The 56,687-nt window shown below is 70.9% G+C and carries 46 protein-coding genes and 1 pseudogene (2 of these 47 running past the window's edge); 26 read left to right on the plus strand and 21 right to left on the minus strand.

All coding sequences use genetic code 11. The annotated features are described in order from the left end of the window. A protein-coding gene (locus HBB12_RS12185; protein WP_236989580.1) for a C45 family autoproteolytic acyltransferase/hydrolase crosses the window boundary here: on the minus strand, window positions 1-168 show its 5' portion. 798 nt of this gene lie to the left of the window's left edge; the window shows 168 of its 966 coding nt (coding positions 1-168); the start codon lies at window positions 166-168; its stop codon lies off the left edge, out of view. A gap of 368 nt (window positions 169-536) precedes the next feature. On the opposite strand from HBB12_RS12185, the gene HBB12_RS12190 reads away from it, so the two are divergent. After that, window positions 537-2,576 carry a methyl-accepting chemotaxis protein gene (locus tag HBB12_RS12190; RefSeq protein WP_236989581.1) on the plus strand — a complete coding sequence of 680 codons (2,040 nt, stop codon included), beginning with the start codon at window positions 537-539 and terminating at the stop codon, window positions 2,574-2,576. Between the two features lie 68 nt (window positions 2,577-2,644). Here HBB12_RS12190 and HBB12_RS12195 read toward each other — a convergent pair. Then, a pseudogene (locus HBB12_RS12195) lies at window positions 2,645-3,256 on the minus strand (pyridoxamine 5'-phosphate oxidase family protein). A 245-nt stretch (window positions 3,257-3,501) separates the two neighbouring features. On the opposite strand from HBB12_RS12195, the gene repA reads away from it, so the two are divergent. From repA to HBB12_RS12225, 6 genes are all read left to right on the plus strand, one after another. Then, window positions 3,502-4,722: a plasmid partitioning protein RepA gene (repA, locus tag HBB12_RS12200; protein WP_203157413.1), complete on the plus strand. Its 1,221-nt coding sequence runs from the start codon at window positions 3,502-3,504 to the stop codon at window positions 4,720-4,722. After that, window positions 4,719-5,762, plus strand: coding sequence for a plasmid partitioning protein RepB (repB, locus tag HBB12_RS12205; RefSeq protein ID WP_236989582.1), 1,044 nt, complete (start codon window positions 4,719-4,721; stop codon window positions 5,760-5,762). Before repA ends, repB begins: the two co-directional genes overlap by 4 nt. Before the next feature lie 198 nt (window positions 5,763-5,960). After that, complete coding sequence (locus HBB12_RS12210; protein WP_236992754.1) at window positions 5,961-7,094, plus strand: replication protein RepA; 1,134 nt, start codon at window positions 5,961-5,963, stop codon at window positions 7,092-7,094. Window positions 7,095-9,238: 2,144 nt separating this feature from the next. Continuing rightward, on the plus strand, window positions 9,239-9,979 hold the full coding sequence (locus HBB12_RS12215) for an ImuA family protein (protein WP_236989583.1): 741 nt from the start codon (window positions 9,239-9,241) through the stop codon (window positions 9,977-9,979). After that, window positions 9,897-11,399, plus strand: a complete 1,503-nt coding sequence (locus tag HBB12_RS12220) for a DUF6504 family protein (protein WP_236989584.1) — start codon at window positions 9,897-9,899, stop codon at window positions 11,397-11,399. Before HBB12_RS12215 ends, HBB12_RS12220 begins: the two co-directional genes overlap by 83 nt. 238 nt (window positions 11,400-11,637) lie before the next feature. Beyond that, a complete protein-coding gene (locus tag HBB12_RS12225; RefSeq protein ID WP_236989585.1) occupies window positions 11,638-14,856 on the plus strand; it encodes an error-prone DNA polymerase in 3,219 nt (1,072 codons plus the stop codon). Window positions 14,857-14,873: 17 nt separating this feature from the next. Here HBB12_RS12225 and ssuD read toward each other — a convergent pair whose 3' ends face one another. The 5 genes from ssuD to msuE all read right to left on the minus strand — a co-directional run bounded on the left by ssuD (window position 14,874) and on the right by msuE (window position 19,472). Continuing rightward, window positions 14,874-16,037, minus strand: a complete 1,164-nt coding sequence (gene ssuD / locus HBB12_RS12230) for an FMNH2-dependent alkanesulfonate monooxygenase (RefSeq protein ID WP_236989586.1) — start codon at window positions 16,035-16,037, stop codon at window positions 14,874-14,876. A gap of 237 nt (window positions 16,038-16,274) precedes the next feature. After that, window positions 16,275-17,114: an ATP-binding cassette domain-containing protein gene (locus HBB12_RS12235; protein ID WP_236989587.1), complete on the minus strand. Its 840-nt coding sequence runs from the start codon at window positions 17,112-17,114 to the stop codon at window positions 16,275-16,277. Between the two features lie 30 nt (window positions 17,115-17,144). Then, complete coding sequence (locus HBB12_RS12240; RefSeq protein ID WP_236989588.1) at window positions 17,145-17,930, minus strand: ABC transporter permease subunit; 786 nt, start codon at window positions 17,928-17,930, stop codon at window positions 17,145-17,147. A 7-nt stretch (window positions 17,931-17,937) separates the two neighbouring features. Then, on the minus strand, window positions 17,938-18,891 hold the full coding sequence (locus tag HBB12_RS12245) for an aliphatic sulfonate ABC transporter substrate-binding protein (RefSeq protein WP_236989589.1): 954 nt from the start codon (window positions 18,889-18,891) through the stop codon (window positions 17,938-17,940). Further along, entirely contained in the window at window positions 18,888-19,472 is a 585-nt protein-coding gene (msuE, locus tag HBB12_RS12250) for an FMN reductase (protein ID WP_236989590.1), read from the minus strand. Before msuE ends, HBB12_RS12245 begins: the two co-directional genes overlap by 4 nt. 538 nt (window positions 19,473-20,010) lie before the next feature. On the opposite strand from msuE, the gene HBB12_RS12255 reads away from it, so the two are divergent. Next, window positions 20,011-20,421 carry a tellurite resistance TerB family protein gene (locus tag HBB12_RS12255; RefSeq protein WP_236989591.1) on the plus strand — a complete coding sequence of 137 codons (411 nt, stop codon included), beginning with the start codon at window positions 20,011-20,013 and terminating at the stop codon, window positions 20,419-20,421. Window positions 20,422-20,462: 41 nt separating this feature from the next. Here the strand turns inward: HBB12_RS12255 and HBB12_RS12260 are convergent, their stop codons facing one another. From HBB12_RS12260 to HBB12_RS12280, 5 genes are all read right to left on the minus strand, one after another. Then, a complete protein-coding gene (locus HBB12_RS12260) occupies window positions 20,463-21,143 on the minus strand; it encodes a nucleoside/nucleotide kinase family protein (RefSeq protein WP_236989592.1) in 681 nt (226 codons plus the stop codon). 131 nt (window positions 21,144-21,274) lie between these two features. Further along, window positions 21,275-22,234 (minus strand): D-2-hydroxyacid dehydrogenase, encoded by a 960-nt coding sequence (locus tag HBB12_RS12265; RefSeq protein ID WP_236989593.1) that lies wholly within the window; start codon window positions 22,232-22,234, stop codon window positions 21,275-21,277. 502 nt (window positions 22,235-22,736) lie between these two features. Next, window positions 22,737-24,962 carry a xanthine dehydrogenase family protein molybdopterin-binding subunit gene (locus tag HBB12_RS12270; protein ID WP_236989594.1) on the minus strand — a complete coding sequence of 742 codons (2,226 nt, stop codon included), beginning with the start codon at window positions 24,960-24,962 and terminating at the stop codon, window positions 22,737-22,739. Further along, a complete protein-coding gene (locus HBB12_RS12275) occupies window positions 24,955-26,010 on the minus strand; it encodes an FAD binding domain-containing protein (RefSeq protein ID WP_236989595.1) in 1,056 nt (351 codons plus the stop codon). The genes HBB12_RS12270 and HBB12_RS12275 overlap by 8 nt, the downstream gene beginning before the upstream one ends. After that, window positions 26,007-26,516 (minus strand): (2Fe-2S)-binding protein, encoded by a 510-nt coding sequence (locus HBB12_RS12280; protein ID WP_236989596.1) that lies wholly within the window; start codon window positions 26,514-26,516, stop codon window positions 26,007-26,009. Before HBB12_RS12280 ends, HBB12_RS12275 begins: the two co-directional genes overlap by 4 nt. 164 nt (window positions 26,517-26,680) lie before the next feature. Here HBB12_RS12280 and HBB12_RS12285 point away from each other — a divergent pair, with 164 nt between their 5' ends. From HBB12_RS12285 to HBB12_RS12320, 8 genes are all read left to right on the plus strand, one after another. Next, on the plus strand, window positions 26,681-26,950 hold the full coding sequence (locus tag HBB12_RS12285; protein WP_236989597.1) for a hypothetical protein: 270 nt from the start codon (window positions 26,681-26,683) through the stop codon (window positions 26,948-26,950). 238 nt (window positions 26,951-27,188) lie between these two features. Further along, window positions 27,189-28,030, plus strand: a protein-coding gene (locus tag HBB12_RS12290) for an IS5 family transposase (protein WP_442919232.1) whose coding sequence is annotated in 2 segments (ribosomal slippage) — window positions 27,189-27,579 and window positions 27,579-28,030 — 843 coding nt in all. Because the reading frame shifts where the segments join, the coding sequence is not laid out codon by codon here. A gap of 350 nt (window positions 28,031-28,380) precedes the next feature. After that, window positions 28,381-29,490, plus strand: coding sequence for a mandelate racemase/muconate lactonizing enzyme family protein (locus HBB12_RS12295; RefSeq protein ID WP_236989598.1), 1,110 nt, complete (start codon window positions 28,381-28,383; stop codon window positions 29,488-29,490). Window positions 29,491-29,524: 34 nt separating this feature from the next. Then, window positions 29,525-30,613 (plus strand): mandelate racemase/muconate lactonizing enzyme family protein, encoded by a 1,089-nt coding sequence (locus HBB12_RS12300; protein ID WP_236989599.1) that lies wholly within the window; start codon window positions 29,525-29,527, stop codon window positions 30,611-30,613. A 41-nt stretch (window positions 30,614-30,654) separates the two neighbouring features. Continuing rightward, window positions 30,655-31,851: an ABC transporter substrate-binding protein gene (locus HBB12_RS12305; RefSeq protein ID WP_236989600.1), complete on the plus strand. Its 1,197-nt coding sequence runs from the start codon at window positions 30,655-30,657 to the stop codon at window positions 31,849-31,851. Between the two features lie 24 nt (window positions 31,852-31,875). Continuing rightward, window positions 31,876-32,736, plus strand: a complete 861-nt coding sequence (locus HBB12_RS12310; RefSeq protein WP_236989601.1) for a branched-chain amino acid ABC transporter permease — start codon at window positions 31,876-31,878, stop codon at window positions 32,734-32,736. Between the two features lie 283 nt (window positions 32,737-33,019). Then, on the plus strand, window positions 33,020-34,825 hold the full coding sequence (locus HBB12_RS12315; protein WP_236989602.1) for a branched-chain amino acid ABC transporter ATP-binding protein/permease: 1,806 nt from the start codon (window positions 33,020-33,022) through the stop codon (window positions 34,823-34,825). Further along, entirely contained in the window at window positions 34,806-35,561 is a 756-nt protein-coding gene (locus tag HBB12_RS12320; protein ID WP_236989603.1) for an ABC transporter ATP-binding protein, read from the plus strand. Before HBB12_RS12315 ends, HBB12_RS12320 begins: the two co-directional genes overlap by 20 nt. A gap of 70 nt (window positions 35,562-35,631) precedes the next feature. Here the strand turns inward: HBB12_RS12320 and HBB12_RS12325 are convergent, their stop codons facing one another. Beyond that, window positions 35,632-36,732, minus strand: a complete 1,101-nt coding sequence (locus HBB12_RS12325; RefSeq protein ID WP_236989604.1) for a hypothetical protein — start codon at window positions 36,730-36,732, stop codon at window positions 35,632-35,634. 416 nt (window positions 36,733-37,148) lie between these two features. Then, window positions 37,149-37,790, minus strand: coding sequence for an outer membrane protein (locus HBB12_RS12330; protein WP_236989605.1), 642 nt, complete (start codon window positions 37,788-37,790; stop codon window positions 37,149-37,151). 247 nt (window positions 37,791-38,037) lie between these two features. Here HBB12_RS12330 and HBB12_RS12335 point away from each other — a divergent pair, with 247 nt between their 5' ends. Genes HBB12_RS12335 through HBB12_RS12350 form a run of 4 tightly spaced genes read left to right on the plus strand, consistent with a single transcriptional unit; the run spans window position 38,038 to window position 41,833 of the window. Next, on the plus strand, window positions 38,038-39,303 hold the full coding sequence (locus HBB12_RS12335) for a glycosyltransferase family 2 protein (protein WP_236989606.1): 1,266 nt from the start codon (window positions 38,038-38,040) through the stop codon (window positions 39,301-39,303). Beyond that, a complete protein-coding gene (locus HBB12_RS12340; RefSeq protein ID WP_236989607.1) occupies window positions 39,296-40,432 on the plus strand; it encodes an acyl-CoA dehydrogenase family protein in 1,137 nt (378 codons plus the stop codon). Before HBB12_RS12335 ends, HBB12_RS12340 begins: the two co-directional genes overlap by 8 nt. After that, on the plus strand, window positions 40,432-41,184 hold the full coding sequence (locus HBB12_RS12345; RefSeq protein WP_236989608.1) for a PIG-L deacetylase family protein: 753 nt from the start codon (window positions 40,432-40,434) through the stop codon (window positions 41,182-41,184). Before HBB12_RS12340 ends, HBB12_RS12345 begins: the two co-directional genes overlap by 1 nt. Window positions 41,185-41,191: 7 nt before the next feature. Then, window positions 41,192-41,833: a class I SAM-dependent DNA methyltransferase gene (locus HBB12_RS12350; RefSeq protein WP_236992755.1), complete on the plus strand. Its 642-nt coding sequence runs from the start codon at window positions 41,192-41,194 to the stop codon at window positions 41,831-41,833. On the opposite strand, the gene HBB12_RS12355 is transcribed toward HBB12_RS12350, so the two are convergent. Both HBB12_RS12355 and HBB12_RS12360 read right to left on the minus strand, forming a co-directional pair. After that, window positions 41,800-42,780: a catalase family peroxidase gene (locus tag HBB12_RS12355; protein WP_236989609.1), complete on the minus strand. Its 981-nt coding sequence runs from the start codon at window positions 42,778-42,780 to the stop codon at window positions 41,800-41,802. The two genes, HBB12_RS12350 and HBB12_RS12355, sit on opposite strands and share 34 nt — an antisense overlap. A 108-nt stretch (window positions 42,781-42,888) precedes the next feature. Next, entirely contained in the window at window positions 42,889-44,112 is a 1,224-nt protein-coding gene (locus HBB12_RS12360; RefSeq protein WP_236989610.1) for an aminotransferase-like domain-containing protein, read from the minus strand. Here HBB12_RS12360 and HBB12_RS12365 point away from each other — a divergent pair. Next, window positions 44,111-44,533: a hypothetical protein gene (locus HBB12_RS12365; RefSeq protein WP_236989611.1), complete on the plus strand. Its 423-nt coding sequence runs from the start codon at window positions 44,111-44,113 to the stop codon at window positions 44,531-44,533. The two genes, HBB12_RS12360 and HBB12_RS12365, sit on opposite strands and share 2 nt — an antisense overlap. Before the next feature lie 31 nt (window positions 44,534-44,564). Here the strand turns inward: HBB12_RS12365 and HBB12_RS12370 are convergent, their stop codons facing one another. The 5 genes from HBB12_RS12370 to HBB12_RS12390 form a co-directional block, all read right to left on the minus strand. Continuing rightward, window positions 44,565-46,178: an ABC transporter ATP-binding protein gene (locus tag HBB12_RS12370; protein ID WP_236989612.1), complete on the minus strand. Its 1,614-nt coding sequence runs from the start codon at window positions 46,176-46,178 to the stop codon at window positions 44,565-44,567. Between the two features lie 268 nt (window positions 46,179-46,446). After that, entirely contained in the window at window positions 46,447-47,862 is a 1,416-nt protein-coding gene (locus HBB12_RS12375) for a M20 family metallopeptidase (RefSeq protein ID WP_236989613.1), read from the minus strand. A 274-nt stretch (window positions 47,863-48,136) separates the two neighbouring features. After that, entirely contained in the window at window positions 48,137-49,057 is a 921-nt protein-coding gene (locus HBB12_RS12380) for an ABC transporter permease (protein WP_236989614.1), read from the minus strand. Further along, window positions 49,054-49,968, minus strand: coding sequence for an ABC transporter permease (locus tag HBB12_RS12385; protein WP_236989615.1), 915 nt, complete (start codon window positions 49,966-49,968; stop codon window positions 49,054-49,056). The genes HBB12_RS12380 and HBB12_RS12385 overlap by 4 nt, the downstream gene beginning before the upstream one ends. A gap of 10 nt (window positions 49,969-49,978) precedes the next feature. Then, complete coding sequence (locus tag HBB12_RS12390) at window positions 49,979-51,499, minus strand: ABC transporter substrate-binding protein (RefSeq protein WP_236992756.1); 1,521 nt, start codon at window positions 51,497-51,499, stop codon at window positions 49,979-49,981. A gap of 227 nt (window positions 51,500-51,726) precedes the next feature. Here HBB12_RS12390 and HBB12_RS12395 point away from each other — a divergent pair, with 227 nt between their 5' ends. From HBB12_RS12395 to HBB12_RS12415, 5 genes are all read left to right on the plus strand, one after another. Beyond that, complete coding sequence (locus HBB12_RS12395; RefSeq protein ID WP_236992757.1) at window positions 51,727-52,659, plus strand: LysR family transcriptional regulator; 933 nt, start codon at window positions 51,727-51,729, stop codon at window positions 52,657-52,659. A 165-nt stretch (window positions 52,660-52,824) separates the two neighbouring features. Then, the gene (locus tag HBB12_RS12400; RefSeq protein ID WP_236989616.1) at window positions 52,825-54,480 is read left to right on the plus strand and encodes a methyl-accepting chemotaxis protein; all 1,656 of its coding nucleotides are present in this window, start codon (window positions 52,825-52,827) and stop codon (window positions 54,478-54,480) included. Between the two features lie 96 nt (window positions 54,481-54,576). Next, window positions 54,577-54,975 (plus strand): DUF350 domain-containing protein, encoded by a 399-nt coding sequence (locus HBB12_RS12405; protein WP_236989617.1) that lies wholly within the window; start codon window positions 54,577-54,579, stop codon window positions 54,973-54,975. Between the two features lie 24 nt (window positions 54,976-54,999). Then, complete coding sequence (locus tag HBB12_RS12410) at window positions 55,000-55,650, plus strand: DUF1190 domain-containing protein (protein ID WP_236989618.1); 651 nt, start codon at window positions 55,000-55,002, stop codon at window positions 55,648-55,650. Then, window positions 55,650-56,687, plus strand: partial view of a glutathionylspermidine synthase family protein gene (locus HBB12_RS12415; protein WP_236989619.1) — the 5' portion only. It continues 138 nt past the right edge of the window; 1,038 of the gene's 1,176 nt are visible here — the first part of the coding sequence; it begins with the start codon at window positions 55,650-55,652; its stop codon lies off the right edge, out of view. The genes HBB12_RS12410 and HBB12_RS12415 overlap by 1 nt, the downstream gene beginning before the upstream one ends.

The raw sequence follows: 56,687 nt of genomic DNA on the forward strand, positions 1-56,687 counted from the left end.
TTCGGGCATGTGGCGCGCGAGCGCCGCACGGCACTCCGCGGCCGTCGGCCGCTCGGGCGCCCCCTCCCCGAGATACCACCGCGCCGCCTCGTCCCGCCCGTCCCGGAAGCGGGCGAGCCAGCCGGCGCCGGGGCGGTCCTCGACATGGGCGGTGAAGGTTTTTTCCATTCCTGTCGCTCCTCCGGCCCGGCTCCTTGCTCATGGCTCAGGAGCGGTGTCCGCTCCCGCGCAGCCATCGCCGCTGCGGTCGTGCCCCGGCCTCGCTCCCACCGGACCCGTATCGTCCGGCGATATAGTCATCCGGCGTCGGGAATCCCCTCTTCGGCCCGTCCGGGTCGGGAGACGTCTCGCCGCGGTACGAGCGCTCCGGCTTTCCGCCGTGGACGCCGACCGCGGTCGGCCAAGGGGGCCCTGCCGCAGCGGAGCATTGGACGTTACCTTGTAGAGGCATCTTCGTTCTTTTTTTCCGTTCAATCATTCATCTTTCATCAACCAAATCATGCAACAAAATAGGAAAATCCACCTGATCTTTGCCGATGAATATCAGGAACAGCCTGTCCAGCCGCTTGATGGTGATCACGGGATCGGCGATCGGCCTGACCCTGGCCGGCTTCGTCGGCATCTCCGGATGGATGGCGGCGGAACGGACGAATCGCGAGATCCTGCAGATCGCCGCGGAGAAGGCGGCCAGCACAACGGCGGAGACCTCGATCCCGATCGTCGATGCGATCTCCGCCAGCCGAGCCCTCGCGGCGACGATGTCGGGGCAACTGAGCGGCGACGGCGTCCGCAAGGCCGACGCCGTCGCGGCGACCAAGGCCCTGATCCAGGATTACCCCAACATCTTCGGCGCCTGGATGTCCGACACCACCGACAAACGGGCGGCGAAGGCCCTGACCGGACACGGTTTCGAGAACGATGACGGCGTCTTCACCCCGTACTGGACGCGACAGGACGACGGCACCCTCGCCTTCGGGACGTTCCCGATCGTCGCCACGGAGGAATGGTACAGGAGCCCGGTCACGTCGGGCCGGAGCGTCCTCGTCGAACCCTACGTGACCAACCAGGGCCAGCTCGTCACCTCGATCAGTTCGCCGCTCAAGGTCGGTGGCACCGTCGTCGGAGTGGCCGGAGTCGATATCCGCTTGAGCGGGCTCGCCGCGGCGTTCGCGGCGTTGCGCCCGTTCGAGGGCGGGCGCGTCCTGCTGCTGTCGAATGCCCGCAAGTGGATCGTCCCGCCGCAGGGCGACCTCCTGATGAAGGAGTATGACGGCATCGGCGGCCAAGAGGTCGCTGCCGCCCTGGCCGACCGGCATCCGCGCACCCTCCGGGGCAGCCCGGACGGCTCGGTCCGCTTCGTCTACCCCTTCACCCAGCCGGGCATGAACACGACCTGGGCCCTGGTGATGGACGTGCCGGCTGCGGCGTTCACACGGCCGATCTACTGGCGCATCGCCGAGACCGCCGCGGGCGGGCTCCTCATCCTCGTCGTCCTCGTCGGCGTCATCGTGGTGACGAGCCGGACCATGATCGGGACGCCGCTCAAGCGGTGCCTCGAGACGGTCCAGGCCCTGATCGACCGGCGCTACGACGTGACGATCACCGGCACCGAGCGCGGCGACGAGATCGGCCGGATCAACCGGGCACTCGAAGTCTTCCGCGACAAGGCGCACCAGGCGGACCTCCTGATGAGCGAGAGCGAGGCGGAGCAGCAGCGCCGGGTGGCGCGCGCGCACCGCATCGACCGGCTCGTCTCCGACTTCCAGCGGACGATCGCCGGCTCGCTGGAGATCGTCACCTCGGCGGCGACCGAGCTCGACGCGACGGCACGCTCGATGACCCAGGTCGCCGACGACACCAACGGCCAGGCCGTCGCCTCGAGCGCCGCGGCCGAGCAGACGGCGGTCAACGTGCAGACCGTGGCGGCGGCCGCCGAGGAGATGGTGTCCTCGCTCCAGGAGATCGAGCGGCAGGTCCTGCGATCGAACGATGTCGCGTCGCACGCCGCGCAGGAAGCGGCGGCGACCGGCACCGCCATGGCGGCCCTGAACAGTGCGGCCGACCAGATCGGCGCCGCCGTCACCCTCATCTCGACTATCGCCGCACAGACCAACCTGCTGGCGCTCAACGCCACGATCGAGGCGGCCCGGGCCGGCGAGGCCGGCCGCGGCTTCTCGGTCGTCGCCGCGGAGGTGAAGGAACTCGCCAACCAGACCGGCCGGGCCACGGACGAGATCACCGGCCAGATCGGCGCGATCCAGGCCGCCACCGGTCAGGTGGCGGACGCGATGCGGCAGATCAACCGCACCATCGCCGGGATGGGCGAGATCAGCGCCGCGATCGCCGCGACGGTCACGCAGCAGGCCGCCGCCACCGGCGAGATCTCGCGCAATGCGAGCGAGGCGGCGCGCGGCACCCGGGACGTATCGCACAACGTCTCGCGGGTGCTGGTCTCGTCGGGTGAAACCGGCAGCGCCGCCTCGCAGGTGCTGAGCGCCGCGGCCGAGCTGGCGACGCAGTCGCTCAACGTGAAGCGGGAGGTCGACGGCTTCCTGCGCGACATCCAGGCGGCCTGAACCCGTCAGGCCCGCCCTCCCCTTCGATCGGGCCCGGCCCTCCGCGTGACGCGGAGGGTTTTTTTTCGTCACCACATCGTCTGCTTTGCCCGCTCGGCCCAGGCCGCGTCGTAGCTCTCGCCGCCGACGCGGCCTTCGCTCATCTCGGCCAGGATCTGGCCCGGCGTCGGCAGGGTCTCGGGATCGACCCGGGCCTCGTCCCGCCACAGGCCGGAGCGGATCAGCGCCCGGGCGCACTGGAAATAGACCTCGACCACCCGGATCACCATCACGGTGCGCGGCGCCTTGCCCTCGACGGCGAAGGAAGCGCAGAGTGCCGCATCGTCGTCGATCACCGCGCGTCCGTTGATCCGCAGCGCATTGCCGATCCCGGGGATCAGGAACATCAGCCCGACCCGCGGATCGCGCACGACGTTGCGCAGGCTGTCGATCCGGTTGTTGCCGCGGCGGTCGGGCAGCAAAAGCGTGCGCGGATCGGCGACCCTCACGAAGCCCGGACGGTCGCCGCGCGGCGAGCAATCGAGCCCCTCCGGGCCGCTCGTCGCCAGGGCGGCGAAGGGCGCGACCTCGATGAAGCGCCGATAATGCGGCGTGATGTGGTCGGCGACCTTCGCGGTCGAGGCCTAGCCGACCGCGCCGTAGACCCGTTCCAGGTCCGCCACAGTTTCCAGGGTCGCCATCTGCCCGTCTCCCGCGTGAGGCTCGTGGCTCGGTTAGGCGATCGACGGGCTGGTGACCATCGAGGAGATCGCACCCATGCGTGAGATTCCCTCACCGAGGCACAGGCCGGGTCGCGGTTGCCAGCTGGCAACTTTCCGTCCGTCCCGAGATGGTTAATCGATCTTAACCAAAAACCGATTGCGTCCCCACGGCCACGCTGGCATCGTCTTACGGATTTTCTCCGCAATTCGCCTGGAAGCCGTAAATGCCCGATCAGCCGCAGGAGCAGGCGAGAGCCGCGATCTCCGACCGTCCCTCGATCACCCGGATCATCGCCGACGATGGCGGCGCCCTCTCGAACGAGTTGAACGCGCTGCGGCGCACCCTCTTCCCGCCGGCCTCGCACAAGCTGCTGCGCTCGTTCTCCTCCGGCGAGGCGGCGAAGCTGATCGGGGTCGCGGACGGCTACCTGCGCCAGCTCTCGCTGGCGAGCAAGGGACCGCAGCCTGAGATCGGCCCCGGCGGCCGGCGCTCCTACACGCTCGACCAGATCAACGAGCTGCGCCAGCTCCTCGATGACGGCCCGAAGGCGAAGGGCTACGTGCCCCACCGCTCCGGCGATGAGCATTGCCAGGTGCTCGCGGTGGTGAACTTCAAGGGCGGGTCGGGCAAGACCACAACGGCGGCCCACCTCGCCCAGTACCTCGCCTTGCGCGGCTACCGGGTGCTCGCCGTCGACCTCGACCCGCAGGCCTCGCTGACCGCGCTCCACGGCTACCAGCCGGAATTCGACGTCGGCCCCAACCAGACCCTCTACGCCGCGATCCGCCACGACGACGAGCAGAAGCCGCTGAGTGAGGTGGTGCGCAAGACCTACTTCCCGGGCCTCGACCTCGTGCCCGGCAACCTCGAACTGATGGAGTTCGAGCACGACACCCCGCGGGTGCTGGCCGACCGCAACGCCGAGCCGTTCTTCGGCCGCATCGCCACGGCGCTCGGCAGCGTCGCCGACGATTACGACGTGATGATCCTCGACTGCCCGCCGCAGCTCGGCTTCCTGACGCTGGGCGCGCTCTGCGCCGCCACCGCGATGCTGGTGACGGTGCATCCCCAGATGCTCGACGTGATGTCGATGTGCCAGTTCCTGCTGATGGCCTCCGACCTGCTCGGGGTGGTGCAGGAGGCCGGCGCCGACCTCGATTACGACTTCCTGCGCTACGTCGTGACTCGTTACGAGCCGTCGGACGCGCCGCAGACCCAGATGGTCGGCTTCATGCGCTCGCTGTTCCGCGAGCGGGTGCTGACCCACCTGATGCTGAAATCGACCGCGATCTCGGATGCCGGCCTGTCGAAGCAGACGCTCTACGAGATCGGCCGCGAGAGCTTCACCCGCGCCACCTACGACCGGGCGATCGAGGCGCTCGACGGGGTGAACGGCGAGATCGAGGCCCTGATGCACCGCGCCTGGGGACGCGTGCCGGCATGAAGCGCAAGGATGCCCTCCGCGCGGCCTTGAGCGCCCGTTCCCAAGAACCGCAACAAGACGCGCAAACGGAGTTGCCAGCTGGCAACCTGCCTGAGACGGTGGAGACGCCCGCCGAGGCGCCGCGCCCCCTGGTGCGCTCCGGCGCCGTCGGCGCCATGGGGCGCAGCCTCGGCCGCATCGCCAGCGCGGCGGCGGAAGCCCGCGCCATGGTCGCCTCCGGCGACCGGGTGGTCGAGATAGACCCGGGCCTCATCGATGGGTCCTTCGTCAAGGATCGCCTCACCGGCGACCCGCAGGAGCACGCGGATTTCGTGGCGCTGATCCGCGAGCGCGGCCAGCAGGTGCCGATCCTGGTGCGGCCGCATCCGAGCGCGGAGGGCCGCTATCAGGTGGCCTACGGCCATCGCCGCCTGCGCGCGGCGGCCGAGCTCGGCCAGCCGGTGCGGGCGGTGGTCAAGGCGCTCACTGACGAGGATCTGGTCGTTGCGCAAGGCCAGGAGAACTCGGCCCGGGCCGATCTCAGCTATATCGAGCGGGCTTTGTTCGCCATCGCGCTCGAGGATCGCGGCTTCGACCGCGCCACCATCATGGCGGCTTTGGCGGTCGAGAAGACCCAGCTGTCGCGCCTGATCGGCATCGGCCGGGCGGTGCCGGCGGAGGTCGTGGCGGCTCTGGGTCCGGCGCCCAAGGCCGGGCGGCCGCGCTGGACGGCGCTCGTCGAGGCTCTGGCCCGGGAGGGAGCCGGGGAGGTGGTCGCCCGCATCCTGGCGGCGCCGGATTTTTCGCAGCTATCCTCCGACGACCGCTTCGCCCGGCTGCTCGCCGGCCTCACCGCACCGGCGCCGCGGCCGGCGCCGACCCCGGCGGTATGGACCAATCTCGGTGGCCGGCCGGTGGTGCGGATCGAGCGCGGCCGCCAGGGCACCCAGCTCACCGTCGACGACACGGTCGAGCCGGATTTCGCCGCCTACCTGATCCAGAGTCTACCCCAGCTCTACGCCGCCTTCGCCGAGTCGAAGACGCGCGACGAGACCGATTAAGGTTCGATCCCATCCGCAACCGGCGGGATGAAGACTCGTCGGTTAGACACAGAGATTCACAGGAATCTGGTGCTCTGCTTCGGGAATCGGCAGACTTGGACTCTGCCGATTCGGGTTTCGCGCGTTACGACTCCGCCATGCAGAGTCACGATGCACGCCCCGACGGCGCGCATCCCCGTGCGGAGCCCTTTGGTGGAGATGACGACCCCGCCGCAATCCGTCCTCGAACCGGTCGAGGGCGTGCGCGACCCCGACCTGATCGAGATCGTCGAGAAGGCGCGCGGCAGCGTCGCCTACAAGGCGACGCTCGCCTTCGTGCGCACCAGCCAGGCCAAGCGCGACGCCGAGTCCGAAGCGCGCGAGAAGCTGGTGGAGCTGAAGGCCGAGGCCGCGGCCGAGCGTGCCCGGCTGCCCCGCAACGCGCGCCGCCGCGACATGGTGCGCGAGGTGATCGAGAACGAGCCCGCGGCGCCCGAGAACATCCAGCACATCCACTCGGTCCTGGCGCTCTGCGGCCTGCCGTATCGCGAGCCGAAGGGCGTCACCAACGTCTCGCGGGAATACGGCCGCAACACGCTCGCCATCAATGCCGGCCGGCTCATCAACCCGTCGACCGGCGAGATGGAGATGCAGGGGCTGCCCTACGGCCCGAAGGCGCGGCTCCTCCTGCTGCATCTCTGCACCGAGGCGGTGCGCCAGCGCAGCCCCAAGGTGGAGGTGGCGCAGAGCATGTCGGGCTTCATCCGCGACATGGGATTTCCGGTCACCGGCGGCGAGCGCGGCACGCTCAAGCAGTTCAAGGAGCAGCTCAACCGGCTCGCCGCCTGCTCGATGCAGATCGGCCTGTGGGACGGCACCCGCGCCTCGACCCTCAACGTACCGCCGTTCCGGCAGATGGACGTGTGGCTGCCGCTGCACAACCACCCGGACCAGGGCCTCTTGTGGTCCTCGACCATCACCTTCCACCGCGAGTTCTACGACAACCTGATCCAGCACGCCCTGCCGGTCGACATCCGCGCCGCCCGCGCCTTCGCGGGATCCGCGCGCAAGCTCGACCTCTTGTTCTGGGTTGGCTACCGGCTCTCGCGGCTGGAGCGGCCCCTGCGGCTGACCTGGGACAACCTCTACAAGCAGTTCGGCAGCGAGAACGGCTCGATCCGCTCGTTCCGCCAGGAATTCCGCAAGGACGTCGCCCATCTCACCGAGGTTTTTCCGCGCCTGCGCCTGACCCTCGACGACGGTGGGATGCAGCTCTTGCCCTCCGATCCGAAGGACCTGCTTGTGCCGCCGAAGGCGGCGCTCGCGAATAAGCGAGCCCGGGCAAGGGCTTGATTCCGCCGAGTTGCCTACGAGGGCAGGGGGGTCGCGGCGGCGGGTGACGGTGCGCGTGTGAGCGCCGTGACGGCGTTGTGTTTGTCATGACTGTTGATAAGATTATTTTCTTTTCATCTCTGACGTTTTCACGCCCTGCACGACGATAACAAGGGTCTCCCTCCCACCACCTCATCCTGAGGTGTCATACGATTTCCGGCTGATCGCTTCGCGATGCGGAAATCGGCTTCGCTCAGGCGCCGCGCGGGCTCGTGATACGAAATCCGGAAGGGATCTTCCGGATTTCGTATCAGTCCATCCTTGATGGACTGACCTCGAAGGAGGGCTCCAGAAGTCTCCGAGCTAACTGGAGCCCTCCTTCGAGGTCAGCCGATTTTCAATCGGCTAACACCTCAGGATGAGCTTAGAGGGTAGGATGATGCCACTTGCCTCAAGTCCTTAGTAGAAAATCCTGCTCAAACAGGCTCTCAGGATAAGGTCGAGGGTGGGACAGCTTCATGCCGGCAGCCTTCACGCCGCTGTCGTGTCCCGTGCCTCGGTGTCATCCCGGGGCCGCGCAGCGGAACCCGGGATCCATAACTGCTGACGATGCAGGGTGAAGCGGAACGCTGGCCGCCTTTTCCGGACTCGTCAGCGGTTATGGATCCCGGGTTCTCGTCTCCGACGAGTCCCGGGATGACGTGGATGGTCTATTATCTGTCGATTGCGAGACGTTCATCTTGTATGTGCGTGCAATGCGCGAATGAGTATTACAAAATAAATCGGTATATTACAGGTGCGATGGATATTTATCGTTATATCAATCAATAAAATATCCAGACACCTTACCCAGCCACAACATTGCACCCGGCCTCCCTACGCCGAGTTGCCTACGCCCCGCTACTGCCGGGAGCACATCCAGCCACGCTGAATTGCCTACGCGCCCCACGGCCGGCCAGCCTCCCGAATCTCCCGCTTCCCCATTGAGATTCCATGTCTTTCGCCTGGCATTGCCCACGCAGACCTGCCTACGGGACGTGAACGACTCCACGCCGAATTGCCTACGCTCTTGCGCGACCAAACAGCCCATCGGTAACCCTTCGTCCGGCCGGCTCCGGGAGTCACGACAAAGTATTGCCGGGCTCCGATCATGCGCCGAGAGTCGAGGCAGAGTCCCGGATCGGGACGGCGAATCATCAGCCAGCGTACAGGCGAGTCGGTTCCACCGACTCAAGCCTCGCCTCGACTCTTCCACGGGGAAACGACTCCGGCTGATCTGGGCTTTGTCGAACGAGGACTCGTTGCCCCGGAGTCTCCGACTCGGCCCCGGGCGTCCAAGACTCTGGGAGGCAGGGGAGGGGGCTCAGGCTCCGATCCTGCTGACGGCCTCAGGCGCCGCCTCCACGCCGCTCACCCCGAAAAGCTCCTAACTCCTGATCTCGAAAAGCCTTTTTATGAGAGATTCTGAATCTAGATTCCGAGTCTGAATCCGTAGAGCTATATGGGTATTATATGGGGCCGCGATTTTATCAAACCCTGCAAGGGGTTAGGGCCCATTCGCGTAGGCTGGTCTGCGCATTCGCGCAGGCAACTCGGCGCATCTGCGTAGGCAGGTCTGCGCGGAATCGGGGGGTCGGCGAAGGCGACTCGGCGTGGGGGCGTAGGTTACTCGGCGCAGGCCCCCGATTAACAGCTTGGAAAGCTGTGTGAATCGCGGATGGCGCCGCGTAGGCAACTCGGCGTGCCGCGCGAGGCCGAAAGGCACTCCCGAACGACCCCGGTTTCATGGCCCCGAATCCGAGGGCGACGTCCGACGAGCCGCAAACTCCGGATTCTCCGCCAGGAGGCCCGTGGAGGCCCGTCGCGCCCCACGACCGTTGTACGGCACCCGCCGGCCTCGAATCCAGCTCAGCGGCGCTCCTGGCGGCTTCTGCAGCGTTGTCCAACGGCTATGCCCGCCCGCATCCCGCATCGCGCTCCCGCCCGATCCCCTTGTGATCCCGGGCTTTCCCGGCCGCGCCGACCCCGCTATCCCCGCTGCCGTCAACAGGCACCTGGGTTTCACAGGCTCTGATGGCCCGGCCATCCACAGCCCCGATTGACACGCTCATGAAACCGAACAAAACAAGAACGAGTTGTTGCTTCGGTTCGGTGATGGGCATGAGATGCGGCAGGCCGAGCGGGAACGGCAGCTCGCGGCGTTGCGCGAGCGGATCGGCGGGCTGGCTCCCGAGGGGACGGACCGTCCGGTCCTGCCCTTCGGCGTCGCCGACCTCGACGCGCACCTGCCGGGCGGGGGCCTGCGCCTCGGCGCGGTGCACGAGGTGCTGGCGGCGGGACCGGTGGACGGGGAGGGGGCGCTCGCAGCCCTGTTCACCGCCGCGATCCTCGCCCGGCTCCCCGGTCCGGTCCTGTGGTGCCTGGCGAGCCGCGACCTGTTCGCCCCCGGCCTCGCCGCGGTCGGCCTCCATCCCGACCGGGTGCTCTACGCCGAGACCCGGCGCGAGGCCGAGGTCTTGCCCACCATGGAGGAGGGGTTGCGCCATCGCGGCCTCGCGGCGGTGGTCGGCGAGGTCGCCCGGCTCGGGCTCACCCCGTCGCGGCGGCTCCAGCTCGCCGCCGAGGGCAGCGGCGGCCTCGCCCTGGTGATCCGCCGCCGGGGCGGCGCGGTCCCGGAGCCCAACGCCGCCGCGACCCGCTGGGGCGTCACCGCGGCGCCCTCCGCCGCTCTTTCCGTGCCGGGCCTGTCGCGGGCCCGCTGGACCGTGGCGCTGCTGCGCGCCCGGGGCGCCGAGCCCCGCACCTGGCTCCTCGAGGCTCCCGATGCGAAGGGTCATCTGCGTGTTCCTGCCGACCTGGCCGACCGACCTGTGGCGGCGCCGGCACGGCGGGCCGCCGCCGGATGAGCCGCTGGTGGCTGTGACCCAGGACGGCCCGCGCCGGGTCGTCAGCGCCGCCGACCGCGCCGCCCGGGCTCTCGGCCTGCGCCCCGGCCTCGCTCTCGCCCAGGCGCAGGCCATGGTGCCGGGTCTCACGGTGATCCCCGCCGATCCGGAGGGCGACGCCGCGGCGCTCGGGCGCCTCGCGGCCTGGTGCCTGGCTTACGCCCCCCTCGTCGCCCCCGACCCGCCGGACGGGATCTGGATCGACGTGGCGGGCGCCGCCCACCTGCATGGCGGCGAGGCGGCCCTGCTGGCCCATTTGCGCCGCCGCCTCGGCCGGGCCGGCTACCGGGTCCGGGCGGCGCTGGCGGATACCCCCGGTGCCGCCTGGGCGGCTTCCCGCTGCCTCGGCCCCGAAATCGTGCTGCCGCCCGGCGGCCAGCGGGACGCGCTCCTCGCCCTGCCGCTCCGCGCCTTGCGCCTCGACGGCGACACCGTCTCGGGCTTGGGCCAGCTCGGCATCGCGCGGGTCGGACAGCTGCTGGAGCAGCCGAGCGGCCCGTTGCGCCTGCGCTTCGGCGAGGCGCCCGCCCGCCGCCTCGCCCAGGCTTTGGGTCATGCCCCCGAACCGCTGGCTTATCTGGCGCCGCCGGTCGAGCACAGTGTCCGACTCGCCTTCGCGGAGCCGATCGGCGCGCCCGAGACGCTGGCCCGGGTAGCCGGGCGGCTGACCGCGATGCTCGCCGACACCCTCGCCCGGCACGGGCTCGGGGCGCGCCGGCTCGACCTGGTATTCCGCCGCGTCGACGGGCTCGACCAGTCGGTCAGCGTCGGCACCGCCCGGCCGAGCCGCGATTCGCGCCACCTCGCCCGCCTGCTCGCCGAGCGGTTGACCACCATCGATCCCGGCCACGGCCTCGACGAGGCGCGGCTCTCGGCCCCCAGGGTCGAGCGCCTGGACGCGCGCCAGCTCGCGGCACCCGGCGCGGAATCAGACCCGGACACGATGGCCGAATTGGTCGACCGGCTGGTGTTGCGCCTCGGGCCGGGCCGGGTGTTTCGCCGATCTCCGGTCGAGAGCGAATGGCCCGAGCGGGCGGTGCGCCGGGTCGCGGCCTTGAGCCCCGCCACCGGCATCACCTGGCCCGCCGACCTGCCGCGCCCCGGCCGGCTGCTGCCGGCCCCGGAGCCGGTGGCGGTGCTGGCCGCCCTTCCCGATGCGCCGCCCTCCGCCTTCACCTGGCGCGGCACCCGCCGCCGCGTGGCCCGGGCCGACGGGCCGGAGCGCATCTTCGGCGAATGGTGGCTGTCCGACGACGAGATCTCGGCCACCCGCGACTATTACCGGGTCGAGGACGAGACCGGCGCCCGCTACTGGCTGTTCCGCGATTCCCTGACGCGGGACGGGGCGCGCTGGTGGCTGCATGGCCTGGGGGAGGCGTGATGCGCCCGGTCCCTCGAAGCTTGCCGTCTCCGGCCGCTGGATTTCATCCCACCCGCGACCTCATCCTGAGGTGTGGAGCGATCGCAGATCGCGGAGCCTCGAAGGAGGGCTCCAGACATCGCTGCGATCCCTGGAGCCCTCCTTCGAGGCTCCTTTCAGTCGCACCTCAGGATGAGGTCGCGGCGTGGAAGAGAAGGGATGACGGCGATACGGCCGTCGTCAGCCGGTCGCGCTCCCCATGACCGTCGAGCTCCAGGTCACCACCCATTACTCGTTCCTGCGCGGCGCCTCCTCGCCCGAAGAACTTTTTTCCGCCGCCGCTCTCCTCGGCATCCGGGCGCTCGCGGTCACCGACCGCAACTCGCTGGCCGGGATGGTGCGGGCCCACGCTGCTGCCCGCACCACCGGCTGCCGCCTGATCGTCGGCTGCCGGCTCGACCTAGCGGAAGGCTGGAGCCTGCTGGTCTATCCCGCCGACCGGGAGGCCTATGGCCGGCTCTGCCGCCTCCTCACCATCGGCCGCTCGCGCGAGCGGGCGCCGAACGGCGGTTGCCACCTGACAACTGCGGATGTGGCCGAGTGGAGCGAGGGCCTCCTGGCGGTGCTGCCGGCCGACCGGCCGGACGACACCCTGACCGAGCGCCTGCGCCGCCTGAAGGCGATCTTCGGCCGGGACCTGTCCTGCGGCCTGTCGCGCCGTTTCGGCGTCAACGACCACCTGCGGCTGGAGGGAATCGCGGGCCTCGCCCGGGCCGCCCGGGTGCCGACCGTGGTGCTGGGCGACGTGCTCTACCACACGCCTGAGCGGCGGATGATGCAGGACGTGGTCACCTGCATCCGCCTCAAGACCACCATCGCGGCGGCGGGCTTTGCCCGCGAGCGCCATGCCGGGCGCCACCTGCACGACCCTGACGAGACCGCGCGCCTGTTCGCCCGCCATCCCGAGGCCCTGGCCCGGGCCGCGTCGATCGCCGAATCCTGCCGCTTCTCCCTGGATGAATTGACCTACACCTACCCGGACGAGGCCGGCGACGATGGCCGCCCGGCGCAAGTGCGGCTCGCGGCGATGACCTGGGAGGGGGCGGCGAGGCGCTTTCCGGCCGGGGTGCCCGACGCGGTCCGCAAGCAGCTGGGTGACGAACTCGATCTCGTCGCCAAGAAGGCCTACGCGCCGTACTTCCTCACCGTCGAGGCGATCGTCCGCTACGCGCGGTCTCAGGGCATCCTGTGCCAGGGCCGCGGCTCGGCGGCGAATTCGGCGATCTGCTACTGCCTTCACATCACCGCCATCGATCCGGTGGAGCAGGGCCTGCTGTTTGCCCGCTTCATCAACGAGAACCGCGACGAGCCCCCCGACATCGACGTCGATTTCGAGCACGAGCGCCGGGAGGAGGTGATCCAGTGGATCTACGCCACCTACGGCCGCGAGCGGGCGGCGCTCACCGCCACGGTGATCCGCTACGGCGCCCGCGGCGCGGTGCGGGAGGTCGGCAAGGTGCTGGGCGTGCCCGAGGACGTCACCGGGGCGCTCGCCCGCTTGGTCTGGGGCTGGTCGCGCGACGGCGTCGGCGAGCGCGAGGCCAAGGCGCTCGGCCTCGACCTGTCCGAGCGCGCTTTACGGCTGACGCTGGAGATCGGCCGGGCGCTGATCGGCACGCCGCGCCATTTCGGCCAGCATCCCGGCGGCTTCGTCCTGACCCTCGACCGGCTCGACCGGCTCTGCCCGGTGGTCCCGGCGCGGATGGAGAACCGCCAGATCATCGAGTGGGACAAGGACGACATCGAAGCCTTGCGGTTCATGAAGGTCGACGTGCTGGGCCTCGGCATGCTCGGCTGCCTGCGCCGGGCCTTTGCGCTGCTCGCCGAGCACCGGCCGGAGACCGGCCCGCCGCGGGAGATCGCCGACATCCCGCCGAACGACGAACCCACCTACGCGATGATCCGGAAGGCCGACACGATCGGGGTGTTCCAGATCGAGAGCCGCGCCCAGATGGCGATGCTGCCGCGGATGCAGCCAAAGGACCTCTACGACCTCACCATCGAGGTCGCGATCGTCCGGCCGGGCCCGATCCAGGGCGACATGGTCCATCCCTACCTGCGCCGGCGCCGCGGGCTCGACGAGGTCACCTACCCGACCGAGGCCCTCAAGGCGGTGCTGAAGCGAACCCTCGGCGTGCCGCTGTTCCAGGAACAGGCGATGCAGGTCGCGATCGTCGCCGCCGGCTTCACCGCGGCTGAGGCCGATGGGCTGCGCCGGGCCATGGGCACCTTCAAGGGCGACGGCACGATCAACCTCTACGAGGAGAAGCTGATCGGCGGGATGATCGCCAACGGCTACGACCCGGATTTCGCCGCCCGCACCTACCGCCAGCTCGAAGGCTTCGGCTCCTACGGCTTTCCGGAGAGCCACGCCGCCTCCTTCGCCCTCATCGCCTACGCCTCGTCCTGGCTGAAGTGCCGGCATCCCGAGGTGTTCTGTTGCGCCCTCCTCAACGCCCAGCCGATGGGCTTCTACGCCCCGGCCCAGATCGTGCGCGACGCCCGTGCCCACGGGGTCGAGGTCCGGCCGATCAGCGTCAACGCCTCGCGCTGGGACTGCACCCTGGAGCCGGCGGGGGAGGGGAGGCTGGCGGTGCGGCTGGGCCTGCGGCTGGTGCGCGGGCTGCCGAACCAGGACGGCGCCCGGATCGCCACGACCCGCGAGGCCGACCTTTTTCGCTCGGTCGAGGATCTGTGGCGCCGGGCCGGGCTGTCGCTCAAAGGCCTGCGGAGTTTGGCCGCCGCGGATGCCTTCGCCTGCCTCGGGCTCGGGCGGCGCGAGGCCCTGTGGGCGATCCGCGGCCTCGCCCCCGAGCCGCTGCCGCTCTTCGCGGCGGCAGACCGGCGCGAGACCGTCCCCCTGCCCGAACTCGACGAGCCGCCGGTGCGCCTCTCACCCCTCGGGGAAGGGGCCGCCGTGGTGGCGGATTACCGGGCTTCGGGCCTCAGCCTCGGCCGCCACCCGCTCGCCTTCCTGCGAATGGGCCTGTCCCGCGACGGTGTCTCCACCTGCGCCGCCTTGCGCCGCCTGCGCGACGGCGCCCGGGTGACGGTGGCGGGGCTGGTGCTGGTGCGCCAGAAGCCGGGCTCGGCCAAGGGGGTGATGTTCATCACGCTCGAAGACGAGACCGACACCGCCAACCTGGTGATTTGGCCCTCGCTGTTTGCCCGCCAGCGCACCCTGATCCTCCAGGCCGGCCTGATGGCCGCCCGCGGCCGGGTGCAGCGCGAGGGCGAGGTGATCCACCTCGTCGCCGAGCACCTGATCGACCGCTCGGACCTGTTAGGCCGGGTGGCGGGGGATTCGGGTGAGCCGCTGGCGGTCGCTGGCGGACGGGGCGACGAGGCGCGGCGCGGGGGGGCGGATGCGCGGGGAGCGGCGCGGCCGTTGCGGGTGGGGAGCCGGGATTTCCGGTGAGGTGTTGGCATTGGCCCTCAATGCGCCGCCACCCCCCGCGTCGGCACGATGTCGTTGGCGATCACCTCGCCGAACGGGCCGTCGTTGCGGGCGTTCGTCGCCGCCGTGCCGGTGGTTTTGCGCAAGGGGAGCTTGGGGAAGACCAGCTCGGCGAAGCGGTAGGCCTCCTCCAGGTGCGGGTAGCCGGAGAGGATGAAGCGGTCGATGCCGAGATCGATGTATTCCTTCATCCGGTCGGCGACCTGGTCGGGGGAGCCGACGAGGGCTGTGCCGGCCCCGCCCCGCACCAGGCCGACGCCGGCCCAGAGGTTCGGCGAGACCACGAGCTTGTCGCGCCGGCCGCCATGGAGCTGCATCATCCGGCTCTGGCCGACGGAATCCTGGCGCGCCAGGGTCGCCTGCGCCTTGGCGATGGTGGCGTCGTCGAGGCGCGAGATCAGCGATTCGGCCGCCTCCCAGGCCGCGGATTCGGTCTCGCGCACGATGACGTGCAGGCGGATGCCGTAGGAGAAGGTTTTTCCGCGCTTGTCGGCCGCCTCGCGGGCCCGGGCGATCTTCTCCGCCACGCCGGCCGGAGGCTCGCCCCAGGTCAGGTAGACGTCGCAATGCTCGGCCGCGACCTCGATCCCGGCCGGCGACGAGCCGCCGAAATAGAGCGGCGGATAGGGCTTCTGCACGGGTGGGAAGATCAGCCGACCGTCCTCCAGCCGCAGATGCTCGCCCTGGTAGGTCACGGTCTCGCCGGAGAGGAGGCCGCGCCAGACCCGCAGGAACTCGTCCGTCACCGCGTAGCGCTCGTCATGGCCGAGGAACACGCCGTCGCCGCGCAATTCGACCGGATCGCCGCCGGTCACGACGTTGATGAGGAGCCGCCCGTCCGAGATCCGGTCGAGGGTCGCGGCCATGCGGGCGGCGGTGGCAGGCAATTGCAGGCCCGGCCGCACCGCCACCAGGAAGCGCAGGCGCTGCGTCAGCGGCACCAGGGCCGAGGCGACGACCCAGGAATCCTCGCAGGAGCGCCCGGTCGGCAGCAGCACGCCGAAATAGCCGAGCTCGTCCGCGGCTTGAGCGATCTGGCGCAGGTAGGGCAGGGTGACGGCCCGCGCGCCTTCCTGGGCGCCGAGATAGCGGCCGTCGCCGTGGGTGGGCAGGAACCAGAGGACGTCGGTCTGGCCGGTCATGGGAGAACTCCGGGGGAGAGGGGGCGCCTGTTCGGCGGCAGTTGTCCAATCATCCCACCCGCGAACCTCATCCTGAGGTGCCGGGCGATCGAAGATCGCTTGGCCTCGAAGGAGGGCTCCAGAAATCTCCGCGACTCCTGGAGCCCTCCTTCGAGGCTCCTTGCAGTCGCACCTCAGGATGAGGTTCGCGGGTGGGATACGGGTTTGAGCACGAGCGTGTCGGCGTCGGCGTCTTCGTCAGCCCCGCCCATCCAGCAGGTGATCGAGGATCCGTCCCTCCAGGGCGGCCAGCTCCGGGTCGCCGCGCCGGCGCGGCCGGGGCACCGTGACGGGTACGTCGAGGGCGATGCGGCCGGATTCGACGACGAGGATGCGGTCGGCGAGCGCCACCGCCTCGGCGACGTCATGGGTGACGAGGAGCGCGGTGAAGCCTTGGGCGCGCCAGATCCGCTCGATCATCGCCTGCATGTCGATGCGGGTCAGCGCGTCCAGCGCCCCGAGGGGCTCGTCGAGGGCGAGCAGCCCCGGATGGCTCACGAGGGCGCGGGCGAGCGCGACGCGCTGGCGCTGGCCGCCCGAGAGGGTGGCGGGCCATTGCCCCGCTTTCTCGGCGAGGCCGACCTCGTGGAGCGCCGCCGCCGCGCGCTCCCGCCGCTCTGCCGCCGTTCCGTCGCGGGTGAGCCCGACCGCGACGTTGTCGAGGACCCGCGCCCAGGGCAGGAGCCGTGGCTCCTGGAACATGATCCGGCGCGGCGCCTCCCCGCCCTCGATCGCGACGCGCCCGGCGCTCGGCGTCTCGAGGCCGAGGATCAGCCGCAGCAGGGTGGACTTGCCGCAGCCGGAGCGCCCGACCACGGCGACGAACTGGCCGGCCGGGATGTGCAGGTCGAGCCCGTCGATCACCGGCCTGCCGCCGTCGAAGCTCTTGGACAGGCCGCGCAACGTGATGCCGAGGCCGGCCGTGGTCCGGTCGAGGGCGGTCTCCCGGGTGGCCGGACGGTCGAGAACGTCGCGGCGCAGGCTCGGGCGGGAGACGGGCGCGAAGCCCTCGAAGCGGCGGAGGGTGCTGGCGATCATGGAAGAGAACCCTGGAGGCGAGAGTGGGGATCAGGCCGAGCGGTAGGCCGGGTTCCAGGCGAGGCAGGCGCGTTCCAGCCGGCGGGTCAGGAGGTCGGCGACCTTGCCGAGCAGCGCGTAGATCAGGATCGCCAGCACCACGACGTCGACCAGCATGAACTCGCGCGCCTGCATCGCCATGTAGCCGAGGCCCGAGGAGGCCGAGATCGTCTCGGCGACGATGAGGGTCAGCCACATGATGCCCAGCGCGTAGCGCAGGCCCACGAAGATCGACGGCAGGGCGCCGGGCAGCACCACGCGCCAGAACAGTTCGGGCTTCGACATGCCGTAGATTCGGCCCATCTCGACCAGCTGCGGATCGACCGAGCCGATGCCGTGCAGGGTGTTGGCGTAGATCGGGAAGAACACGCCGAGCGCCACCAGGAACAGCTTGGCCTCCTCGCCGATGCCGAACCACAGGATCACCAGCGGGATCAGCGACAGGTGCGGGATGTTGCGGATCATCTGCACGGTGGTGTCGGTGAGCCGGTCCGACAGGCGCGACAGGCCGTTGGCGAGGCCTAAGCCGAAGCCGATGCCGCCGCCGATCAGGAAGCCGCTCGCCGCCCGCAGGAAGCTGACGCCGAGATTGGTCCAGAGCTCGCCGGTCACCGCCATGCGCCAGCCGGCGGCGGCGACGTCGAGGGGGGCGGGCATCAGCCGGGTCGAGACCAGCCCGGCCGAACCGGCGATCTGCCAGCCGACGAGGATCGCGGCCGGCAGGAGCCAGGGGGCGAGGCGCTGCGCCGCGGCGGCGGGGGAGGGGAGGGCGGGCATGGCGAGGTCAGCCGTTCTGGGAGACGGGAGTGCGGAGCGCATCGGCGATCCGGATCGGCCGCGGGATCAGCGAGAGCGCGTGGAAGCGGTCGGCGACGCGCTGCTGCTCGGCCACCGCGCTCGGTGTCATCGGGCCGATGAGGTAGTCGGTGCGGTCGACCGCCCGGCGCGTCGCGGCGAGCGGCACGCCGGTGCCCTTCGAGAGGAGCGCCGCCACCTCGCCCCGGTTGGCCTCGCACCAGCGCGCCACGCCGCCGAGGGCAGCGAGCGCCGCGTCGAGCACGGGCGCGCGCTCGGCCACGACGGTCTTGTGGGCGAGGAAGAAGTTGTTGGGCTTGGCGATGTCGGTGGCGAGCGCCAGCACCCGGGTGGTCGGCTGCATCTCGGCGATGGCGAAGTACGGGTCCCAGATCGTCCAGGCATCGACGCTGCCGCGGGCGAAGGCCGCCGCGGCATCGGCCGGCGCCAGGGTCACCGGCTCGATGTCGCGGTAGGTCAGCCCCGCCTTCTCCAGGGCCGCGATGGTGAGGTTGTGGGCGCTCGACGCCTTGGCGAAGGCGACGCGCTTGCCCCTCAGATCCGCCAGGGTGCGGAGGGGCGAATCCTTCTGCACCAGCACCGCCGCGCCCGAGCCCGCGGCCTCCTGCGCCGCCACGTAGGTGATCGGGCCGCCGGCGGCCTGCGCGAAGATCGGCGGCGCGTCCCCGGTCTGGCCGAGATCGATGGCGCCTAAGCTGATCGCCTCGAGGAGCGGCGGGCCGAACGAGAACTCGACCCAGGTGACGCCGACGCCGAGCGGCTTCAGCCTCGCCTCGATCGCGCCCTGCTGCTTGGCGACGACCAGGATGCCGTTCTTCTGGTAGCCGATGCGGAGCGTATCGCCGGCGGCCAAGGCTGGCGCAACGGCCGGCAGGGCGGCACCCGCCAGCGCCGCCGCCAGCAGCGTGCGACGGTCGATCACCGGGCGCCCCCGGCGACGCGGGCGAGGGGAGCGGCGATCTCGGCTGCCCGGGCCCCGGCGAGGCCGGCGAGCTGGCCGCCGGCCTCCGCCACCCGCTGGCGGATCGCCGCGGAGTCGAGGCCGCCATCCCGGAAATCCGGATCGGAGGCGTAGACCGCCGTCGGCACCGTGAGCGCGGTGAAGAAGCCGAAGAGCGGACGCAAGGAATGCTCGACCACGAGGGCGTGGCGCGCGCCCCCGCCGGTCGCCGCGAGCGCCACCGGCTTGCCGGCGAGCGCCTCGGGCGAGACGAGGTCGAACAGGTGCTTGAACAGGCCCGTATAGGCGCCCTTGTAGACGGGAGTGCCGACCACGAGGGCGTCGGCCTCCTCCACCGCCTCGACGAGGCGGCGGGCCGGCAGGGAGAGCTGGTCGCGCGAGAGCGCACCGCCGAGGCCGGGGCCGGCATCGACGAGATCGAAGATCCGCACGTCGACCGGCAGCCGCACGGCCGCCTCGGCGGCTATCGCTTCCACCAGGGTGCGGGTCTTCGAGGGCCGCTGGATGTTCGCGGAGAAGCCGACGAGGCGCAGGCGCGTCATGGAGGTCGATCCGATCGTCTGGAGCGGGGCAGGGACGGGGCGTCGCCATCCTGCGATCTGCCTACGATGCGGCCGAGGCCGAGATCAGTCAATGAAAGGAGATTTCAAATGAGCGTATAGCGGGAGTTGATCCTGCTACGATGGAGATGAATGAGAGAAAATGTGACTTCGTTCCCGATGAAGAACGAGAAGGATCGTGGATCGACCGGAGGAATACGCTGGTACGGCGGCAGCGGCCGGCACAGGGACGCTGCCGCTGCGGTCGCGTGGCCCGGCGTGCCCGCATCGCGGCACCGGTCGCATTTTCAAGCATTCGCCGGGGATTAAATCCGCCAAAAGAACGTATCTAAGATGATGCGTCCGCCATATGGGAGTGATACCCGGCAAATGGAAGATGGTCATGGCGAAAAATACTTGCGATCGGCCTGTTGCCGGATGATCGACACCGGCACGCCGTTGCGGTAATCGAGCGCCTGCTGACGGATCGCTTCAGCCTGTCACCAGAGCACCTTGCCAGGGGCCCCCGACGATGTTCAACATGTTCAAGTCGCAGACCTCGCTCGATCTCACGCCGCGCAACTGCCTCGCGGTCTCGCTGATCTACTGCATGAGCGCCGACGGCGAGATCGACCCGGAGGAGATCGGCCACCTGATGTCGGTGCTCGGCCGCAACGCGACCCGCCAGCAGCTCGAATCCGCCGTCAAGTATGCCCGCTCGACCCAGCCGGCCCAGTTCCTGGCCGATGCGGCGCAGCGCCTGCGCCCGGACCAGCGGCTCTGCATCCTCCTCAACATGATCGACAGCGCCATGGCCGACGGCGAGGCGGAAGCCGGCGAGCAGCAGCTCATCATGCAGTTCGCCCAGGCCTTCGGCCTGTCGGAGAACGACCTGACCCCGTATTTCCGGGCGCTGGTGGCGAAGAACGACCGGGCGGTGCTGGACCGGTGAGGGTTGGTGCCGGGCGCCCGTGGGACGCCCGGCCGTCCGTCTCAGGCCAAGCGGCCGGTTGCCCGGATATGAAGCTGCGGGCAGGCGAGATCGTCGTTGTCGACGATCACGTCGCAGCTCGCCTCCGGTTCTGCGATTTGCTCATACAGCGCGTAGGCCGGACGATAGCGCTGGGCGTAGAGATCGCGTGCGGCGGCTTCCCCTCCCAGCCGAGTCGCGTCCCGGTCCAATCCGCGCGTCTGAGCCGTCTCGGCGGAGGTCCGCACAAAGAGGGTTGCGTCCCAGTGGAGGCGGAGTTCCGGCCGCTGAAGGAAGGTTCCGTCGACGATCAGAATGGCGCGCTCGGCGGCTATCTTCGGCTCCTGTGCGATGGGCCGGTCGGCGTCGAGGTCGAACGACGTCGTACGGTAGTGCCGATCTCCTTCTGGCCCGAGCGGGGCGAGGAGGAGTGCGACGATGGCGGGCAGGTCGCGCGCGTCGTGATAGTACCCCTCCGCCGAGTGGCGCCCTCGCGCATAGCGCTCCGCCCGCGGGCGATGGAAGCCGTCGATGGAGGTTCGGATGACCTCGCGGCCACGCTCCCTCAGCAAAGCGGCGAGTTCGTCGGCCAAAGTGGTCTTACCCGAGGCGGTCCGCCCATCGACCGCTACCCGAACCGGATGGCCGAGGTGCCGGCGTTCGATCCGCCCGGCGATCTCACCCAGTACGTCGCTTCTGTCCATGACCGTCTCATGCTTGCTGGGGGCTTCTGAGGCGTTCGGCTAAAGCCGCTCCATGACAGCCTTGCGGTGGAGATCATCTGACCATCCGCTTCAAGCCTGGAGCGGACCGGCTGCCATACCCGGTGATGTCCTCACACTACCGGGTTCACCAGTTCCTCCCCCCGCCGCAGCCGCCCGAGATTCTCGATCAGCAGGTCGATCACCCGGCCCTCGTAGAGGCTCGTCTCCCCGGCGCTGTGGGGCGTGACGATCACGTTCTCCATGCGCCAGAACGGCGCCTCCGGCGGCAGCGGCTCCTCGCGAAAGCAGTCGAGGCCGGCACCGGCGATCCGTCCCGCGGTCAGCGCCCGGGCCAGGGCGTCCTGGTCGACCACCCGGCCGCGGGCGACGTTGATCAGCAGCGCCCCCGGCTTCATCGCGGCGAGCGCCGCCTCGTCGATCAGGCCTTCGGTCTCCGGCGTCAGCGGACAGGCGAGCGCCACCACGTCGGCCTGGGCCAGCGCCTCGTGCAGCCGGTCGGGGGGAAACACCGCCTCGACCGGGTCGCCGGCCTGGAGCGGGCGGCGGCGCAGGCCGATCACCCGCATGTCGAAGGCGTGCGCCAGCCGGGCGATGCGGGTGCCGATGCGCCCGAGCCCGATCACCAGCAGCGTCCGGCCGCCGAGTTCCTGCTCGCGCCTCGCCGGATCGGCGATCATCGGCCGCCAGGTCGCGGCGGCCTGGTTCCGCAGGGCCTCGGGCAGGCGGCGGGTGAGGCCGAGCATCAGCGCGAGGGCGTGCTCGGCCACCGCGCGCTCGTTGCCGCCCTGCGCGCTGGCGAGCCGGATGCCGCGCTCGCGCAACGCCTCTTTCGGGAACTGGTCGGTGCCGGCACTGACCGACTGGATGAAGCGCAGGCGCGGCGCTCGCTCCAGGAGGGAATGGCGCCACAGCCCCGAGACCACCAGCACCTCGGCCTCCGCCACCGCCGCCTCCAGCGCCTCCAGGCTGCGCACCTCGACGAAGGGCTCGGGCGCGCCCCTGGCGGCGTAGGCGTCGCCGAGGCGGTAGGCGGCGTGGGCGAGGACGATGGGAGGGGCGGGAGCGGTCATCGGCGGGCGGCTCGGGGTTCTCGGGGGGCCGGAGTTCACACCGGGCATGCGGCCGAGGCAAGCTGTCGGGCCGATCCGGTGGGAGGCCGCTAGGCGGTGAACCCGGCCGTGGGGGCGTGGGTTTTTCTCCTGCCATGGGGCAGGGCTGTCCGATGGAAATTGATGCGCGGGTTTCCCCTCTCCCCGCGGGCGGGGAGAGGGCCGACGACACCTTGTCGTGTCGTCGGCAAGCGGAGGCGCAGCCGGAGCGAGGGTGAGGGGGTATCTCCGGATGAGGCTCCTCCGGAACCACCCCCTCACCCTCGCGGCGAACCTGCGGTTCGCTGCTCCCTGAGCCCCTTCGGAGCTCAGGCCTCTCCCCGCCCGCGGGGAGAGGGGAAGTCCGCGCCTCTTCTTTACCCGGACAGCCTTTTTACTCGATCAGCCTTGCGCCGTGGCGGCGGGGAGATGGGTTGTGGGCCCGGACCCTCTCAGGAGACTCCGAGCCCTGCTCAGCCCACCCCTACAACACCTTGTCCAGCGTCACCGGCAGCTTGCGCACCCGCTTGCCGGTCGCGTGCCAGATCGCGTTGACGATGGCGCCGGCGCTCCCGGTGACGCCGATCTCGCCCACCCCCTTGATGCCGAGCGGGTTGACGTGCGGGTCCTCCTCCTCGACCAGGATCGCCTCGAGCGAGGGCACGTCGGCATTCACCGGCACGTGGTACTCGGCGAAATTGGCGTTCATCGGCCGGCCGGTGCGCGGGTCCATCACCGCCTGCTCGTGCAGGGCGAAGGAGACGCCCCAGATCATGCCGCCGTAATACTGGCTGCGCACCAGCCGCGGGTTGATGATCCGCCCGGCCGCGAAGGCGCCGACGAGGCGGGTCGCCCGGATCTGGCCGAGATCGGGATCGACCGTCACCTCGGCGAAGACCGCGCCGTGGGCGTGCATGGCGTAATGCTCCCGCGCCGCGTCGGGCCCGGCCGCGCCCTTGCCCTCGACCGACTCGCGGCCCGCCCGGGCCATGATGTCGGTGAAGGCCTCGGATCGGCTCTCGTCGTCGCGCCGCACCAGGCGGCCGCCGCGGGCGACCACCCCGGCATTGCCGGCGCCGTAGAGGGGCGAGCGGGAATCCTGCGTCGCGAGCGCCGCCAGTTGGGTGATCGCGTCGGCGGCGGCCCCCTTGATCGCCGTGCCGGCGGTGGCGGTGTGGGCCGAGCCGCCGGCGATGCCGCCATTCGGCAGGTCCGAGGAGCCGATGCGGAAGTCGATCGCGTCGATGGGAAGGCCGAGTTCCTCCGCGGCGATCTGGGCGAGCGCGGTCCAGGCGCCCTGGCCCATGTCGATCGCGCCAATCGCCACCGACGCCTCGCCGGTGGCCTTCAGCACAGCCCGCGCCTCGGCCTGGAACATCAGGGCCGGGAAGGTCGCGGTGCCCACCCCCCAGCCGACCAGCAGCCCGTTCGCATCGCGCATCTGCCGAGGCGCGAGCGGGCGCCCGGCCCACCCGAAGGCCTCTGCGCCTTGCGCGTAGCAGTCCCGCAGGGCCTTCGAGGAGAACGGCTTGCCGGAGGCCGGCTCGGTCTCGGCGTAGTTGCGCAGGCGGAACGCCAGCGGGTCCATGCCGCAGGCCTCGGCCATCTCGTCGATGGCGCCCTCCAGCGCGACGCTGCCGGAGGCCTCGCCGGGGGCGCGCATGAAGAGCGGCGTGCCGGTATCGAGCCGCACCGCCCTATGGCGGGTGGCCAGCGCCGGCGCGGCGTAGAGCGTGTGCGAGACGCCGCCGCTCGGCTCGATGAAGTCGTCGAAGGTGCTGGTCGCCGTCAGCGTCTCGTGGTCGAGGGCGGTGAGGCCGCCATCGTCGGCGGCGCCCAGCCGCAGGGTCTGGCGGGTCGGTGCGCGGTGGCCGACCGGGCCGAACATCTGCGGCCGGGTCATGACGAGCTTCACCGGCCGGCCGACGAGGCGGGCCGCCATGATGCCGAGCACCTGGGGTCCGGCGATCATCCCCTTCGAGCCGAAGCCGCCGCCGAGGAACGGGCTGCGGATGTGGATGTTCGACGGCGAGATGCCGAACAGGCCGGCGATGCGCCCCTGCGCCATGGCGAGGCCCTGCGAGGGCATGTCGAGGTCGAGCCTGTCGCCGTCCCAGGTGGCGACGACGGCGTGGGGCTCCATGGCGTTGTGGTATTGCGCGGGCGTCTCGTAGGTCGCCTCGATCCGCCGCGAGGCCGCGGCGAGGCCCGCCGCCACGTCGCCCGTCTCCAGGTCGGCCGGGTCGCCGACGCCGATCGCCGGCGGGGTGAAGGGGTCCGCCGCATCGAGCCCGACCGCCGGCACCTCCGCCTCGTAGGCCGGATCGAGCAGGGCGGCGCCCTCGGTCGCGGCCTCCAGCGTCTCGGCGATCACCACCGCGACCGGCTGGTTGGCGTAGCGCACGCGGTCGTCCTGCAGGAGGTCGAGCCGGAAGGTGAAGCCGTCATGCTTCTCGTCCGGGTGCTGGGCGAGGGCCGGCTTGTTGTCCGGCGTCATCACCGCGACGACGCCGGGATGGCCTTGCGCCGCCGCGACGTCGAGGCGGGTGACGCGGCCGCGGGCGATGCGGCTCACCGCCATCACGGCGGTGAGCATGCCGGGCGGGTGGTGGTCGGCGGCGTAAGGCGCGGCGCCGGTCACCTTCAGGATCCCGTCCCGGCGGGTGAGCGGCTGGCCGAGATTCGAGCCGTGGCGGATCGGACTAGACATGCGCGGCCTCCGGGGTGGGGGCGAAGACGGAAGCCGGCAGGGCCGGCAGGCGCTCCGGCGTGCCGGCGGCGGCGTGGCGCAGCGCCCGCACCACGAGGCGGCGGGCGAGCTCGATCTTGAAGGCGTTGTCGCCGGAGGGTCTTGCCTCGGCGAGCGCGGCATCCGCCGCCGCCCGGAAGGCGGCCTCGTCGGGCGCGCGGCCGGCGAGGAGGGCTTCCGCTCCCCTGGCCCGCCAGGGCTTGAGGGCGACGCCGCCGAGCGCCAGCCGGGCCTCGGCGATGCGCCCGTTCTCGAGCCGCAGGCCCACCGCCGCCGAGACCACCGCGAAGGCGTAGGACGTGCGGTCGCGGACCTTGAGGTAGCGGCTGTGGCCGGCAAAGGCCGCGGCCTCCGGCGGCAGGACGAGGGCGGTGATCAGCTCGCCCGGCTCCAGCACCGTCTCGCGCTCGGGCGCGTCGCCGGGCAGGCGGTGGAAGGATTCGAGCGGGATCGTGCGGGTGCCGCCGGCGCCTGCGATCTCGACGCTCGCGTCCAGAGCCGCGAGCGGCACGCAGAAATCCGACGGGTGGGTGGCGATGCAGGCCTCGCTCCAGCCGAGGACCGCGTGCAGCCGCGTCTCTCCCCCGCGCGCGTCGCAGCCGCTGCCAGGCTCGCGCTTGTTGCAGGCACTCGCCGTGTCGGTGAAGTAGGGGCAGCGGGTGCGCTGCATCACGTTGCCGGCGGCCGTCGCGGCGTTGCGCAGCTGCGCCGAGGCGCCCGACAGCAGCGCTTCCGCCACGGCCGGATAGGCGCGGGCGAAGGCGGGATCGTGGGCGAGGTCGCTGTTGCGGGAAAGCGCCCCGATGCGGACCGACCCGTCGTCCCGCCGCTCGACGGCGGCGAGGCCCGGCAGGCGGGTGATGTCGACGAGGCGGGTCGGGCGGGCGACGTCGCCCTTCATCAGGTCGAGGAGGTTGGTGCCGGCGGCGAGATAGGCTGCGCCGGGCGCCGAACCCGCGGCGACCGCGCCCGCCACGTCGGTGGCGCGGACGTATTCGAACGGGATCATGCCGCCTCTCCCTGCCGCTTGTCTCCCGGATGCTGGTTCATGGCCGCCTGCGCCTCCAGCACCGCCTCGGTGATGCCCGCATAGGCGCCGCAGCGGCACACATTGCCGCTCATCGCCTCGCGCACCCGCTCGGGATCGTCGCCGGCTTGCGCCTCGCGGATCAGCCCGACGGCGCTCATGATCTGCCCAGGCGTGCAGAAGCCGCACTGGAACCCGTCATGGGCGATGAAGGCCTCCTGCACCGGGTGCAGGCGGCCGCTCTCCGCCAATCCCTCGATGGTCAGGATCTCGGCCCCATCGAGGCTGATGCCTAAGGCGAGGCAGGAATTGATCCGCCTTCCGTCGACCAGCACCGTGCAGGCGCCGCACTGGCCGCGGTCGCAGCCCTTCTTCGTGCCGGTGAGGTGCAGGCCCTCGCGCAGCAGGTCGAGCAGGGTCGTGCGCGGGTCGGGGATCGGAATCGTGCGCCTCGTGCCGTTCACCGTCAGGACGATGTCGACGCTCATGCGGTGTTCTCCAGGCTAGACCCGCTCCAAGCTAATCCTGTGCCTCGCACCGCCCAGGTGCGGCCGCGTGCGGCAGCGCACATGTCGCAGTGAACCTTTCGCGGGGCGGATGGTTGACGCTGCGAAACCGCAACGCGGTCCCCCTCAACTGACAGGTACTTACGATGAAGACCCGCCTCGCCCTCGCCGCAGCCCTGCTGACCGTCGCCGCCGCCCCCGCCTTCGCCCAGGGCGGCTCGCCCTACAACCGCTCCGGCTCGCAGGCCGGCGGCCCGCTGGCCGGTGCTGAGCGCGCCTACGGCGCTCCGGGCGGTGCCCCGGCCGTCGACAGCACCGGTAGCGTCATCGTCTATCCGCGCGACTCGCGCGGCGTGATCGTTCGTGAGGTGCCCCCGGGCTACGCCCCGGCCGCCCCGTACGTCTACGGCCGCTGATCGAGCCTCGGTCCCGTTCGCCCCGTTCGGGACCTGGTTCTCGCGAGCCGTCAAAGCCCGTCCCCGCTCAAGCGGGGGCGGGCTTTCGTATGTCTGCACGGTGCATGACGGAGTAGTTCGAGTTTCGGTCACCGTGCCTGGTATTCCGATCCGCGACCTCATCCTGAGAGTCTGTCCGGGAAGAATTTGTTTTTTCGGAGCGCGTTGCGGTTCGCGCCGACAGGCGTATGCTTGAGCGATGTGGACGCCTGAGAACCGCCAGCGGTACGACCGCAGCAAGCTTCGCTATCCCACTGATTTGACGGATGAGGAATGGGCGCTTGTTGCTCCCCTTCTCCCGCCGGCTCGACGCGGGGGAAACAAACGAACGGTTGATCTGCGCGAGGTGGTCAACGGCTTGATGTATGTCCTTGGAACGGGGTGCCAATGGCGCGCTATCCCAAAAGATCTACCGCCTCGCTCGACGGTGCATGGCTACTTCGATCTATGGGATTACGACGGAACTCTCCTGCGCATCCATCACACCCTCTACGTTCTCTGCCGCGAACAGGCAGGACGTGAGGCCAGCCCAACGGCAGCGATCATTGACAGCCAGAGCGTCAAGAGCGCGGAAAAAGGGGGCGCACGATCGACCCGTCCGGCTATGATGCGGGCAAGAAGATCAAAGGCAAGAAGCGCCATCTCCTCGTCGATACGCAAGGTCTGCTGATGCATGCTCTGGTGCATCCGGCCGACGTGCAGGATCGTGATGGCGGCGTATGGGTCATGGCGACGCTGTTTAGTCTCTACCCGTTCCTGCTGAAGCTGTATGCAGATGGCGGCTACCAGGGGCCGGTGTTCCGGGAGGCGTTGGAACGGGTCTGCCGGTCTGTGACGGTGGAAATCGTCAAGCGGTCGGATCAGGCGGTCGGGTTCGAGGTCCTGCCCAAGCGCTGGATCGTGGAGCGGACGATTGGTTGGCTCAATCGCTGCCGGCGGCTGGCGAAGGATTGGGAGTGCCGCACCCGCAAGGCGCTGGCTTTCCTGCGCCTTGCTTCCATCCGCATCATGCTCAGAAAACTCTGCCAACAATCAGCATGATCCCGGACAGACACTGAGGTGTTGGTCGATCAACGATCGACTGACCTCGAAGGAGGGCTCCAGATAGAACTGCGACTTCTGGAGCCTTCCTTCGAGGCTCCTTTCAGTCGCACCTCAGGATGAGGTCGCGGGTGGGGCATGGGATCTAAAAACTTGGCCCATGACCGCTTGGGTTCTTGTCGTGCGCCGCAGTGTGTCTGGCGAGATATCCGGCAAGTCATACCTCCCACCCACCCTAACCGATTGCGCAGTAGGCCCTTCTCGTATCGACTCCCCATCGCGGCTCCGATTCACCTCGCGGGCGCCGCGGCCGACGAGCCGACCAACAGGCTCTGCGCAGGGAGGAACGGGTGAGGATCGTCGACATCCAGTCCCAGATCGTGTCGCTGCCGTTCGACATGGGCGGCCCGCCGGCCCGCTTCGCCGGCAAGGCCTGGACCCATCTCGACATCCTGCTGGTGCGGGTCGAGACCGACGAGGGGCTGGTCGGCTGGGGCGAGGCCTTCGGCCATGCCGGCATCCAGGCGACCCGGGCCGCCCTCGATGGAATCGTGGCGCCCCTCGTGCTCGGGCGCTCGTCCGGCGACATCGCCGAGATGAGCCGGAGCGTGCTCCACGCCACGCATCTGCTCGGCCGCAACGGCGCGTTCGTGTTCGCCTTCTCAGGCATCGAGACGGCGCTGTGGGACCTCGCCGGCAAGCGGGCGGGCCAACCCGTGGCGCGGCTTCTCGGCGGCGTGCGCGAGCGGCTGCCGGCCTATGCGTCGCTGCTGGCCTATCACGACCCCGCTCTGGTGCGCCGCAATGTCGAGGCGGCCTGCGCGGCCGGCTACCGCCACATCAAGCTGCACGAGGTGACGCAAGAGGCGGTCGCGGCGGCGGCCGAGGTGACGCGGGCGCATGGTGCGGCCCTGATGGTCGACGTGAACTGCGCCTGGAGCGTGCCGGCGGCCCTCCGGATGGCCGAGGCCTTCGCGCCCCACGACCTCCTCTGGTTCGAGGAGCCGGTCTGGCCGCCGGAGGACGTACATGGACTGGCGCAGGTCCGCGCCCGCGGCATCCCGATCGCCGCCGGCGAGAACACCGCCGGCCTGTTCGGCTTCAAGGCGCTGATCGAGGCCGGCGCCATCGACGTCGCCCAGCCGAGCGTCACCAAGATCGGCGGCGTCGGCGAGATGCTGCGGGTGATCACGCTCTGCGAGGCGCACGGGGTCCGGCCCGCCCCCCACAGCCCGTATTTCGGACCCGGCTTCGTCGCGACGATGCACGTCGTCGCCGCGCGCGTCGAAGACCCGCTGGTCGAGGTGCTGTGGCTCGACATGGAGGCGAACCCGTTCGATCCTTGGGTCCGGGCCGAGAACGGCCACGTGCGAGTGCCCACCGGCCCGGGCCTCGGCTGCGACCCGGATCCCGGTGTCCTCGACCGCTACCGGGTCGGCGACATCGTCCGCACGGCATAAAAACAGAACGGCACAAGAACAGAGAGGACACGCCATGAAGGTCGAACGCGTCGAGACGCGCCCCATCGTCCTGCGCCCGGAGCGGCCGATCGGCTCGGCGCTCGGGCAATTGCATTCGTTCGGCTGCATCCTGGTCACGATCCACGCCGACGGGCTGACGGGCCAGAACATCGTGTTCACGTTGAACGACCGCCGCACCAAGGTGCTGCGAAGCCTGATCGACGAGATGGCCGACCTGGTGATCGGCCAGGATGCCGGCCACATCGCCGGCTTCTGGTCGCGGGCCTGGCGCGACGTCAACTTCATGGGCCACAAGGGCATGCCGGTCATGGGCATCTCGGCCCTCGACGGCGCCCTGTGGGACCTGGCGGGGAAGCGCGCCGGGCTGCCGCTCTACCGGATGCTCGGCGGGGCCAGCGCCCGCGTCCCGGCCTACCATTCCGGCGGGTTGTGGCTCGACCGCTCGACGGACGAGCTGGTCGCGGAAGCCGAGAGCTTCAAGGCGGCGGGCTTCACGGCGATGAAGATGCGCCTCTCGGCCGGCGATCCGGACTGGAACATCGACCGGGTGCGGGCGGTCCGCGCGGCGATCGGCCCGAAGATCCGGCTCATGGCCGATGCCAACCAGGGACTCACCGAGAACGACGCCATCCGCCTCGGGCGGCGGCTGGAGGAATTCGACCTCACCTGGTTCGAGGAGCCGCTGCCGGCCTGGGACGTCGAGGGGCTGGCCCGCGTCGCCGCCGCCCTCGACACCCCGATCGCCAGCGGCGAGACCGACTATACCCGCTACGGCTTCCGCCGGATGATCGAGCTGCGCTCCGCCGACATCCTGATGCCGGACCTGCAACGGGTCGGTGGCGTCACCGAGTTCATGCGGGTCGGTCATCTCGCCGAGGCGCACGACCTGCCGGTCTCGAGCCACCTGTTCCCGGAGCAGAGCCTGAGCGTGCTCGGGGCGCTGGCGAACGCGCATTCGCTTGAATACATGCCGTGGTTCTCCGAACTCTACTGCGAAAGACTGGACTTCGCCGACGGATCCGCCATCGTACCGGAGCGGCCAGGCTTCGGGTTCACCTTCGACGAGGACAGGATCCGGCACCTGGAGCGGCAAGGCGCCTAAAACAACCGCGCCGGCCGGGAGACAAACGGGAGGAGGACGCCATGGTGACGACGAACCGTCGTGCGCTCGTGATGAATGCTGCCGGCCTCGCGGGGGCGGCGGCCCTCGGGTTCCCCCGGCCGGCCCTGGCGCAGGGCGAGCCCCTGCGCATCGGCTGGCTCGCCGCGATGACGGGCCCGAGCTCGGCCCCGACGGTCGGGTTCAACCGCGGCGTCGTCTTCGCCGTCGAGGCGATCAACGGCGCCGGCGGGGTCAAGGGCCGCAAGGTCGAACTCGTCACCCGCGACACGCAGGGCGACCCGACCAAGGCGGTCAACGCCACCCAGGAAATGATCAGCCAGGCCAAGGTCCACGCCATCTGGGGGCCGACCAATTCGGGCGAGTCCCTCGCCGTCACGCCGATCATGGCCCGGGCCAAGATGCCCAACATCCATCCCTGCGTGGTCGACAGCCTGATCGACCCGGCGAAATACCCCAACGCCTTCCGCATCGCCCCGTCCAACACCCAGTGGGACGATGCGGTGCGCGGCTACTGCCTCAAGGTCCTGAAGGTGAAGCGCGTCGCGGTGATCGGCGACACGACCGGCTACGGCGTCACCGCCGCCAAGGCTTCCGCCGCCGCGTTCAAGCAGGACGGGGCCGAGGTGGTCTATCTCGGCAACATCGATTCGACCCAGCCCGACATGACCCCGGATCTCCTGCGCGCCCGCAATGCCGGCGCCGAGGCGATCGTGGTCTGGAGCGTGTCGACCGGCATGGATGCCCGCCTGTTCAACACCCGCGCCCGGATGGGCTGGGACGTGCCCTTCATCGGCCATCCCTCGATGGCCTCGGGCGAGATCGGCGGGCTCTTGGAGAAGCCGCAGAACTGGGACAAGGTCTACGCCATCGGCTACCGCAGCTGCTCCTACGGCGAGGACGGCAAGCTCGACGCCCGCAGCGAGGAGTTCGTCGCGCGGCTCAAGGGCAAGGTCGCGCTCGCCGACACCCTGCTGTGGTGGGTGGCGGCCGGCTACGATGCGGTGAACCTGATCGCCAAGGCGGTGGAAGAGACCGGATCGAGCGCGCCCGACGCGATCGTCAAGCACTGGAACGGCCTGACGAAATATCCCGGCATCTTCGGCGACTACACCTACACGCCGACGCAGCATAACGGCTACCCGACCGACGAGGTGGTGATGTCGACGGCCAATTCCGGCCGCGACGGCAGCTTCCGGCTCGCTCCGGGCTATTCCTGAGGTGGCGATCCGGGGAGCACCGCCATGCTCGCCTCGATTCTGGCCTCGGGCCTCGCCGTCGGCGCGATCTACGCGCTGATCGGCATCACCTACAATACGATGTTCTCGACCTCCCGGGTGATGAGCTTCACCGCCGGCCAACTCGGGATGCTTGGCGGCGTCCTCGGCTCGCTGTTCACCCTTCGCCTCGGCCTGCCCTGGCCGCTCGGGCTCGTCGCGACGCTCGCCTGCGGGGCGCTCATCGGCATCGTCACCGAGTTCGTGGCGGTGCGCCCGGTCCTGAAGAGCCTCGACCAGCACCTCTACGTGCTCTCGACGCTGGCGCTCGCCCTGATGATCCAGCAGGTCACGGCGATCGGCTGGAGCACCGAGCCGCAGCCCTTCCCGCGCCTCCTCGGGGGCTTCGGCGAAACCATCCTCGACGAGAAGTTCTGGCTGCCGGTCGTGGCCTGTCTCCTCGTCGTGGTCGGGCTCGAACTGCTCTACCGGCGCACGCTTCTCGGCCACGCCTTCCTGGCGGTGGCGGAGGACAATTTCGCCGCCCGCGCCCTGGGCCTGCCCGAGCGCCGCCTCAGGGTGATGAGCTACGGGCTCGCCGGCGCCATCGGGGCGCTCGCGGGCTATGCCGGCGGCGAGTTGCTGCTCGCCTTCTTCGCCAACGGACCGCACCTGAACTTCTACGGTTTCATCCCGGTGGCGCTCGGGGGCTTGGGCAACAACCGCGGCGCGCTCATCGGCGGCCTCGTCCTCGGGCTGTTCCAGCAGACCGCGAACTTCGTCGTCGGCGGCATCTTCGCGTCGGTGGCGGTGTTCACCCTGTTCATCGTCGTGCTGCTGGCCGCCCCCCAGGGCCTGCTCGGCTCCGCCCAGGCGAGGCGCGTATGATCCGGTTTTCGCGTGATGTGGTCCGATATGGAGACGGCGCGGGATCCCCTCTCCCCGCGGGCGGGGAGAGGCCTGAGCTCCGAAGGGGCTCAGGGAGCCCGGAGGGCGGGGGTGAGGGGGTGTTTCCGGAGGAGCCTCACGCGTCGAGACCCCCTCACCCTCGCTCCGGCTACGCCTACGCTCCTTTCGCCCCCGGCAAGGGGGGCGAAAGCCTCTCCCCGCCCGCGGGGAGAGGGGGAAACCCGCGCTCTGTCTCGATGCGAACGGATCGGGTGGACATCGCATGAATCGTCCGTCCGCCCTCGCGGCCTCCGACACCCCCGCCCGCACAGGGCTGGGACCGCGCCTCGCCGCGGCCACACCCTTCCTCCTCATCCTCGGCCTGGCGCTCGCGGTGCCGCTCGCCGGCAACGATTACTGGACGCTGATCGCCACGCGGGCGGCGATCTACTGGATCCTGGTCTCGGGTCTCAACCTCGTCGTCGGCTTCGCCGGGCAGCTCGCCATCGGCTATGTCGCCTTGCTGCTGGTGGGCGCCTACACCGCCAGCGTGCTCGCCGCCGGCACCGTCCTGCCGGCGTTCCCGGTCGTCCTGGCGCTCGCCTGCGCTGGCGCCGTCGGAGCCGTGGTCGGGGTGATCGTCGGGCTGCCGGCGCTCCGCCTGCGCACCTTCTACTTCGCCATGACGACGCTCGGTTTCGCCACCATCGTCACCCAGGTGGCGCTCGCCTGGCAGGACGTGACCGGCGGCGGCATCGGCATCACCGGGCCGGAGATGCCCGCGCCCTTCGAGTCCCGCTTCGGCTTCTACGGCCTGTGCCTCGCCGGTGCCGTGCTCTGCACCTGGATGACCCTGAACGTCGCGGGCAGCCGCTGGGGCCGGGCGCTGGTGGCGGTCCGCGACGCGGAAGTGGCGGCGGAAGCCGTCGGCATCGCCAAGCCAAGACTCCTTGTCGCGGTGTTCCTGTTCGCCGGCTGCGTCGCGGGCATCGCCGGCGGGCTGTTCGCCTCGCTCCAGACCTACATCACCCCGGACGCCTTCACCTTCGACCTCTCGCTCCTGTTCTTCATCGCGGTGCTGATCGGCGGGCGCGGCTCCGTGCTGGGGCCGCTGATCGGCACGGTTCTGCTCACGGTCCTGCCGGAGGTGGCGGCCCCCCTCGCGGCCTGGTCGACCTTCCTCTACGCGGTCCTGCTCCTCGTCATCGTGGTGGCGTTGCCCGGCGGCATCGCCGACCTCCTCGACCGCGGCAAACGCCGCCCGCTGCCGCCTGAGCGCAGCATCGCCCCGCGGACCGCCGCGCTCCAGGAACTCGCGGGCGGCGCATCGGTCCGGGAGCCGATCGCCCTCGAGGACGTGCGCCTGAGCTTCGGCGCCGTGAAGGCGATCGACGGGCTCGACCTCACCTTGCGCCCCGGCGGAGTCCACGGCCTGATCGGCCCCAACGGCTCGGGCAAGACCACGACGCTCAACGTCATCTCCGGCTATTACCGGCCGCAAGCGGGGCAGGTGACCCTCGGCGCCCGCTCGCTGCTCGCCGAGGCGCGGGAGGCCCGCGCGCTCCTGCGCATCGCGCGCACCTTCCAGACCCCGCGCATCGTCGGGGAGGCGAGCGTGATCGAGAACGTCATGCTCGGCGGCAGCGTCGCGGGGCGCGCCAGCCTGGCGGAATCGCTCCTCGCGCTCCCGCGACACCGCGCGGACGAGCGGCGATTGCGCGACCAGGCCCGCCTCGCGCTCCGGGCGGTCGGGCTCGACGGCCTCGACGAGGTCCGGGCCGGGCGGCTCCAGCACAGCGAGCTGCGCTTCCTCGAGATCGCCCGCGCGCTGATGCTGCGCCCGGCCTTCCTGCTCCTCGACGAGCCGGCGGCGGGCCTCTCGGCGCTGGAGATCCAGCGCCTCGGCGGGCTGATCCGGGCGGTGGCGGATGCGGGCGTGGGCGTGCTCCTCGTCGAGCACCACGCCGACCTGATCTTCGCCATCTGCGACGAGGTCACGGTGCTCAATCTCGGCCGGGTGCTCGCCGCCGGCACGCCGGCGGAGATCCGCAGCCACAGGGAGGTGGTCAGTGCCTATCTCGGCGCATGATCCCGAGAGCCCGCCGCTCCTGCGGGTCGAGGGGCTGGAGGCCGGCTACGGCAAGATCCGTGTGCTCCACGGCGTCGACCTGACGGTGCGGGCGGGCGAGGTGGTGACGTTGCTCGGCCCCAACGGCGCCGGCAAGTCGACGCTCCTGCGGGCGTTGTCCGGCCTGCTGCCGGTCGGGGCCGGGACTGTCCGGCTCGGGGACACCCTGCTCTCGGGGGCCGGGCCCCGCGCGGCCGTCCGGGCCGGGCTCTCGCACGTGATCGAGGGCCACCGCGTCTTCACCGGGCAGAGCGTGCGCGAGAACCTGCTGCTCGCCGCCTACGACCTGCCGCGGGGCGAGCGCGAGGCGCGGATCGCGGAAGCGCTGTCCCACTTCCCCGAGATCGCCGCGAAGGCCCACGACAAGGGCGCCTCGCTGTCCGGCGGCCAGCAGCAGATGCTGGCGGTGGCCCAAGGCCTGGTCCAGCGCCCGCGCCTCCTGATGCTCGACGAGCCCTCCGCCGGCCTCTCGCCGGTTCTGGTCGACCGGGTGCTGGAGGTGGTCGCGCGGCTGCGCCGGCAGGGCACCGCGGTGCTGCTGGTGGAGCAGCTGGTCGAGAAGGCCCGCGCCGTCTCGGACCGAGTCTACGCCCTGGCGCAGGGGCGGATCGTGCTCGAATCGGAGGCCGGCGCGCCCGACCTGCCGGAGCGGCTGGAGCGGGCGTATTTCGGCGATGCGGGAATGGTGCAGGCCTGAAGGCCGGCCGCGGCGGTGACGATACCGGGGAAAGGGCATGGCGCGGCCGAGCGGGATCAGGAGCCCGCGGCTACAGGATCCTCCGGGCGAACTGCATCACCCTGGCGAAAGCCGACCCGACGCATCCGCGCAGGCCCGGCGGCGCGACCGGGAGCCGTCCCGCGAACTCGCCCCGGATCGTCCCGAGAAGCTCCGCCACCTGGGCCTCCCGCCCGCTGTCGGGCCCGAGCCGGGCCAGCTCGTTTACCGCCCGGGGCGGCGGGTCGGCGACGCGCGCGGCCCAGTCGGTGCCCCAGACCCGGCGGGCGAGGGCGTCGTTGCGCCGGCCATAGACCTCGCCGACCCGCGCGGTCATCGCCGGATCGAGGGCCCGGAACGGCTCGCCGTCGAAACCGCGCTCGTGGGCCAGGGTCTCGATGCGCTCGGTCACCGCGCGGGTGGGGCCCTGCGCGCCGCCGGCCCCGCCCACCCGCAGGCGGCGCGACACCTCGACGCCGACGGGGCCGAGGCTCGCGTTGGTGCGATAGGCGAGGTCGGCCGGCGTCAGGAGCGGCAGCAGCCGGTCGGCCAGCCCGAGCTCGGCCGCGATCCGCTCGATCAGCGGGGCCGAAGACAGTCGGTCCTGAACCGGCACGAGGTGCACGCGCCACGCGGCGGCCCGCGCCCAGGCCGTGAGGCCGCGCCAGTAATCGAACCGCCGCGCCCGCAACTCGGCCTCGAAGGCCGACGCGAAGGTCCGGGCCTCGCGCAGGAACTGGATCCGCCAGGTATATTGCGATTGCAGGTAGGCCGCCTGCGGGCGCACCGTCATCAGGATCTCGGGCCGGAAGCCCCGGCGCTCGAACAGGCCGCAGAGGAGGCCCGGCGCCCGGTGCCAGGGCGGCAGCTGGCACAGGCTCTCGTAGGAGAGGAGCGCCACCTCGTCCCGGCTCTCGGCAAGCGCCCGATCGAGGCGCGCCATCAGCTCGCTCCGCTCGCGCCGCGGCCGGCGCCCGTCCAGGGTCTCGCCGAGATGCTGGTGGCTGACGTGAGGCTGCGCCGCGGAGGCCGGCGTCAGGTCGGGGTAGAGGAGGCCGGCCCGGTGCAGGTCGTCCCGGCGGGTGTGGAGCAGCATCTGCAGCGACGAGGTGCCGGTGCGCGGCGTGCCGATATGGATGATGGCGCGGCGCATCGGGACCGTCAGCCTCCGTTCGAGGGGGCGGCCCGGTCGGTCGGGGATGCGCGGGGCATCGTCCGGTCAGGGATCATGCCAGATCTCCCATGCTGGGCACGGCGCCGGGCGCGGCAGCCGCGAGATGCGGTCACGCATGCCGGTCTCGCCGAGCGGAGCCGTTGTTCAGGCAGGAATGCGAGCCAAAACCGGGCGATTTTGCGGCATGGCGGACCATGGATCGAGCAAAATCCGCGGCCTTGGAAGGAAAAGGCCGGGGCTTGATCGCTTCGCGAGGCGCTATTTGCGTTCGATCGTGCCGGGAATTCGTTTCGCCGATCGGGAGGTTGCGTCGGGTGGAAATGATTTTTTGGCTGAATTGTTATCGAATGTGTTTGCGTCTCGATGCGACGGGTCGGATGCCGGCGGCGCCTGCCTCAGCGCAGGCCGCCGCCGACCACCCCCGCCTCGACGGCGACCGACAGGCGGTCGGTGATCGCCCACTCGACCCCGACATGGGCGTTCGGCAGGACCGCGATGTCGTCGCGCGAGAACGGCATCGAGACCGGGGTCGCCCCGGCCCGGACCGTGCCGTGCACGGCCGCGGCGCCCGCCCGGGCGTAGAGCAGCACGTCCGGCGTGAGCAGCGTGCCGACCTTCACCTGCACTCCGCCGGCGAAGTCGCGGGTGTAGCTCAAGGCCCCATAGCCCGGCGTCAGGCCGCCGGAGGTCGCCGCGAGGTAGTCGAACCCGCCGGAGATGCCGTAGACGAACCGGCCCTCCTGCCACATCCGCCCGCCCTCGAAGCCGATGGTCGGCCCGGCATAGCTGCCGAAATGCCGCGACGACACCGCCTCGAACCCGGTCGACAGCCGGGCATAGGAGCCGGACCAGCGCCCATCCCCGCCGGACCCTTCCTCGAGGTTCTGCGGCCAGGCAAAGACGGGCAGGAACCCGAAGCCGGCGAAACCCTGGGCCGCGGCGGGCGCCGGCCCGAGGGCGGCGAGGCCCAGGGTGAGACAGGCGGTGAGACAGGCCGCGAGGCGGCGGCGGGAGCGGGAAGCGGCGCGTCCGGTCATACCGCCACGATAGCCGAGAGCGGGCCGCTTCGCACCGGGGGGCACGGCGGAGGTTTGTATCTGCATGGTCCGGCCGAAACATTCCGGGCCGAAGCCTGAAGACTGGTCGTGGGCGGCGGGCGGGCTTCGCCAGGAGAAGCGATCGATCGGAGAAGCGGTCGATTTGGTCGCACCCTAGGCACTGGGGTGGAGTATGTCCTATGTTGATGTCCGAGGGCGACCAAGCCAGGCCCCGGAGACGCCGCGCGTGACCGAGACAGAGGATCCGGGCCGAACCCGGAGGCCGGATTCCGACGGCCCGCCCGCGCCGCTCTGCGTCGTCGCCGTTCCGGTCCGCAACGAGGTCGACCGGATCGGTGCCTGCCTGGATGCGCTGGCGGCGCAGGAGGGGATCGGGCCGGACGCCCTCGGGATCGTCCTCTTCCTCAACAACTGCACCGACGGCACGGCGGAGGCGGTGGCGGCGATTCTGGCCGGCCTGCCGGTCCGGGTTCGGGTGATCACGCGCGATTTCGCCGGGGCGCAGGCCGGCTGGGCCCGGCGCGAGGCGATGGAGGCGGCCGCCGCCTGGCTCCAGGAAGCGGCGCCGGGCGCCGCCTGGCTCCAGGAAGCGGCGCCGGGCGCCGCCTGGCTCCAGGAAGCGGCGCCGGACGGCGTGATCCTGACCACCGACGCCGACAGCCGCGTGCCGCCCGACTGGGTCGCGCGCAACCTCGCGGCCCTGGCGGAAGGAGCCGACGCGGTCGCCGGACGCATCGCCCTCGACGAGGCCGAGGCCGCGCGGCTGCCCGACGCGCTCCACGCCCGCGGCCGGCTGGAGGGCGCCTACGAAGCGCTGCTCGTCGCCCTCGAATCGCTGATCGATCCGGTCGCGCACGATCCCTGGCCGCGGCACGCGACCCGATCCGGGGCGAGCCTCGCGGTCCGGCTGTCCGCCTACCGCGCCGCCGGCGGCATGCCGGCTTTGCCCCTGGGCGAGGACCGCGCCTTCGTGGCCTCCCTCCTGCGGGCGGATGCCCGGGTGCGCCACGATCCCGACATCGTCGTCGTCACCTCGGGCCGGCTCGACGGCCGCGCCCCGGGCGGGGCCGCCGATACGATGCGGGAGCGCTGCGCGGTGCCGGAGGCCCCGTGCGACCCGCGCCTCGAACCCCTGAGAGCCGCCCTGTTCCGGTTCGCCTGGGGACGGCGGCTGCGGCGCCTCCACGCGACCGGGCGCCTCGCGCGGACCGGGCTGTGGGCGCCCTGGCTGCGCGTGCCGCCGCTTGAGGCGCACCGCATCGCCGGCCTCCCCACCCTCGGGGCGGTCCTCGTGGCCATCGAGGCGGCGAGCCCGCTCCTCGCCGCCCGCCCGTTGCGCCCGCGCGCGCTGCCCCGGCAGATCCGCGCGGCCCGCCTCGTGCTCGCCGGATTGCGGCGCGGGGCACAGGGCGTGGGGCTCCTTGGCGCCTTCCGGCCCAGCCCTGCCCGGCCCACCCTCGGCCGCGCGTCCGAGGAGGCCGGCAATGCGTGAATCCGCCCTTCACGCGGTGCAGGGTCAGGCGCCCGACAGCGTCGCCGCCGCCCGCCGGGTCGCGGCCCTGGCGGCCGGGCGGGCCGACGCGAACGATCGCGACGACGGCTTCCCGGCCGAGGACGTGGCCGATCTCGCCCGAACCGGCCTGCTCGCCGCCCCGGTGCCCGTGGGTGAGGGCGGGGCCGGCCTCGGGCAGGAGGCGGGCGCGGCCGACCTCGCCGCGGTTTTGCGCCTCGTCGGCCTCGGCAGCCTGGCCCTCGGCCGGCTCTACGAGGGCCATGTCAACGCGCTCCAGCTCGTTGCCCGCTACGCCGCACCGGCGGACAGGCGCGCCCTGTTCGCGGATGCCCGCGCGGGCCACCTGTTCGGGGTCTGGAACACCGAGCCGCCGGCGGGCGGCCTCGTCCTTGGGCCGGACGGGCGGCTTGCCGGGGTCAAGACCTTCGCGTCGGGGGCCGGGCACGTCACCCGCGCCCTGGTGACGGCGCGGCGTCCCGGCGAGGCCGAGCCGCTGATGCTGGTCGCCTCCCTTGAACCCGGTACGCGGGCCGACCTTTCGGCCTGGCGCGCGCAGGGCATGCGTGCCTCGGCCACCGGCACCATCGACCTCACGGGCCTCACGCCGCTCGCCCACCTCGGCGGGTCGGGCGATTACCACCGCCAGCCGCATTTCTCCGGCGGCGCCTGGCGCTTCGCGGCGGTGCAGTTAGGCGGCATCGAGGCGGTGTTCGAGGCCTGGCGCGGCCATCTCGCCCGGACCGGGCGCGGCGACGATCCCCACCAGCTCGCCCGGCTCGGCGAGGGGGTGATCGCGCTCGAAGGGGCCCGGCTCTTCGTCGGCCGGGCGGCGGCCCTGATGGCGGAGGAGGCCCTTCCGGCCGAGCGCCTCGTCGCCTTCGTCGATCTCACCCGGCTCGCGGTCGAGCGGGCGGGGCTCGAGGTGCTGGGCCTCGCCCAGCGCTCGGTCGGCCTCCAGGGCTTCCTGCGCGGGCATCCCCTGGAACGGCTATCGCGCGACCTCGCGACCTACCTGCGCCAGCCCGCCCCCGACCGGGCGCTCACCAGCGCCGCCGCCACGATCCTCGCCGTCGACGGGCCGATGGCCGCCCTGTGGGAGCCGCGCTGATGCGGGCCGACGCCGTCCTCGCCGCCGCCGAGGCGCTGCCCGTGCACACGCTCGAAGACCTCGTGCCGGCGGGCGGGATCGTCGTGGTGGCACCCCATCCCGACGACGAGAGCCTCGGCTGCGGCGGGCTCGTCGCCGAGGCCCGCGCCCAAGGAGTTCCGGTGCGTCTCGTCGTGGTGAGCGACGGGGTCGGCTCGCATCCGAACTCGCGGAGCCATCCGCCCGAGCGCCTGCGGGATTTACGCGAATCAGAGACCCTGGCGGCGGTGGCGCATCTCGGGCTTGCGCCAGAGCACGTCGCCTTCCTGCGCCTGCCCGACCGGTTCGTCCCGGCCATTGGCCCCGAGGCCGAGGCGGCGGCCGGGGCGATCGCCGCTGCGGCCCGGGCTTGCGGCGCGGGCGCCCTATTCGTGACCTGGGAGCACGATCCGCATTGCGACCATGCGGCGAGCGCCGCGCTCGCCCGCCGCGCCCGGGACCTGATCTGCCGGGATCTCGGCGGGGATGTGCGCCTCTACGCCTACCCGGTCTGGGGCTGGACGCTGCCGCCGGAGACCGAAATCGGCGCCGCGCCCCGGGGCATCCGCCTGGATGTCACCCGGCATCTCCCCGCCAAGGCGGCGGCCATCGCCGCCCATCGCTCGCAGACCACCGACCTCATCGCCGACGATCCCGAGGGCTTCCGCCTGGAGCCGGCGATGCTCGCCCGCTTCGCGCGGAATCACGAGATTTTCCTGGAGGTCGCGCCGTGAGGACAGGATCGTGACCCGCCACACGACCACGCTGCCGCCGGACTATTTCGACGCGCGCTACGCTGCCGATCCCGATCCGTGGAATTTCGCCGCCAGCCCCTACGAGCGCGACAAGTACGCCGCCACCCTCGCGGCCCTGCCGCGCCCGCATTACGCGGCGGGTCTCGAGATCGGCTGCTCGATCGGGGTGCTGACGGCGGCGCTCGCGCCCCGTTGCGGCACCCTCACCGCCCTCGACGTGGCCGAGGCCGCCCTGGCCCAGGCCCTCGCGCGCTGCCGGGACCTGGCCCATCTGCGCCTGCTGCAAGCCCAGGTGCCGGGCGATTGGCCGGAGGGCACCTTCGACCTGATCCTGCTATCGGAGGTGGTCTACTACCTCGACGCCGCCGACGTCGCCCGCCTCGCGTCCCGTGTCCGGGAGAGCCTGCGTCCCGGCGGCGACGTCGTCCTGGTGCACTGGACCGGCGAGACGCACTATCCCCTGACCGGTGACGAGGCCGCCGACCTGTTCATCCGCGAGACGCGGGACCGTCTCGCCGTCGACCGGCAGGTCCGGACAGAGGCCTACCGGCTCGACGTGCTGCGGGACGGCGGGCCGCCCCGCCGTCCCGAACCTCAGTTCGAGCGCCGCGACAGCGACACCGCGTAGGCCGGCGAGCGGATCGCGAACATCGGGTCGTCGGCCGGGCCGGCGATGCCCTCGGGCAGGTCGACGACGGGATCGAAGGTCGCGGCGTCGCAAGGAGCGTCGGGCTCGATTCCGGCGATCGCCAGGGTGCCGAGCGTCTTCTGCTTGCGCTCGTCCTCCGGCCAGGTCGCGGTGACGTCCGTGGTCGGGTCGTTCGGCTCGGCCAGGATCGCCACGAGGTCGAACTTCGCCGGGCCCCGGGACAGCCGCTCCTTCAATTCGTCGGCGTAGAACGCATCGGGCTTGGCCTTCAGCTCCTCGTCCGAGAGGGTCGCCTTGTCGGCGGCGACGAACTTGAGCTTGGCCGTCGTCTTGTCGCCCTTGGCGTTGGTCAGCGTATAGGCGTGCACCGCCCAGTAATCGGTGCCCGCGAAGCTCGCCGGCACCGGCCGCGCGTTGAGCCATGCCGCCTGGCGGCCGGTTTCGGGGTTCTTCGCCGCGAAAGCCTTGATCTTCTCGGCGTCCGGCTTGCCGTCCGGCCCGGGCGCCCGGACCTGGAGGAATTCGAGCAGCTGCGCCGGGGTCTTCGTCGAGAAGATCGGGGCGGAGATGGTCACGAAGGTCAGGTCGCCGGCGGGATCCTGCATCCGCATCGCGAAGCCGCGGGTCGTCGGCTTGGTCTTGTCCGAGATCTTGGGGTTGCCGCCGCCCATCGAGAAGCGGGCGGTGACCGGCACGGTCTTGGTGAATTGCGGCGCCTTCGACAGGCTCGCCGCGTCCGAGGCGGGCGTGAAGCTGCCCTTCAGGCAGACGCCCTTGGCGCCGCTCGCCCGCACGCCCTTGTGGTCGCCGCTGACGGCAAATTGCAGGGCGACAATGGCGGCCGGATCGGCCTCCTGGGCCGGCGCAGGCAATATGGATGAGGCCAGCACGGCGGCGCCGGCCAGGACGGAGAAGGACCGGATCATGGAAGCGCTTCCTCGATTGTATCGAGAGCACTTTGAATTGCGCGCAACTTTATGGCAAGTCCAATTCCAAACCGTATCGGGATCGTTTCCTCTCAGTGACGGGCCGCGTCAGCCCGCTCGCCGGAATGCGGCGACCGCTCCGGCGAGGCGCCGCATCCCCTCGGCGAGCCGCTCCGGCGGGTTGAGGGTGAAGTTGATCCGCATCCCTCGCCGGTTCGCCCCGGCGGCGTCGAACACGCTGCTCGGCGCGTAGCAGATCCCGGCCGCCAGGGCGTGCGGGAGCAGGGCGTCGGTGTCGAGGCCCGGATCACGGGCGGTCGCCCAGACGAACATGCCGCCCACCGGCACCTCCCAGTCGAACCACGCGGACAGGTGGGTGTGGAGCGCGGCGCAGAGCGCGTCCCGGCGCGCGCGGTACAAGGCGACGACGGCCGGGCGGATCGCCTCGATCAGGCCGGTCTCGATCGCCGCGAGCGCGATGCGCTGCGTCAGGCCGCTGGTGCAGAGGTCCGAGCCCTGCTTGGCCAGCGTCAGCGCCTCGATCATCGCCGGGCCTGCGATGATCCAGCCGATGCGCAGGCCGGGCGCGATCTCCTTCGACAGCGTGCCCATGGAGACGACCGGGCCGGCATACGGCGCGCCCGGCGCGGCCTGCGCCGACAATTCGATCAGGCGCGGCAACTCTTCGCCGTCGTACTGCAGGGTACCGTAGGGATCGTCCTCGACGAGCCAGGTGCCGGTCTCGTGCGCCGCCGCGACGAGGGCCCGGCGGGTCTCCAGCCCGACGAGGCGCCCGGTGGGATTCGAGAAGTTCGGCACCGCGTAGGCGAATTGCGCGCCCGCGAGCGCCGCGCGGGCGTCGAAGCCGGGCGCGTCGAGGAGGAGGTTGCGGAACGACGGCGCGCGCGGGCGCCAGGCATCGAGGGCGCCGAGATAGGTCGGGTGCTGGCCGGCGATCAGCCCGCCCTCGTCGAGCAGCACCTTTCCCACGAGGTCGAGACCCTGCATCCCGGAGGTGGTCACCAATACGTTGTCGCGCGTCAGCGGCAGGGCGGGCGAACCGAAGCGCCGGGCGAGGGCGTCGCGCAAGGCCGGCAGCCCCTCGACCGGCCCGTAGCCCAGGACCTCGTCCGGATGCTCGGCGACGGCCCGGCGGGCGATCTCGGCCAGGCGGTCGGTCGGGTAGAGGCCCGGGTCGGGCAGGCCGCCGGCGACGTTGATCAGGTCGGGGATGGCGCCCGCGGCGAGGAAGGTGCGGGTGATCTGGTTCGTGGTGCCCATCCACTGGGCGAAGGCCGGCCGTGTCGGGAGGTGGGGAGGGGAGGGCACCATGGCGGTCGGCTCGTCGGGTTCGGGTGACGCCGCTGATCTATCATTGGAGGCGCGAGATGTGACGAGTTCCCCTCCTGCCTCTTCGCGGGCCTATCCACTGAAAGGAGTGGCGCAGGAAATCCCCTCTCCCCGCGGGCGGGGAGAGGAGAGAACCCGCGCCTTTCCTTTACCCGGACAGCATTCCGCCTGCGGTGATACGAAATCCGGAAGTGATCTTCCGGATTTCGTATCACCAGCCCGCGCGGCGCGTGAGCGAAGCCGATTTCCGCATCGCGAAGCGATCAGTCGGAAATCGTATGAAACGAGAAAATCCAGCTATTCCACTCCTAGAGCATTTTCCGAAGAAATGGAAACCGGTTCGTCGCAGAAAATGCGGCATGACAAGGACTTGGAGAGCTTCGCGATTGCAACGCGATCGTGAAGCTCTCTAGGGTTCCCACGATCAGCGCTGTTCACGCCGTTTCGGCGAACATCGCCCCCGGCACCGCCGCCAGGAGGCTGCGCGTATAGGGATGCTCCGGTGCCCGGAACAACGCCTCGGTGCGGTTCATCTCGACGATCTCGCCGCGGTGCATCACGGCGATCCGGTCGCAGATCGTGGCGGCGACGCGCAGGTCGTGGGTGATGAACAGCATCGCGATGCCGAGGCGTGCTTTCAGGTCTTCCAGGAGCGCCAACACTTGCGCCTGGACCGAGACGTCGAGGGCCGAGACCGCCTCGTCGGCGACGAGCACGTCCGGCTCCATCGCGAGCGCCCGGGCGATGCCGATGCGCTGGCGCTGGCCGCCCGAGAAGGCGTTCGGGTAGCGCTCGGCGGCGCTCGGCGGCAGGCCGACGAGGTCGAGCAGTTCGCGCGCCCGGGCCCGTGCCTGGCGGGCCGGGGTGCCGTGGGCGATGGGTCCGCCGGCGATGATCTGCTCGACGGTGCGGCGGGGATTGAGCGAGGCGAAGGGGTCCTGGAAGATCATCTGGATCCGCCGGCGCTCGTCGCGGAGCTCCCTGGTCCCGAGCGCCGTGAAGTCGAGGCTGCCGAGGCGCACCGTGCCGTGGTCGGGCTCGATCAAGCGGATCGCCAGCCGCGCCGTGGTCGACTTGCCGGAGCCGGATTCGCCGACGATCCCGAGGGTTTCGCCGCGACGCAGATCGAAGCTCACCTCCTTCACCGCCGCCACCACCCGGGGCTTGCCGAGGAGGCCCGAACGGGTGGCGTAGGTCTTGGCGAGGTTCGTCACCGAGAGGGCGACCGGCGCCTCGGTGATCGGCTCGCGCTTGGGCGGGGTCAGGCTCGGCACGGCGGCGAGGAGCGCCCTGGTGTAGGCGTGTTGCGGATGGCGCAGGACCGCCTCGGCCGAGCCGGATTCGACCAGCCGGCCGCGCTGGAGCACCGCGACGTGGTCGGCGATGTCGGCGACCACGCCGAAATCGTGGGTGATGAACAACACCGCCATGTTGCGGCGCTGCTGGATCTCGCGGATCAGCTTGAGGATCTGGGCCTGGGTGGTGACGTCGAGCGCCGTGGTCGGCTCGTCGGCGACGAGCACGGCGGGTTCGAGCGCGAGCGCCATCGCGATCATCGCCCGCTGGCGCTGACCCCCCGAGAGCTGGTGCGGATAGGCCCGGACGATCTGCTCAGGCTCCGGCAGGCCGACCTCGCCGGCCAGCGCCACCGCGCGGGCGCGCCTCTCCCGGGGGGTGAGCAGGTCGTGCGCCTCGAACATCTCGGCGATCTGGTCCCCGATGCGCATCACCGGGTTCAGCGCCGTCATCGGCTCCTGGAAGATCATGGCGATCCGCCGGCCGCGCAAGTCGCGCCAGGCGCGCTCGTCGAGGCGCAAGAGGTCCCGGCCCTCGAACAGGATCTCGCCGCCGGCGACCTTCAGCGAGCGCGGCAGCAGACCGGTGAGCGCGTAGGCGCTCATCGACTTGCCCGAGCCCGATTCGCCGACGACGCAGAGGATACGCCCCGGGATCAGGTCGAGGTTCAGGCCCTCGACCGCGTGCGGCCGGTCGGCGCCCCGCGGCAGGGCGAGGGTCAGGTTGCGGATCTGGACGATCGGTTCGCTCATCTCTGGCCCTCTATGCGCGGCATCATTCAAGCGACTTGTGCTGTTCTATGTCTCTGCGCGATTTGCTCGACTGTGTTCTAGCCCCGCCCGCAACCTCATCCTGAGGTGCGAACGAAGTGAGCCTCGAAGGAGGGCTCCAGAAGTCGCCGAGCGAAATGGAGCCCTCCTTCGAGGTCAGCCCATCTTCGATGGACTGACACCTCAGGATGAGGTCGAGGGTGGGATGACGAGTGTCTCGCCGCGCCTTCGTGTGAGGGGGAACGACCCTTCACCCCACCGCCTTCCGCCCCGCCAGGACCGCCGGCCCGGTCTCGCCGAGGTCCCAGAACAGCCCGGCCATCAGCCCCAGGGCCTCGCGGGTCGGGCCGCCGAGCAGGTGCTCGTCGGGCGCGTGCTGCGAGCAGGCCGGGTAGGAATGCGGCACCCACAGCGTCGGGAGCCCCAGGATCTCCGAGAAGGCGTCGTTGGGCAGCGAGCCGCCGAGATTGGGCAGGAGTGCCGGGCGTTTTCCCGTGCTCGCCTCGATCGAGGCGAGCGCCCACCCCACCCACGGATCCTCGACCGGCAGGCGGGTGGCGCGAAACACCTCGCCGCGGGTCGCCCGCACCTCGACCATCGGGAAGCCCTTCGCGTCGAGATGGGCGCGGATCGCCGGCAGCAGCCCCTCCCAGTCGGTGCCGACGACGAAGCGCAGCTGCATCGTCGCCTTGGCGGAGGGCGGCACCGCGTTCTGCGGCCCGTCCGGATCGCCGCACTTGAAGGCCAGGACTTCCAGCGTGTTCCAGCCGAAGACCCGCTCGGCGGGCGTCAGCCCCGGCTCGCCCCAGCCCTCGTCGATCGCCGGCGCGTTCGGATCGCCCCCGACGGTGATGTCGGCGAGCGCCGCGCGCACGCCCTCGGGGATTGGCGGCGGCAGCAGGGCGTCGAGGAGGATTTGTCCGCGCCCGTCGACGAGGCTCGCGATGGCGCTCGCCAGCACGGTGCCGGGATTGCGAAGCAGCCCGCCCCAATTGCCCGAGTGGTGGCCGCCCTCGCGCAGGTTCACGATCAGCTCGAAGGTGTAGCCGCCCCGCGAGCCGAGGAACATCGTCGGCCGGCTCGCCTCGATCCGCGGCCCGTCGGAGGCGATGAGGAGGTCGGATTTCAGCGCCTCGGCCTCGTCCCGGCAGACCTCGCGCAGGCCCGGCGAGCCCGCTTCCTCGCCCATCTCGATCAGGAACTTGACATTGAACCCGAGTTGTCCGCCCCGGGCCTGCATCACCGCCTCGAGGGCGCCGAGATTGATGAGGTGCTGGCCCTTGTTGTCGGCGGTGCCGCGCCCGTACCAGCGCTCGCCCTCGACCGTCACCGCGAGCGGGTGCAGGCCCTCGCGCCACTGCTCGGGGTAGTTCCGCACCGTGTCGCCGTGGCCGTAGGTGAGCACGGTGGGCAGGTCGTCGCCCTCGTGCCTCGTCGCGATCAGGAACGGCCCGCGGCCCGCCTGCGGGTTGTCGAGGAGGCGGGTCGCAAAGCCGAGCCGCGACAGAGCCGGGATCATGAACCGGGTGAGGTAGGCGGCGAGTGCCGGCCCCTGGTCCGGGGCCTGGCTCTCGGTCGGCAGGGCGACCGCCTCACGGAGCACGGTGAGGAACTGACCGTCGTCGTAATGCCGGTGGGCCAGCGCGATGGCGTCGCGTCGCGACATGGGGGGACTTTCTATGCGCGTGTGAGAAGAGAAGAATTGCTAGATCTCGATCGTCGCTTGGTGGAACCCCGGTTGGCCTCGCTCCATCCCACCCGCGACCTCATCCTGAGGTGTCGGTCCATCGGAGATGGACTGACCTCGAAGGAGGGCTCCAGAAATCTCCGAGCTAACTGGAGCCCTCCTTCGAGGCTGCTTCGCGCAGCGATCTTCGATCGCCGGTCACCTCAGGATGAGGTTGAGGGCGGGACGAAAGGAAAAGCCGACGGAGACATCCTCAATGCCGTCCTTCCGGAGCCGTGATGTCCCGCACCCCGTCGCCCAGGAGGTTGATGCCGAGCACCAGGACCAGCAAGGCCACGCCCGGGATGGTGATGACCCAGGGCTGGAAGAACATGTACTGCTTGCCCTCGGCGATCATCAGGCCCCAGGACGGCAGCGGCGGCTGCACGCCCAGCCCGAGGAAGGAGAGCGCCGCTTCGAGCAGGATGGCGTGCGCCATCTCCAGGGTCGCCACCACGATCAGCGCGTTGAGGATGTTGGGCAGGATTTCTTGCGCGAGAATCCGCACCGGCCCGAAGCCCGAGGCCTTGGCGGCGGCGACGAAATCCTGGCCCCGCACCTGCCGGGTCGCCGCGCGGGTGACCACCGCGAAGCGGTCCCAGAGCAGGAAGCCGAGCACCAGCACCACCACCTTCAGCGAACCGCCGACGAGCGAGGCCATGGCGAGCGCCACCAGCACCACCGGCATGGCGAGCCGGGTGGTGACGATGTAGCTCACCACCGCGTCGACCCGGCCGCCGTAATAGCCGGCGAGCACGCCGAGCGTCGTGCCGATGATCCCCGAGATCAGGGCGGCGGAGAGCCCGATCAGCAGCGAGATCTGGCTGCCGTAGATCAGGCGGCTCAAGTAATCGCGCCCGAGCTTGTCGGTGCCGAGCCAGTGCTCCATGCTGCCCTTGGCGTGCCAGATCGGCGGGATCAGCCGGCGCGACACGTCCTGCGCGTAAGGGTCGTGCGGGGCGATGAGGGGGGCGGCGAGCGCGACGAGCACCACGAGCCCGACGAGGCCGCCCCCGATCAGGAAGCCGCCATGGGACAGGCCGCGCCGCAGCGCGATCATCGCGGGAGAGCGAGCCGGAGGCAGGACGGTCTCGGCGGGAGCCGGGACGGCGGGGGAGGCGGGCCGGGTGGTCATGCGCGCAGCCTCGGATCCAGGAGGGCGTTGAGGAGGTCGGCGGCGAGCGTGAGCGCGATGTAGATCATCGCCAGCACCAGCACGATCGCCTGGACGACGGGGAAATCGTTGCGGGCGATCGATTCCCAGGCGAGCTGGCCGAGGCCCTGGAGCGAGAACACCGCCTCGATCACGATCGAGCCGCCGAGCATGAAGCCGAACTGCACCGCGGCGAGCGCGATCACCGGGATCACCGCGTTGCGGAGCGCGTGGCGGATCAGGATCTTGCGCGGCGGCAGCCCCTTGGCCCGGGCGGTGCGGACGTAGTCCGAGGACAGGACCTCCAGCATCCCGTTGCGGGTGAGCCGCATCACCGCCGGCATCGCGTAGTAGCCCAGTGCCACCGCCGGCAGGATGAAGTTCTTCCAGGATCCATTGCCGGAGGCCGGCAGCCAGCGCAGGTTGACGGAGAAGATCATGATCAGGGTGAGGCCGAACCAGAAGCTCGGCATCGCCTGGCCCAGCACCGAGACGGCGAGCGCCGTCCGGTCGATCCAGGTGTCGCGGTAGAACGCCGCCAGCACCCCGAGCGGGATCGCCACCAGCAGGGCGACGGCCAGCGCGATGACCCCGAGTGTCAGGGTCACGGGCATCCGGGAGGCGAGCAGGTCGGTGACCGGCTCGGGGAAGTAGAACGAGCGCCCGAAATCGAAGTGGAGCGCGTTCCAGGCCCAGGTGCCGAACTGGACCACGAGCGGCTGGTCGAGCCCGTGCTGCACGCGGACCGCGGCGATCTGCTCGCCCGTGGCCTCCGGGCCGGCGATGGCGGTGGCGAGGTCGCCCGAGAGGTGGAGGAGCAGGAAGCTCGCCACCGAGACGGTCAGCGCGACGCAGATCGCGACGAGGATGCGCCGCAGCGCGAAGCCCAGCATGGCGCGTCCCCTACTTCTTCCACGAGGCCGCGAAGAAGCGCGGTACCTCGTCGGTCTGCGCGGTGAAGTTCAGGTCCGCCGTGAAGGCGTAGTTCGACGGATAGGAGAACATCGGCAGGGCGTAGGCTTCGGCCGCGATGCGCGTCAGCGCCTCCTTGTACTTCGCCTTGCGGACCGCCGGATCGATGCTGGTGTCGCCGGCCTGGAGATCGGCGATCACCGCGGGATCGCGGGCCAGATCCTCCTCGCCGCCACGAAAGTAGGTGCCGGTGAAGGCCGAGACGTCGTTGATCGAGAACGAGCCCCAGGTCTGGTAGCCGATCGAGGTCTTGCCGGCCCGCATCGCGTCGCGCATGGCGGCGTAGCGCAGGTAGTTGAGCTTCGCCCGGATGCCGACGGCGCGCAGGTAGCCGATCACGGCCTCGGCATAGTCGCGCTCGCGATAGGCGGAGAGGTCGATGTCGATGCCGTTGCCGTAGCCGGCCTCCTTGAGGAGCGCCCGCGCCTTGGCGGGATCGTAGGCGTAAGTGGGCACGCCCTCCTCGGTGCAGCCGAACTGCTCGATGAAGCAGAGCGCGTTCATCACCCGGGAGCCGCCGCGCACCAGGTTGTCGACCATCGCCTTGCGGTCGATGGCGTGGGCGATCGCCTGGCGCACCCGCACGTCCTTGAGCGGCGAGTTCTCCATCGCCCGGCCCGCTACGTCGAATTGCAGGAAGCCGACCCGCATCGTCTCGGCGGAGACCACCGTCAGGGTGGGATCGCGCTTGAGCTGCTCGGCCTGGTCGGTCGGCACCCGCCAGATCCAGTCGACGCCGCCGGTCATCAATTCGGCCATCCGGCTGTCGCCGTCGGGGATGATGCGGAATTCGAGCTTGCCGATCTTCGCCTGCCCGATCGGGCTGCCCGGCCAGTACTTGTCGTTGCGCACCATCTTCACGCCCTTGCCGCTCTCGGTCGAGACGATGCGGTAGGGGCCGGTGCCGACCGGCGCCTTGCTGAAGCCGGCCAGACCCACTCGTTTGAAGTAGGCGGCGGGCAGGATCGGGGTCGGGCCGGCGAGGTATTCGAGGGCGGCCGGGAACGGCGCCTTGAGATGGATGCGCACGCTGTGCGGGCCGGTCACCTCGGTCGACTTCATCCAGTCGACGTTGCCCTTGGTGACGACCTTGGCCTCGGGCGTCAGCACGTAGTTGAACGTGAAGGCGACATCCTCGGGCGTCAGCGGATCGCCGTTGTGAAAGGTCACGCCGTCGCGGATCGTGAGGTCGAGCGTCACCGGATCGACCCAGGTCCAGGCGGTGGCCAGCATCGGCTGGTGCTCGCCGGTCTTCGGGTCGCGGTAGAGGAGCGTGTCCCAGACGTTGCGGGCCAGGATCACGCCCTCGCGCAGGTTGTTGTGGTAGGGGCTCAGGTTCTCCGGCTCGCTGTCGGAGGCGTAGACCAGGGTGTCGTTGGCCTTGCCGGCCAGCGCAGGTCCCGCGATCCCGGCGAGGAGGAGGCCCGTCAGGAGGGCGCCGGCCCTGCGCATCCGTCCCGTCTGCATGAGGCGCGTCCGTTCCTTGCCTACCCGCACTTGGCCCGCTTCGATCCGTGTCGACATGTCGGCTCCGCCTCGTCGGGGGCAGCGTGGGCGTCTCCACCCGTCATGTTGCACTGCCGCAAAATTCACCCTGCCAGGATGTTGCGCAGAACCTATCGCAGCAAGTCGAATTTTTCGATAGGATCGTTGCCGAAACGGCAAGGCATGGGGTGGCGATGCAGACGACGGCGTTGCGCTACTTCCTGGCGGTCGCCCGCGAGGGCACGATCGCGGCGGCCTCCGCCCGGCTCAACGTCGCGCCCTCGGCGATCAGCCGGCAGATCGCCAACCTGGAGGCGGAGCTGGCCTGCCCCCTGTTCGAGCGGCGGCCCCGCGGCATGGTGCTGAGCCAGGCCGGCGAGCTGCTGGCCCGCCACGCCCATCAGGTATTGGCGAGCGCCGAGCAGGTCGTCACCGAGATCCAGGAACTGGAGGGCCTGCAGCGCGGCCTGGTGCGCATCGCCACCACCGAGGCCTTCGCCATCGACCTCGTGCCGGGCGTGATCGCAGCGTTCCATGCCCGCCATCCGGGCATCCGCTTCGAGCTGAGCGCGCTGCCGCCGGGCCAGGCGACCCAGAGGGTGGTGCAGGGCGAGGCCGATATCGGGCTCACCTTCAGCCTGGAGCCCTCCACCGACACGGCGGTGGCCTACCGCAACAGCCTCGACATGGTGGCCCTGTGCGCGCCCGACCATCCGCTCGCCGAACGAAGACTGATCGGGCTCACCGACCTCGCCGCCTATCCGGTCGCGCTCCTGCCCCGGGACACGACCCTGCGCACCATCCTCGACGCGGCCTGCGCGGCGGAGGGCATCGCCATCGAACCGGTGCTCAGCGCGAACGTGCTCTCGGCCATCCTGCCCTTCGTGCGCGTCACAAGCGGCCTGACCCTGATGTCGTCGATCGCGCTCCAGGGCCAGGTCGGGCGCGGCGAGTTCCGGGTGCTGCCGATCCGGTCCCGCCGCAGCCTGGCCCGCGGCATCGAGGTCCAGACCATGCGCGACCGGCGCCTGCCGCGGGCGGTGCAGGCCTTCCTGTCGGTGCTGGTGGCGGCGTTGCCGCCTATGGGGGATGGCGACGGTACCGCCAGGGGCTCGACCGATGTTTAAGTCAATATTAATAATGTCATTGGGTTGCCTAGTCCGAATGGACGATATACTCGTTCTTGCCAAGTGATCTGGGCGCTATATATCGACGAATGACTGTTGTTCCCTGTCTGGAAACCGTTCGTCATGTCGGGTCGAACTCCTGGGCTTCCTGCGATGTCCCTGGCCATGCGCAGCAGCCTGATCGGGATCGTCATCCTCTTGCTGGCGATCGGCGGTGTGGTCGGCAGCATCATGCGCGAGGTCGAGGCGGAGATGCTGCGCCACGCGACGGACACCCTCGGCGGCAACCTCCGCCTGCTCAGGCAGACCCTGGCCGACGAGGGCGGCGCGCCGCATTTCGCGCTGCGGGACGGTCGCCTGGCGATCGGATCGCACGTCGTCGGCCCCGCCGACCCGGCGGTGGACCGGGTGCGCGACATCCTCGGCGGCACGGCGACGGTGTTCCAGGGCGATCGGCGGATCGCCACCAACGTGGTCAATCCCGACGGGTCCCGCGCCGTCGGCACCACCCTGGCGCAGGGGCCCGTCTACCAGGCGGTGCTGGTGCGGGGCGAGACCTTCCGCGGCGAGGCGACCATCCTGGGCGTCCCGTACCTGACCATCTACGAGCCGATCCGGGATGCCGGCGGTTCGGTGATCGGGGTCCTCTATGCCGGCGTCAAGAAGGGCGACTACTACGCCCTGATCGATCGCCTGAAGGCCCAGTCGGCCGGCTTCGGCCTCGTGCTGGCGCTGGCCGGCGCCGTCGTGCTGTGGCTCAGCCTGCGCCGGGCCGTCGCGCCCCTGCGCCAGCTCGACGCGGCGATGCGCCGGCTGGCGGCGGGGGACGCCACGACCGCGATCCCCGGCGCCGGGCGGCGCGACGAGGTCGGCGCGATGGCCGCCGCCGTGCAGGTGTTCAAGGAGGGCATGGTGCGGACCAGGGCCCTGGAGGAGGAGACGGCGCTCGCCCGCGCCTCGGCCGAGGCGCAGCGCCGCGCCGGCATGCGTGAGATGGCCGAGGCGTTCGAGCGGTCGGTCGGCGGGATCCTCTCCCAGGTCTCGGCCTCCGCGACCGACCTCCAGGACACCGCCATGACCATGAACGCGACCGCGACGGCGACCGCCGCCCGGTCCACCGCCGTGTCGAATGCGGCCGAGGAGGCCTCCTCGAATGTCGGCACCGTGGCGGCGGCCACCGAGCAGCTCGGCGCCTCGGTCGAGGAGATCGGCCGCCAGGTCGACGGGTCGGCCCGGCTGACCCGGGCGACGGTCGCGGAGGTCGGCGAGAGCGCGGCCCGCGTCCAGGCTCTGGCGGAGGCCGCTTCGCGCATCGGCGACGTGGCCGGGCTGATCTCGTCCATCGCCGCCCAGACCAACCTGCTCGCGCTCAATGCCACCATCGAGGCGGCCCGCGCGGGATCCGCCGGCCGCGGCTTCGCGGTGGTGGCGGCGGAGGTGAAGGCGCTCGCCGGCCAGACCGCACGGGCGACCGAGGAGATCACCACTCAGATCGCGGCGATCCAGGCCTCGACCGGTCGCGCGGCGGGGGCGATCGGCGGCATCACGGTGCGGATCGAGGAGATCTCGGGCGTCGCCGCCTCCATCGCTGCGGCGGTGGAGCAGCAGGGCGCGGCGACCCGGGAGATCGTCCGCAACGTCGTGGAGGCTGCGGCCGGGACCGGCGCGGTGACGGCCAACATCGTCGGGGTGGCGGAGGCCGCCGAGGAGACCGGGGCGGCGGCGGGCCAGGTGCTGTCGGCGGCCTCCACCCTGTCGCGTCACTCCGCGCATCTCTCGGCGGAGGTGGCGCGCTTCCTCGACACCGTGCGGGCGGCGTGACGGCGGGGCGGCGGAGTTGACGGGCCGTCCCCGCCCGCGGATGATCGCCGCCATGCCTGCTGGCGATTCCTCGACCGCGATGGCGGCCCCGGACCGATGACCTCGATCGCCGGCCTGCCCGACTTTCTCCTCTATCTCGGTACCGCCGCGGGCCTGACCGGCCTGTACCTCGCCGTCTACACCCTCGCCACGGCGCATAACGAGCTGGCGCTGATCCGCCGGGACGTGACGGCGGCCTCGGTGTCGCTCGGCGGCAGCCTCCTCGGCTTCGCCCTGCCGCTGGCGGTGGCGATCTACAATGCGGCGTCCGTGCTCGACTGCCTGGTCTGGGGCCTCGTCGCCCTGGTGGTGCAGATCGCGGTCTACTGGCTCGTCCGCCTCGTCCTGCCGGACCTGTCGCGGCGGATCGAGGAGGACCGGATGGCGGCGGCCGTCCTGCTCGGCGCCGCCGCCCTGGCCGGCGGCGTGCTCAACGCCGCCTCGATGACCTATTGAGGGTCGCATGAGCGCTGAGGTCTCATGAGTGCTCTTGCCCCGGACCCGGCCCGCCGCTCCAAGCGCTCGGCCACGATCTCCCTGGTGCTCGTCGCCGGTGCCGGCGCCGCGGCCTTCGCGCTGGCCCGCCTCGATTCCTCGCAGCGGGACGAGGACGTGTTGGTCTACGGCAGCTTGGGCGCCTGCATCGCCGAGCGGGTGCGCAGCGCCCAGGCCTGCACGGAGGCCGAGGCGGCGGCCCGCGCCGCCTACGCGGCGAGCGCGCCGCGCTACGAGACCCTGGCCGATTGCGAGCGCCATCACGGCCCCGGCGGCTGCGTCCCGGGCGAGACGGTGACGGCGGCGGCGCAAGGGCGCTTCCTCCCGGCGATGGCCGCTTTCATGATGGGGCGGACCGACGAGCAGGACCTGCCGGTCCAGCCGCTCTACGCCCACGCCCCGCAGGAGGAGCGGCACGCTCATGGCGGCGGATATGCCGGCGGCTACTGCACCGGCTCGGGCGCCCGGATTTTTTCCGCGGGCGGCAGCTCGCGGGCCCATGTCCCAGCCAGCGTTGCCCGCAGCACCGCCTCGACGCCCCGCACCATCGCCCGCGGCGGCTTCGGCGGGACCGGGCGGGCGGTCGCGGCGGCAAGCAGCGGACCAAGTAGCGGGCACGGATCCGGGGGCGGCTGATGCGCCGCGTCGCCAGCCCCGAGCGGCCGGACTGGCGCGAGCACGCGGCCTGCGCCGGGTTCCACTTCCACTCCTTCGACGGCGCGCCCTACTGGGACGAGAGCGCGCATTACGCCTTCAGCCTCGCGGAGATCGAGCGGGACATCGAGGAGCCGAGCCGCGAGTTGCACGCGCTCTGCCTCGCCTTCGTCGAGCGGGCGGTGGAGGACGGCGCGATCCTCGCCTCCCTGGCGATCCCCGACCACGCCTGGGACGCGATCCGGACGAGCTGGCGCCGGCGCGACCCCGGCCTCTACGGCCGCCTCGACCTCAGCTATGGCGGTGCCGGCACCGGGCCGGCGAAGCTCCTGGAATACAATGCCGACACGCCGACCGCGCTTTACGAGAGCGCGGTGTTCCAGTGGCTCTGGCTCGAGGATGGCCTCGCCCGGGGCCGCCTGCCTTCGGGCTCAGACCAGTTCAACGCGCTGCACGAGCGGCTGGTCGCGCGTCTCGCGACCGTCGCCGCCACCCTCCGCACCCCCGGCATCGCCTTCGCGGCCTTTGCCGACGCGCCGGAGGATCGCGGCACGGTCGCCTACCTCCAGGATTGCGCCCTCCAGGCCGGCCTGTCCGCGCCGTTCCTGCCGGTCGAGGCGATCGGGCTCGATGCCGAAGGCTGGTTCGTCGATGGGGCCGGGCACCCGATCGAGGCTCTGTTCAAGCTCTATCCGTGGGAATGGATCTTTGCCGATCCGTTCGGCCGCGCGGTCGGTCCCTCGCCGACCCGCTTCATCGAGCCGCCCTGGAAGGCGGTCCTCTCCAACAAGGGAATGCTCGCCCATCTCTGGGCGATGGCGCCGGGCCATCCGAACCTGCTGCCGGCCTTCTTCGAGGCGGATCCGGCCAAGGCCGCCCTCGGCGGGAGCTTCGTCAGGAAACCGATCCATGCCCGGGAGGGCGCCAACGTCCTGATGGTGCAGGACGGCGCCGTCGCGGCGCGGGAGGAGGGGCCGTACGGGGCCGAGGGCTTCATCCGCCAGGGCCTCGCGACGCTG

Origin of the sequence: Methylobacterium sp. SyP6R, from assembly GCF_019216885.1 — a bacterium.
In the GTDB taxonomy this organism is placed as follows: Bacteria; Pseudomonadota; Alphaproteobacteria; order Rhizobiales; family Beijerinckiaceae; genus Methylobacterium.

Bases quoted from the DNA above. Each gene is read 5' to 3' on its own strand.
- HBB12_RS12235 (WP_236989587.1), bottom strand. From the start codon at position 17,114: ATGATCGCCAGCACCCTCCGCCGCTTCGAGGGCTTCGCGCCCGTCTCC.
- HBB12_RS12380 (WP_236989614.1), bottom strand. From the start codon at position 49,057: ATGACCACCCGGCCCGCCTCCCCCGCCGTCCCGGCTCCCGCCGAGACC.
- HBB12_RS12300 (WP_236989599.1), top strand. From the start codon at position 29,525: ATGAAGGTCGAACGCGTCGAGACGCGCCCCATCGTCCTGCGCCCGGAG.
- HBB12_RS12280 (WP_236989596.1), bottom strand. From the start codon at position 26,516: ATGAGCGTCGACATCGTCCTGACGGTGAACGGCACGAGGCGCACGATT.
- HBB12_RS12310 (WP_236989601.1), top strand. From the start codon at position 31,876: ATGCTCGCCTCGATTCTGGCCTCGGGCCTCGCCGTCGGCGCGATCTAC.
- HBB12_RS12315 (WP_236989602.1), top strand. From the start codon at position 33,020: ATGAATCGTCCGTCCGCCCTCGCGGCCTCCGACACCCCCGCCCGCACA.
- HBB12_RS12355 (WP_236989609.1), bottom strand. From the start codon at position 42,780: ATGATCCGGTCCTTCTCCGTCCTGGCCGGCGCCGCCGTGCTGGCCTCA.
- HBB12_RS12260 (WP_236989592.1), bottom strand. From the start codon at position 21,143: ATGGACAGAAGCGACGTACTGGGTGAGATCGCCGGGCGGATCGAACGC.
- HBB12_RS12400 (WP_236989616.1), top strand. From the start codon at position 52,825: ATGCGCAGCAGCCTGATCGGGATCGTCATCCTCTTGCTGGCGATCGGC.
- HBB12_RS12190 (WP_236989581.1), top strand. From the start codon at position 537: ATGAATATCAGGAACAGCCTGTCCAGCCGCTTGATGGTGATCACGGGA.
- HBB12_RS12305 (WP_236989600.1), top strand. From the start codon at position 30,655: ATGGTGACGACGAACCGTCGTGCGCTCGTGATGAATGCTGCCGGCCTC.
- HBB12_RS12330 (WP_236989605.1), bottom strand. From the start codon at position 37,790: ATGACCGGACGCGCCGCTTCCCGCTCCCGCCGCCGCCTCGCGGCCTGT.
- msuE (WP_236989590.1), bottom strand. From the start codon at position 19,472: ATGACGCGCCTGCGCCTCGTCGGCTTCTCCGCGAACATCCAGCGGCCC.
- HBB12_RS12210 (WP_236992754.1), top strand. From the start codon at position 5,961: ATGACGACCCCGCCGCAATCCGTCCTCGAACCGGTCGAGGGCGTGCGC.
- HBB12_RS12365 (WP_236989611.1), top strand. From the start codon at position 44,111: ATGGCGGTCGGCTCGTCGGGTTCGGGTGACGCCGCTGATCTATCATTG.
- HBB12_RS12325 (WP_236989604.1), bottom strand. From the start codon at position 36,732: ATGCGCCGCGCCATCATCCATATCGGCACGCCGCGCACCGGCACCTCG.
- HBB12_RS12390 (WP_236992756.1), bottom strand. From the start codon at position 51,499: ATGCGCAGGGCCGGCGCCCTCCTGACGGGCCTCCTCCTCGCCGGGATC.
- HBB12_RS12375 (WP_236989613.1), bottom strand. From the start codon at position 47,862: ATGTCGCGACGCGACGCCATCGCGCTGGCCCACCGGCATTACGACGAC.
- ssuD (WP_236989586.1), bottom strand. From the start codon at position 16,037: ATGACCGGCCAGACCGACGTCCTCTGGTTCCTGCCCACCCACGGCGAC.
- HBB12_RS12345 (WP_236989608.1), top strand. From the start codon at position 40,432: ATGCGGGCCGACGCCGTCCTCGCCGCCGCCGAGGCGCTGCCCGTGCAC.
- HBB12_RS12240 (WP_236989588.1), bottom strand. From the start codon at position 17,930: ATGCCCGCCCTCCCCTCCCCCGCCGCCGCGGCGCAGCGCCTCGCCCCC.
- HBB12_RS12285 (WP_236989597.1), top strand. From the start codon at position 26,681: ATGAAGACCCGCCTCGCCCTCGCCGCAGCCCTGCTGACCGTCGCCGCC.
- HBB12_RS12275 (WP_236989595.1), bottom strand. From the start codon at position 26,010: ATGATCCCGTTCGAATACGTCCGCGCCACCGACGTGGCGGGCGCGGTC.
- HBB12_RS12340 (WP_236989607.1), top strand. From the start codon at position 39,296: ATGCGTGAATCCGCCCTTCACGCGGTGCAGGGTCAGGCGCCCGACAGC.
- repA (WP_203157413.1), top strand. From the start codon at position 3,502: ATGCCCGATCAGCCGCAGGAGCAGGCGAGAGCCGCGATCTCCGACCGT.
- HBB12_RS12265 (WP_236989593.1), bottom strand. From the start codon at position 22,234: ATGACCGCTCCCGCCCCTCCCATCGTCCTCGCCCACGCCGCCTACCGC.
- HBB12_RS12225 (WP_236989585.1), top strand. From the start codon at position 11,638: ATGACCGTCGAGCTCCAGGTCACCACCCATTACTCGTTCCTGCGCGGC.
- HBB12_RS12405 (WP_236989617.1), top strand. From the start codon at position 54,577: ATGACCTCGATCGCCGGCCTGCCCGACTTTCTCCTCTATCTCGGTACC.
- HBB12_RS12255 (WP_236989591.1), top strand. From the start codon at position 20,011: ATGTTCAAGTCGCAGACCTCGCTCGATCTCACGCCGCGCAACTGCCTC.
- repB (WP_236989582.1), top strand. From the start codon at position 4,719: ATGAAGCGCAAGGATGCCCTCCGCGCGGCCTTGAGCGCCCGTTCCCAA.
- HBB12_RS12385 (WP_236989615.1), bottom strand. From the start codon at position 49,968: ATGCTGGGCTTCGCGCTGCGGCGCATCCTCGTCGCGATCTGCGTCGCG.
- HBB12_RS12220 (WP_236989584.1), top strand. From the start codon at position 9,897: ATGCGAAGGGTCATCTGCGTGTTCCTGCCGACCTGGCCGACCGACCTG.
- HBB12_RS12410 (WP_236989618.1), top strand. From the start codon at position 55,000: ATGAGTGCTCTTGCCCCGGACCCGGCCCGCCGCTCCAAGCGCTCGGCC.
- HBB12_RS12370 (WP_236989612.1), bottom strand. From the start codon at position 46,178: ATGAGCGAACCGATCGTCCAGATCCGCAACCTGACCCTCGCCCTGCCG.
- HBB12_RS12215 (WP_236989583.1), top strand. From the start codon at position 9,239: ATGCGGCAGGCCGAGCGGGAACGGCAGCTCGCGGCGTTGCGCGAGCGG.
- HBB12_RS12360 (WP_236989610.1), bottom strand. From the start codon at position 44,112: ATGGTGCCCTCCCCTCCCCACCTCCCGACACGGCCGGCCTTCGCCCAG.
- HBB12_RS12270 (WP_236989594.1), bottom strand. From the start codon at position 24,962: ATGTCTAGTCCGATCCGCCACGGCTCGAATCTCGGCCAGCCGCTCACC.
- HBB12_RS12395 (WP_236992757.1), top strand. From the start codon at position 51,727: ATGCAGACGACGGCGTTGCGCTACTTCCTGGCGGTCGCCCGCGAGGGC.